Annotated in this window: 55 protein-coding genes, 1 tRNA gene and 1 riboswitch (1 of these 57 cut by a window edge); of the genes, 34 read left to right on the top strand and 22 right to left on the bottom strand. The window is 47.3% G+C overall.

What is annotated here, in order from left to right:
- From JWH17_RS13120 to JWH17_RS13090, 7 genes are all read right to left on the bottom strand, one after another.
- Window positions 1–354 carry the beginning of a DEAD/DEAH box helicase gene (locus JWH17_RS13120; RefSeq protein WP_205223078.1) on the bottom strand. Its footprint begins 1,158 nt before the window's first position, so only the first 354 of its 1,512 coding nucleotides appear in the window; the start codon lies at window positions 352–354; its stop codon lies beyond the left edge, outside the window.
- Between the two features lie 469 nt (window positions 355–823).
- The gene (locus JWH17_RS13115) at window positions 824–3,217 is read right to left on the bottom strand and encodes a TolC family protein (protein WP_205223077.1); all 2,394 of its coding nucleotides are present in this window, start codon (window positions 3,215–3,217) and stop codon (window positions 824–826) included.
- Between the two features lie 15 nt (window positions 3,218–3,232).
- Window positions 3,233–6,391 carry an efflux RND transporter permease subunit gene (locus tag JWH17_RS13110; RefSeq protein ID WP_205223076.1) on the bottom strand — a complete coding sequence of 1,053 codons (3,159 nt, stop codon included), beginning with the start codon at window positions 6,389–6,391 and terminating at the stop codon, window positions 3,233–3,235.
- Window positions 6,392–6,394: 3 nt separating this feature from the next.
- Entirely contained in the window at window positions 6,395–7,510 is a 1,116-nt protein-coding gene (locus JWH17_RS13105; RefSeq protein WP_205223075.1) for an efflux RND transporter periplasmic adaptor subunit, read from the bottom strand.
- A gap of 183 nt (window positions 7,511–7,693) precedes the next feature.
- Window positions 7,694–8,389 carry a LutC/YkgG family protein gene (locus JWH17_RS13100; protein ID WP_205223074.1) on the bottom strand — a complete coding sequence of 232 codons (696 nt, stop codon included), beginning with the start codon at window positions 8,387–8,389 and terminating at the stop codon, window positions 7,694–7,696.
- Window positions 8,386–9,786 (bottom strand): LutB/LldF family L-lactate oxidation iron-sulfur protein, encoded by a 1,401-nt coding sequence (locus tag JWH17_RS13095; RefSeq protein ID WP_205223073.1) that lies wholly within the window; start codon window positions 9,784–9,786, stop codon window positions 8,386–8,388. The genes JWH17_RS13100 and JWH17_RS13095 overlap by 4 nt, the downstream gene beginning before the upstream one ends.
- Window positions 9,787–9,895: 109 nt before the next feature.
- Window positions 9,896–10,618 carry a (Fe-S)-binding protein gene (locus tag JWH17_RS13090; protein WP_205223072.1) on the bottom strand — a complete coding sequence of 241 codons (723 nt, stop codon included), beginning with the start codon at window positions 10,616–10,618 and terminating at the stop codon, window positions 9,896–9,898.
- A gap of 326 nt (window positions 10,619–10,944) precedes the next feature.
- On the opposite strand from JWH17_RS13090, the gene JWH17_RS13085 reads away from it, so the two are divergent.
- The 17 genes from JWH17_RS13085 to JWH17_RS13005 all read left to right on the top strand — a co-directional run bounded on the left by JWH17_RS13085 (window position 10,945) and on the right by JWH17_RS13005 (window position 26,952).
- Window positions 10,945–12,162: a response regulator gene (locus JWH17_RS13085; protein ID WP_205223071.1), complete on the top strand. Its 1,218-nt coding sequence runs from the start codon at window positions 10,945–10,947 to the stop codon at window positions 12,160–12,162.
- A 35-nt stretch (window positions 12,163–12,197) separates the two neighbouring features.
- Complete coding sequence (locus JWH17_RS13080; RefSeq protein WP_205223070.1) at window positions 12,198–12,638, top strand: response regulator; 441 nt, start codon at window positions 12,198–12,200, stop codon at window positions 12,636–12,638.
- Between the two features lie 155 nt (window positions 12,639–12,793).
- Window positions 12,794–13,324 carry a CBS domain-containing protein gene (locus JWH17_RS13075; RefSeq protein ID WP_205223069.1) on the top strand — a complete coding sequence of 177 codons (531 nt, stop codon included), beginning with the start codon at window positions 12,794–12,796 and terminating at the stop codon, window positions 13,322–13,324.
- A gap of 21 nt (window positions 13,325–13,345) precedes the next feature.
- Window positions 13,346–14,839: an SLC13 family permease gene (locus JWH17_RS13070; RefSeq protein WP_205223068.1), complete on the top strand. Its 1,494-nt coding sequence runs from the start codon at window positions 13,346–13,348 to the stop codon at window positions 14,837–14,839.
- A gap of 221 nt (window positions 14,840–15,060) precedes the next feature.
- On the top strand, window positions 15,061–15,198 hold the full coding sequence (locus JWH17_RS13065) for a hypothetical protein (protein ID WP_205223067.1): 138 nt from the start codon (window positions 15,061–15,063) through the stop codon (window positions 15,196–15,198).
- A gap of 24 nt (window positions 15,199–15,222) precedes the next feature.
- Window positions 15,223–16,611 (top strand): sigma-54 interaction domain-containing protein, encoded by a 1,389-nt coding sequence (locus JWH17_RS13060; RefSeq protein WP_205223066.1) that lies wholly within the window; start codon window positions 15,223–15,225, stop codon window positions 16,609–16,611.
- A 10-nt stretch (window positions 16,612–16,621) separates the two neighbouring features.
- Window positions 16,622–16,975 carry a NifB/NifX family molybdenum-iron cluster-binding protein gene (locus JWH17_RS13055; RefSeq protein WP_205223065.1) on the top strand — a complete coding sequence of 118 codons (354 nt, stop codon included), beginning with the start codon at window positions 16,622–16,624 and terminating at the stop codon, window positions 16,973–16,975.
- A complete protein-coding gene (locus JWH17_RS13050) occupies window positions 16,972–18,813 on the top strand; it encodes a sensor histidine kinase (RefSeq protein WP_205223064.1) in 1,842 nt (613 codons plus the stop codon). The genes JWH17_RS13055 and JWH17_RS13050 overlap by 4 nt, the downstream gene beginning before the upstream one ends.
- 10 nt (window positions 18,814–18,823) lie before the next feature.
- Entirely contained in the window at window positions 18,824–19,213 is a 390-nt protein-coding gene (locus JWH17_RS13045) for a response regulator (RefSeq protein ID WP_205223063.1), read from the top strand.
- A complete protein-coding gene (locus JWH17_RS13040; protein WP_205223062.1) occupies window positions 19,203–19,886 on the top strand; it encodes a sensor histidine kinase in 684 nt (227 codons plus the stop codon). Before JWH17_RS13045 ends, JWH17_RS13040 begins: the two co-directional genes overlap by 11 nt.
- 424 nt (window positions 19,887–20,310) lie before the next feature.
- Window positions 20,311–21,024 (top strand): SDR family oxidoreductase, encoded by a 714-nt coding sequence (locus tag JWH17_RS13035; protein ID WP_205223061.1) that lies wholly within the window; start codon window positions 20,311–20,313, stop codon window positions 21,022–21,024.
- A gap of 233 nt (window positions 21,025–21,257) precedes the next feature.
- On the top strand, window positions 21,258–22,316 hold the full coding sequence (locus JWH17_RS13030) for a BMP family ABC transporter substrate-binding protein (RefSeq protein WP_205223060.1): 1,059 nt from the start codon (window positions 21,258–21,260) through the stop codon (window positions 22,314–22,316).
- A 42-nt stretch (window positions 22,317–22,358) separates the two neighbouring features.
- Window positions 22,359–23,423, top strand: coding sequence for an ABC transporter permease (locus JWH17_RS13025; RefSeq protein ID WP_232371079.1), 1,065 nt, complete (start codon window positions 22,359–22,361; stop codon window positions 23,421–23,423).
- Window positions 23,420–24,340 carry an ABC transporter permease gene (locus tag JWH17_RS13020; RefSeq protein WP_205223059.1) on the top strand — a complete coding sequence of 307 codons (921 nt, stop codon included), beginning with the start codon at window positions 23,420–23,422 and terminating at the stop codon, window positions 24,338–24,340. The genes JWH17_RS13025 and JWH17_RS13020 overlap by 4 nt, the downstream gene beginning before the upstream one ends.
- Window positions 24,341–24,386: 46 nt before the next feature.
- The gene (gpt, locus tag JWH17_RS13015; RefSeq protein WP_205223058.1) at window positions 24,387–24,869 is read left to right on the top strand and encodes a xanthine phosphoribosyltransferase; all 483 of its coding nucleotides are present in this window, start codon (window positions 24,387–24,389) and stop codon (window positions 24,867–24,869) included.
- A gap of 6 nt (window positions 24,870–24,875) precedes the next feature.
- Entirely contained in the window at window positions 24,876–26,369 is a 1,494-nt protein-coding gene (locus tag JWH17_RS13010) for an ABC transporter ATP-binding protein (protein WP_205223057.1), read from the top strand.
- Window positions 26,370–26,397: 28 nt separating this feature from the next.
- Window positions 26,398–26,952: a gamma carbonic anhydrase family protein gene (locus tag JWH17_RS13005; RefSeq protein ID WP_205223056.1), complete on the top strand. Its 555-nt coding sequence runs from the start codon at window positions 26,398–26,400 to the stop codon at window positions 26,950–26,952.
- A gap of 140 nt (window positions 26,953–27,092) precedes the next feature.
- Here the strand turns inward: JWH17_RS13005 and JWH17_RS13000 are convergent, their stop codons facing one another.
- Window positions 27,093–27,389: an isoamylase early set domain-containing protein gene (locus JWH17_RS13000; RefSeq protein WP_205223055.1), complete on the bottom strand. Its 297-nt coding sequence runs from the start codon at window positions 27,387–27,389 to the stop codon at window positions 27,093–27,095.
- A 256-nt stretch (window positions 27,390–27,645) separates the two neighbouring features.
- Here JWH17_RS13000 and JWH17_RS12995 point away from each other — a divergent pair, with 256 nt between their 5' ends.
- The 5 genes from JWH17_RS12995 to mnmL all read left to right on the top strand — a co-directional run bounded on the left by JWH17_RS12995 (window position 27,646) and on the right by mnmL (window position 32,001).
- Window positions 27,646–28,902, top strand: coding sequence for a peptidase U32 family protein (locus JWH17_RS12995; protein WP_205223054.1), 1,257 nt, complete (start codon window positions 27,646–27,648; stop codon window positions 28,900–28,902).
- Entirely contained in the window at window positions 28,899–29,972 is a 1,074-nt protein-coding gene (locus tag JWH17_RS12990) for a hypothetical protein (RefSeq protein WP_205223053.1), read from the top strand. The genes JWH17_RS12995 and JWH17_RS12990 overlap by 4 nt, the downstream gene beginning before the upstream one ends.
- A 98-nt stretch (window positions 29,973–30,070) precedes the next feature.
- Complete coding sequence (locus tag JWH17_RS12985; protein WP_205223052.1) at window positions 30,071–30,652, top strand: FmdE family protein; 582 nt, start codon at window positions 30,071–30,073, stop codon at window positions 30,650–30,652.
- A 9-nt stretch (window positions 30,653–30,661) separates the two neighbouring features.
- Entirely contained in the window at window positions 30,662–31,015 is a 354-nt protein-coding gene (locus JWH17_RS12980) for a cupin domain-containing protein (protein ID WP_205223051.1), read from the top strand.
- Window positions 31,016–31,044: 29 nt separating this feature from the next.
- Window positions 31,045–32,001, top strand: a complete 957-nt coding sequence (gene mnmL / locus JWH17_RS12975) for a tRNA modification radical SAM protein MnmL/YtqA (protein ID WP_205223050.1) — start codon at window positions 31,045–31,047, stop codon at window positions 31,999–32,001.
- A gap of 103 nt (window positions 32,002–32,104) precedes the next feature.
- On the opposite strand, the gene JWH17_RS12970 is transcribed toward mnmL, so the two are convergent.
- From JWH17_RS12970 to JWH17_RS12945, 6 genes are all read right to left on the bottom strand, one after another.
- Window positions 32,105–32,830 carry a spermine/spermidine synthase domain-containing protein gene (locus JWH17_RS12970; RefSeq protein WP_205223049.1) on the bottom strand — a complete coding sequence of 242 codons (726 nt, stop codon included), beginning with the start codon at window positions 32,828–32,830 and terminating at the stop codon, window positions 32,105–32,107.
- Window positions 32,831–33,013: 183 nt separating this feature from the next.
- On the bottom strand, window positions 33,014–33,358 hold the full coding sequence (gene yajC / locus JWH17_RS12965; protein WP_205223048.1) for a preprotein translocase subunit YajC: 345 nt from the start codon (window positions 33,356–33,358) through the stop codon (window positions 33,014–33,016).
- 28 nt (window positions 33,359–33,386) lie between these two features.
- Complete coding sequence (gene tgt, locus JWH17_RS12960; protein WP_205223047.1) at window positions 33,387–34,511, bottom strand: tRNA guanosine(34) transglycosylase Tgt; 1,125 nt, start codon at window positions 34,509–34,511, stop codon at window positions 33,387–33,389.
- A gap of 404 nt (window positions 34,512–34,915) precedes the next feature.
- Complete coding sequence (locus tag JWH17_RS12955; protein ID WP_205223046.1) at window positions 34,916–35,746, bottom strand: amino acid kinase family protein; 831 nt, start codon at window positions 35,744–35,746, stop codon at window positions 34,916–34,918.
- A gap of 33 nt (window positions 35,747–35,779) precedes the next feature.
- Complete coding sequence (locus tag JWH17_RS12950; RefSeq protein WP_205223045.1) at window positions 35,780–35,977, bottom strand: hypothetical protein; 198 nt, start codon at window positions 35,975–35,977, stop codon at window positions 35,780–35,782.
- A 267-nt stretch (window positions 35,978–36,244) separates the two neighbouring features.
- Window positions 36,245–36,676 (bottom strand): FKBP-type peptidyl-prolyl cis-trans isomerase, encoded by a 432-nt coding sequence (locus JWH17_RS12945; RefSeq protein ID WP_205223044.1) that lies wholly within the window; start codon window positions 36,674–36,676, stop codon window positions 36,245–36,247.
- Window positions 36,677–37,291: 615 nt separating this feature from the next.
- Window positions 37,292–37,473, top strand: a riboswitch (cobalamin riboswitch).
- A gap of 119 nt (window positions 37,474–37,592) precedes the next feature.
- Here JWH17_RS12945 and JWH17_RS12940 point away from each other — a divergent pair.
- Together JWH17_RS12940 and JWH17_RS12935 are read left to right on the top strand one after the other, a co-directional pair.
- Window positions 37,593–38,585: a sirohydrochlorin cobaltochelatase gene (locus JWH17_RS12940; protein ID WP_205223043.1), complete on the top strand. Its 993-nt coding sequence runs from the start codon at window positions 37,593–37,595 to the stop codon at window positions 38,583–38,585.
- Window positions 38,586–38,749: 164 nt separating this feature from the next.
- On the top strand, window positions 38,750–38,941 hold the full coding sequence (locus tag JWH17_RS12935; RefSeq protein WP_205223042.1) for a hypothetical protein: 192 nt from the start codon (window positions 38,750–38,752) through the stop codon (window positions 38,939–38,941).
- A 91-nt stretch (window positions 38,942–39,032) separates the two neighbouring features.
- Here JWH17_RS12935 and JWH17_RS12930 read toward each other — a convergent pair whose 3' ends face one another.
- The 7 genes from JWH17_RS12930 to JWH17_RS12900 all read right to left on the bottom strand — a co-directional run bounded on the left by JWH17_RS12930 (window position 39,033) and on the right by JWH17_RS12900 (window position 47,775).
- Window positions 39,033–40,136, bottom strand: coding sequence for a phosphotransferase enzyme family protein (locus JWH17_RS12930; RefSeq protein WP_205223041.1), 1,104 nt, complete (start codon window positions 40,134–40,136; stop codon window positions 39,033–39,035).
- A complete protein-coding gene (locus tag JWH17_RS12925) occupies window positions 40,136–40,501 on the bottom strand; it encodes a nucleotide pyrophosphohydrolase (protein ID WP_205223040.1) in 366 nt (121 codons plus the stop codon). Before JWH17_RS12925 ends, JWH17_RS12930 begins: the two co-directional genes overlap by 1 nt.
- Before the next feature lie 44 nt (window positions 40,502–40,545).
- Window positions 40,546–41,490 carry a 2-hydroxyacid dehydrogenase gene (locus JWH17_RS12920; RefSeq protein WP_205223039.1) on the bottom strand — a complete coding sequence of 315 codons (945 nt, stop codon included), beginning with the start codon at window positions 41,488–41,490 and terminating at the stop codon, window positions 40,546–40,548.
- A gap of 78 nt (window positions 41,491–41,568) precedes the next feature.
- Window positions 41,569–43,308 (bottom strand): chorismate-binding protein, encoded by a 1,740-nt coding sequence (locus tag JWH17_RS12915; protein WP_205223038.1) that lies wholly within the window; start codon window positions 43,306–43,308, stop codon window positions 41,569–41,571.
- Between the two features lie 283 nt (window positions 43,309–43,591).
- Window positions 43,592–44,827 carry an aminotransferase class I/II-fold pyridoxal phosphate-dependent enzyme gene (locus tag JWH17_RS12910; protein ID WP_205223037.1) on the bottom strand — a complete coding sequence of 412 codons (1,236 nt, stop codon included), beginning with the start codon at window positions 44,825–44,827 and terminating at the stop codon, window positions 43,592–43,594.
- A gap of 338 nt (window positions 44,828–45,165) precedes the next feature.
- Window positions 45,166–46,116: a radical SAM protein gene (locus JWH17_RS12905; protein ID WP_205223036.1), complete on the bottom strand. Its 951-nt coding sequence runs from the start codon at window positions 46,114–46,116 to the stop codon at window positions 45,166–45,168.
- A gap of 6 nt (window positions 46,117–46,122) precedes the next feature.
- Complete coding sequence (locus JWH17_RS12900) at window positions 46,123–47,775, bottom strand: alpha-keto acid decarboxylase family protein (protein ID WP_205223035.1); 1,653 nt, start codon at window positions 47,773–47,775, stop codon at window positions 46,123–46,125.
- 264 nt (window positions 47,776–48,039) lie between these two features.
- Between JWH17_RS12900 and JWH17_RS24640 the strand changes: the two genes are divergently transcribed.
- The 8 genes from JWH17_RS24640 (at window position 48,040) to JWH17_RS12860 (ending at window position 55,487) form a co-directional block, all read left to right on the top strand.
- The gene (locus JWH17_RS24640; protein ID WP_205223034.1) at window positions 48,040–48,324 is read left to right on the top strand and encodes an ArsR/SmtB family transcription factor; all 285 of its coding nucleotides are present in this window, start codon (window positions 48,040–48,042) and stop codon (window positions 48,322–48,324) included.
- A gap of 174 nt (window positions 48,325–48,498) precedes the next feature.
- The gene (gene hgcA / locus JWH17_RS12890; protein ID WP_250697405.1) at window positions 48,499–49,668 is read left to right on the top strand and encodes a mercury methylation corrinoid protein HgcA; all 1,170 of its coding nucleotides are present in this window, start codon (window positions 48,499–48,501) and stop codon (window positions 49,666–49,668) included.
- 18 nt (window positions 49,669–49,686) lie between these two features.
- Entirely contained in the window at window positions 49,687–49,974 is a 288-nt protein-coding gene (gene hgcB / locus JWH17_RS12885) for a mercury methylation ferredoxin HgcB (RefSeq protein WP_205223032.1), read from the top strand.
- A gap of 106 nt (window positions 49,975–50,080) precedes the next feature.
- The gene (gene leuC, locus JWH17_RS12880; RefSeq protein WP_205223031.1) at window positions 50,081–51,511 is read left to right on the top strand and encodes a 3-isopropylmalate dehydratase large subunit; all 1,431 of its coding nucleotides are present in this window, start codon (window positions 50,081–50,083) and stop codon (window positions 51,509–51,511) included.
- Entirely contained in the window at window positions 51,511–52,149 is a 639-nt protein-coding gene (leuD, locus tag JWH17_RS12875; RefSeq protein ID WP_205223030.1) for a 3-isopropylmalate dehydratase small subunit, read from the top strand. The genes leuC and leuD overlap by 1 nt, the downstream gene beginning before the upstream one ends.
- A gap of 346 nt (window positions 52,150–52,495) precedes the next feature.
- Window positions 52,496–53,440, top strand: coding sequence for an HlyD family secretion protein (locus JWH17_RS12870; RefSeq protein WP_205223029.1), 945 nt, complete (start codon window positions 52,496–52,498; stop codon window positions 53,438–53,440).
- A gap of 14 nt (window positions 53,441–53,454) precedes the next feature.
- Entirely contained in the window at window positions 53,455–54,369 is a 915-nt protein-coding gene (locus JWH17_RS12865; RefSeq protein ID WP_369125058.1) for an ABC transporter ATP-binding protein, read from the top strand.
- Window positions 54,370–54,380: 11 nt separating this feature from the next.
- Entirely contained in the window at window positions 54,381–55,487 is a 1,107-nt protein-coding gene (locus JWH17_RS12860; protein WP_205223104.1) for an ABC transporter permease, read from the top strand.
- Window positions 55,488–55,816: 329 nt separating this feature from the next.
- Here JWH17_RS12860 and JWH17_RS12855 read toward each other — a convergent pair whose 3' ends face one another.
- Window positions 55,817–56,161, bottom strand: a complete 345-nt coding sequence (locus JWH17_RS12855) for a hypothetical protein (protein WP_205223027.1) — start codon at window positions 56,159–56,161, stop codon at window positions 55,817–55,819.
- 128 nt (window positions 56,162–56,289) lie between these two features.
- On the opposite strand from JWH17_RS12855, the gene JWH17_RS12850 reads away from it, so the two are divergent.
- Both JWH17_RS12850 and JWH17_RS24635 read left to right on the top strand, forming a co-directional pair.
- Window positions 56,290–56,387 (top strand) — tRNA-Sec (locus JWH17_RS12850).
- A gap of 291 nt (window positions 56,388–56,678) precedes the next feature.
- Window positions 56,679–56,918 (top strand): type II toxin-antitoxin system RelE/ParE family toxin, encoded by a 240-nt coding sequence (locus JWH17_RS24635; RefSeq protein WP_205223103.1) that lies wholly within the window; start codon window positions 56,679–56,681, stop codon window positions 56,916–56,918.
- Window positions 56,919–56,989 lie beyond the last annotated feature (71 nt).

Raw genomic sequence — 56,989 nt, 5'->3', positions numbered from 1 at the left:
GGGAAATGCCTTTTCCTGGATAGGGGTGCAGTACTGGAATTCAAGGTCTGCAATGGCGTGCATGATCTCAAGTGGCAGCTCATAGTCGTGAAATCTGGTTTTATCCGGAAGGGGGGTAACCTCGAATTCTTCAATCCGCCAAGCGACAGTTGCTTTTTTCTTTTTGGGAGGTTGCCTGAATTTTGTTTGCTGCGGTTTTTGCTCCTTGCGGTTTTGGTGTTTTTCCTGGAGGGCTTCCTGGGCGGGAATTGTTTCTTGGGCAGGTGACTTGGGAGCTGTTTTACTTTTCCCTGTTGCTGAACGCGCCAGCTTTTTAATGGACTGGCCTGCGAGGGAGAAAAATTTTTTTATCATTAGTTAGATTGGGTGCTGTGAATGATGATGGCTAGATATGCGTTAGGTAATCATAAGCGTGTAGCCGGTGTGGGTAAATAAAGCAATTAGAATTTTTTTCATCGCTACCCCTGATTTCTCATTTGTTCAGGCGGTTGCTGGTTCAAAATACTGAACTAGAGGCGCCGCGTGGACTGACCTGCCTGAGTATTTTTTTAATTTTGTAGTCACTATTCAGTAACAACCCACGGAGTCTGCGCTTACCTCTTCGCACGATCAGGCAGGAAAATAGAGCATTACTATAGTTATCGAGACTGCTTGTACACGCATCTGGGGCATTGCTAAACAGTTACAGGTGGAGGTTAAAGCGAAACTATTTGTTATTGGCTGAATAATTACATTTTGTACCGTATTAATTTAGATGCATGGCTCTGAAATCACATTTTTTTCCAAAAATGGCAAAATGCTCATTAGAAATTTGGGCTAATGTTCATTTTTGCCACTGGAGAAAAGCTTTTGCGCGTTCAAGCCACTCTTGCTGCTCCTCCTGGGGCAGGAAAATAATGAATTGACCGATGGATCGCTGGACTCCCATAAAATCGATTAGGAAGTTGTATACTGCATTGGCTGCGTCAAGGTCTGAATTGAGAGCCTGGTTTTGTGCATCCAGGAGATCAATAATGGATTTGATACCCTGTACGTAGGAATCAGTAACGAGCTGCAGGTTACGGCGTGCAGCTTCGGCAGCTTCCCTGGAAAGATTGATAGATGGATAGGAAGCCCTGGTATTGTTTGAGGCCGCAAGAATCCGTTGGTTGATTCTTTCTGCTGTGGCCATCCGTTCAGTTTTGAGCTGGTTGAGCTGTTCTCTGGTTTTACCGAGAGTTGCGCTTTTTCTTCCCCCTTCAAAGAGGGGGAGCCGTGCAAAAACACCTACTGACCAGTCTGTATCATCAAGACCGGTGACTGCTTCATCACGCTGTCCCTCGCCGGAATCAGAGAGGACTTGATCAACATTACCCTCAACTGTGAAATCAGGAAGCCAGTATTCTCGCTTGGAGCGGACGATGATACGTTCCTGGGCAGCGATCTCTGCATCAATTACCTGCAGCTCAGGCGACAATTTCAGCCCTTCCTCCATGGCAAAGGCATTAAAGTCTTTTAAATACCTGGGATTGTGCATGAGTTGGTAAAAAAGTTGGTCACCGGTAATGAGCAAAGGATCACTCAAGTCAGTTTCTTCAGCTATGAATTCCTCCTGCAATGGTCGATGCAGGATACGGTTTAACTGCTGCATGGCATCAAGTGTAGTTGATTCGGCACGGAGTACAACTTGGCGGTCATTAGCAAATTTGGTCTGCCATCGATACAGTTCATCCGGTCCTGCAACCCCTGTGCTCAAGCGTATCTGAGCCCGTTCCAGGTTAGCCTGGGTCAATTGCATATTTTCTTTTTGCAGCTGCTCAATGGTTTTTTGACGAAGCACGTTGAGATAGGCGTTTGCCGCATCCAGTGTTATATCAAGCCGGACTGTGTCACGATTGAATTCTCTTCCGCTTTGCCTGTATTTTTCAACCGTATAGGTTGACCAGCTTTTTTCTGAATAAATCTGTTGTGAAGCATTGGCGCTTGCTATCCAGGCCTTTTCCGGAGTGGTTCCGCCGCTGATAAATGCACGGTCATCATCTATGACCCTGCCAGAAGCACCGATTCCAACCTGGGGCAGCAAAGGAGATCTGGCTTCGCCTACGGCATAGGTGCCTGCCGTTACCTGACGTTCGGCAACCGCAAGATCGAGGTTGGCTGAAAGGGCCTCCTGAACGGCCTCAGGAAGAGAAAGGCGGCGTTGGATATCCTGCCGCTGTTCATGTAGGAGTTTGGAACCCGTCAGTTGGCCGAGGCTGGGATAGATATTAATAGCTCTGGCAGTTTCCATATTAAAGGCCATTTTTTGGGTCTTAGTGAAAACTACTGGCAAAGTGGCTGGGTCTTCTCCCAAGAGAATCTCCTGGACGGTCACCGCAACTCTACGAGCAAGGTGCTCTTGGATGTTTTCCGGCATGGAGGTCGCAAAAAGTCCCTGCTCAACATACCTATAATCCCACATGGAAAAACTGGGAAGTTGCCGCTGGATAAGTCCCTGGCTGAGAGCAGAAAATTCTTTTTTGTCTAGTTGCCAGAGTGGCCCCACCATGACCGCCTCGACCCCGGGTGGTATAGCCTGCACTGCCGTTCCAGCTGATGCTGCTACCGGGATGAGGTCTATGGTTATGGTATGTTCGTTGGTTAGCTGCCTCACCTTTTTGGTAATACCATCAATACCATTGATATCGCGTGCATCAACGAGCATTGCAAGGTGTTGGAAAGGGACTATCCCGCGAAATGTTGTTAAGAGCTTGTTGATTGATGTTCCGATAAATACGTAAGTCAGGTTGTGAACTCCACTGCCTAAATCCTCTTTTGGAGCATTCTGTATACTAGGATCAAGCACGAATGGAGCAATTACCGGTATGGCGGGAGATTTGCGTTTGAGTGCTTCGCTGGAAGCAACTGTCCCTAAGGCAATGATGAGGCTGGTTTCCTGATTGGCAAGGAGTCTATCGAGCTGTTTGTTAACGCTTGCTTTGGTGCCACCAGCCTCCAGTGTCATTTCCGGCGGGAAAGAAATGGTGTATTCGTCCCCTGCTACCTGTTCTATTTCCCTGCGATATGTATCAATTAAGTCCGGAAAAGAGCGAATAGGTCCATCTGTGAGAATGCCTATCTTAAAATGAGGGATTTCTGTATCCAGTTGAAATGGAAGTTCTTGACTCTGTTCGGCACCTAAAGGTGAAGACGATAAAAAGAGTATGGATAGGCAAAGTACGAGTAGACGAAGTCTCATTCGGCTGTTCCTCTATTAGTGTTGTTTTGAAGGAATTTTAAAAAACGTTGCATACAGAACCGGGACAAATACCAAAGTGAGTACCGTCGCAAATCCCAAGCCAAAGACGATGGTTACGGCCATGGCCACAAAGAAGGCATCCTGAAAAAGCGGAATCATGCCCATCATGGTTGTCAACGCGGCCATCATCACTGGCTGCATTCTGGACACTCCCGACTCAATGATAGCCTCCATTTTGTCCATACCTGTCTTTATGTTCAGGTCAATCTGGTCAATAAGGACAATGGCATTTTTAATGAGCATGCCGGAAAGGCTCATTAAGCCCAGAAGTGCCATAAAGCCGAAGGGCTGATTAAAGATCAAAAGGCCAGCTGTAACTCCAATAAGGGATAGTGGAACCGTTAGCCAGATGATTAGAGGTTGTTTAAATGCATTGAAGAGGAAAATAACAGCCAGGATCATCATCCCAAAATAGATGGGGATGCTGGCTGCAAGCTGAGCTGTCGCATCAGACGAATCCTCTGCCTCACCACCCCACGCAATAAAGTAACCGGGTTTTCCTTTAATAGGGATTATATCATCGTATTGGATAGGAATGGTTGCAGCTGTAATGGCTGATCCCTCTTTAAAGGTCGGACCGGCAGCTTTTGCAAAATCCACCCCAAGCGCTTCCTCTATTTTAGGTTTTATACGGTTAAGCAGTTCTGAGGGGAGGCCTTGGCGCGGGTCGGCGTGTACCTTGATGAATGGTCTACGGTGCCAGCGCGAAACCCTGGCATTCTCCCAGGTGGTGTCTATACCATTGATAACCTGGAGGATGGGGACATCTTTTTGGGCGGAAGGACTGTGGATCTGCAGTTCTTCCAGGTCATCCATCCTGCTTCGCTCATTGTGGGGAGCTCGTGCTATGATGGGAATAAGGTCGATACCCTCTCGATAGATGCCGGTGGTCGTACCTGAATAATTTGATTCGATGGCAGTGGCGATCATGGGGCGGTCTATACCTAAAGACCTGGCGCGGTCTTCGGCAATCACAGGCTGCGGCACTTTTACCTTTTCACCCCATTCAGTCCTCACAGCCTTGGAGTTGGGATCCTGGTTAATGACTTCCATGGCCGTTGCTGCCATTTTACGGAGCTCATCCGGGTCTGGCCCATTGATACGCAGTTGAATTTTTCCCCCTTCGCCTGGCCCCAAAAGGAACTTTTTCGTGTTGATGACCACATCTGGGAGCATGCTTTCGAAATCATCTTGTATCCGCGGAAGGAGCGGATCAATAATCTTGTGATCCTTAACGGAAACCAGCAGGCATGCATAATGGGAGGAGGCGTCAACCGGCACACTGTACACCAGCAAAAAGCGCGGATGGCCTGCACCAATAGCAGATGCTACCTCTGTGACCCCCTCTTGGTCCATTAAATACTCCTCCATCCGGGCAACGCCTTTTTCCGTTTCCCGGATGTGGGTACCTTCGCGAAACTGGACCTCGACCATAAATTGGGGAGTGGTTGAGTTGGGAAAAAATTGATTACTCAGAAAACCAAAGCCATAAATGGACAGACCAAAGAGGCCGCAGACAATGAGAATGGTGATCATACGGAGGCGAATCGCCAAGCTCAGAACGCCTCGGTACATTTGGTAGAATTTGCCCCCATAGGGATCTTTTTTATCACCATTTTTCTTTTGTTTTGCTTTTTTGCCAAGAACAAAAGTTTTGGTTATGAGTGGGGTGACGGTTACGGCCGTCAGCCAGGAAAGCAGTAGCGAGATGAGGATGACGTAAAAAAGAGAGCGGCAATACTCTCCGGTGGAGTTGTCCATGCCACCGATGGAGGCAAATGCAAGTACAGCGACCACCGTCGCCCCCAGCAGTGGAATAGAATTTTGTCCCACCACATCTTTGGCGGCTTCAAGTCCATCCATGCCCTGCTCCATGCGGACCTTCATCCCGTCCACCACCACAATCGCATTATCAACCAGCATGCCAAGGGCAATGATAAGCGCCCCTAGAGAGATCCGTTCTAATGTGATCTGGTAGTAGCCCATAACCATAAAGGTCGCCGCAATGGTAAGGACAAGGATAAAGCCGATGATCAGTCCGGATCGTAACCCCATGAAAATAAGCAGTACCACCACCACGATTGCCACGGCTTCAATAAGGTTAATGACAAACGAGTTCACTGCTTGAGTCACTGCCTTGGACTGCATGGCAATCTCAATGAGTTCCATGCCAAGTGGAATCTCTCCTTGGAGCTCATCAATTCTTTGCAGAACCCCATCACCCATGGTTACGGCATTTCCACCACTGACCGTTGAGATCGCAATGCCAATGGCAGGAGCAGCATTAATCCTGAGAAGATTCTGCGGTGGGTCCACATAGTCACGAACTACGTTTGCTACATCACGGAGATAAATAAGTTTGCCGCCCTTGGAGGCTATAAACAAATCAGCGAAATCTTTTTCTGATTGGAAGTCGCCCGTGGGGTTGATGGCCATATACTCAGGGCCGATTTTAATACTGCCGGCGTTCACTGGTAGATTTTTTGCCTGAAGCGCATCAAAAATTTCCTGTTTGGTAATGCCAAGGGCCGCCATTTTATTACGCGACATCTCGACAAAGATGGCCTCGGACTGCTCACCGAAAAAGGAGACTTTTTTCACATCTTGAACGACAAGCAATTCCCGCTTCAACAGTTCTGCAATATCCTTCAATTCGGCGTAGGTGTAACCCGGACCTGTCAGGGCGAAATAGACGCCAAAGACATCACCAAAATCATCATTGACGATAGGCGGTCCGGATCCAGGTGGCAGCTCAGGGATAACATCCAGCACCTTTCTCCGCATTTCATCCCACACCGCCGGCAGGGCGTCTTTGTCATACTTGTCCTGGATTTTCACCTTGACCACGGACATTCCTCGCGATGAATAGGACTCGACTCGCTTGAGTTGTCCCATCTCCTGCATGGCCTTTTCTATTTTTTCCGTGACTTCCTGTTCAACTTCTTCCGGCGAAGCACCGGGGTAAGGTGTTGCGATAACGGCATCCTTGATGGCGAACTCCGGGTCTTCCAGGCGAGGAAGATCCAGGTAGGCAAAGAACCCTAGCACAAGCAGGACCACTGTCATGGTCCAGGTAATGACCGATTTTTTGATGGAAAATTCTGCGATATTCATAGGCTATTTCCCTTCTCGCTGACCTTCCCAGGGCCTGACTTTCATCCCTTCCCGAAGTTGGGTAACCCCTGCTGTAATCAGCTGTTCCCCACCTTGTAAGCCTTCTGTAATATATATCTTATCTGTTCCTTCCAGTTGTTTAATGCTGACCAGCGTCTTCTTGGGAGTCATTGTTTCCTGGTCCAGTAACCACACATAGTTCTTGCCGTCAGGGTCATTGAGGACAGCTATGGCAGGAATAAGAATAGAGATAACTTCACCCGTGGTGTCATTCCCTTCAGCAGTTACTTTTGCGGTCATGCCAGGCAGGATATTCGCCTCTTCAGGTTGATCCATGACAAGCACCACCTGATAGGTTTGGGTAGCAGGGTCGGCCTCTGTAGAATATTCCTTGACGATAAGGGGGAAACTTTTCCCTGGAATGGATTCAAATGAGGCTATGGTTTGCACTCCCTCACTACTCTGGAAGCGAGCCATCATCAGTTCGGGAACATCAATGAGGATTTCAAGTTGTTCTATGAGCTGCAAAAAAGCAATGGGCTCCTTTGCTTGTACTTTCTCAAAGTTTTCCACATAGCGTTTTGCGATAACGCCATCAAAAGGAGCAATCAACGTTGTGTCTTTGAGTGCATTTTGGGCATCCTCGAGTCTGGCGCGTGCAACATCCCGTGCTGCACGATATCTGTCAAAATCAGCCTTTGAGACCTGCTTTTTTGCATAGAGTTCTTTATAGCGGCGGTACTGCTGTTCCGCTTCAAGCTCACGAGCTTTTGCCTCGTTGACTGCCGTTTGAAAATCACGTGGCAGTAACTGGGCTACGAGTGCTCCTTTTTTAATGACCTGGCCTTCTTCTATGGGGAGCTTGCTCAGGTCGCCGGAAACTTTGAATGAAAGCTCGGAACGACGGGCAGCACGAACGCGGCCCGGGAGTGACATGGCGAGATTTTTTTGACCAGCCTGGACGGTAATAAATTTGACCGGTTTCACTATTTCTACCACTTTTTTTTCTTCTTTGTCGCGACACCCCCCGAAAACAAGGAGTATGCTCATAAGGAAACAGAAAAAAGGAATGGAAAGGAAGGGGTAACTGGAACTTCTCTTAAGGCCTTTTGTCGTCATGGTGCCTATGCCTCCGGAAATAAGATCACGGACTATGGAGCGCTGTACATGCGCTGATATGTATTTGAATGAGTGTACAGTTAAATCGCAACAACTTGCCCTGTCAAGTACCGCGCATTGTTGTTGGAAAAAAAATACGCAATAATTACAAGTTGATATCGCGCAACTGGTGGTCGGTAGTGTCTATGAAGTGACGATAATGTAAGCGATTTTTATCGGGCCATGGACTCCCTGCACCCGCACCAGTTCGATGTCGGCAGTCGAGCTTGCCCCGGATATGTAGTTCACCGATGCGGGAAGCCCATCTTGACTCTGTTCTGCAAGCCACGCCATACCCTGAGTGAGCCTTGGTAAGATGGTAGTTTCTTTGATGATGAAAATGGTGGTCGTCGGTAAAAGGGTGACCGCCCGCCCGCATCCCTTGTGGCTGTGGACCATTACTGTGCCTGTTTCAGCCAGTGCGAACTGTGCCACAGTAATACCGATGCCTGCCGACTCGGCAGTGTCTATGTTGTTCTCTCGACCCCGGGCACAGTCCCACATGTGGACATGGGTGTATTTATCGCTCAATGCCGCAGCAGTTTGCTGCTCGTGCAGAAGAGGCTCATCGCCAATCAGTATAGGGCCTTCTCCCAGTTCCGATGCCACTGTCAGAATGGTATCATTTAGGCTTGCCAAGGCGCATTCATGAACAATGGTGCCGGCTGTTCTGCTCTGTTCAATAAAGAGATCCTTGAGTTCTTGAGCTGTGGTGTTCTGGTAATACTCTTCCTGAACGGCTTGCGGCAGATCGATCGAAGTTGGGTTATCTGCAATGGCCTCTCTGCCCAGCGCCCTTGAAACAGTGAGGAGGAAGTTTTTTTTATTGGTGTGCATCATTTTTGCCCCTTCTTTGTAATTTTATACCAGTCTCTGAACCTCTGGGTAGCCACATGGGGTCGTTCTCGATTTTTACACCACTGTTTGAGTGGACCGATCTTTGGAGAGATGTTTGCCACTGAAGCAAAACGGGTGGTCATATCATATAATTTTGCGTTGCCGATGATACCCCCGTAGAGTCCCATTGCGATCCCCTCAAGCCGGCCTTCAAGTTGTTTTTCCTCTGCAATTATTCGTCGATGCTCATAAATGTACTCGTACAGGGGAACTTGGACCGGGCAAACCTCATTACAGGCGCCGCACAGGGTACAGATTTTGGTTAAATCTTTGAAGGGGGTGTATCCAGCGAGGACCGGCACCAGTGCTGCACCGAGTGGGCCTGGGTAGAGAGCACCATATCCGTGCCCGCAAACATGGCGGTAGGCTGGGCATTCCAGCATGCAGGTGCCGCACCTGATACACTTTAGAACCTCTTTAAAAGGAGAGCCAAGCACCTTTGAGCGGCCATTGTCGACGATGATGATGTGCAGCTCTTCCGGGCCGTCCATGTCATCGGGTTTCTTGGGGCCTGTAAAGAGCGTCATGTAAGATGTCAGCTTGGCACCAACCGCGCTGCGGGCTAACAGGCTAAGCATCGTGTCAAGCTCTTTGAAAGACGGCACCAAACGTTCCATACCCATCACAACAATTTGGGTCTTGGGTACGGTGGTCACGAAGCGCCCGTTGCCTTCGTTGGTCACCAGGGTACAGGTACCGGTTTCGGCAACGCCAAAATTACAGCCGGTAATGGCAACGTCGGCTTCAAGGAAATCTTTACGAATGAGATGGCGGACAAATCTGGTCATATTTTCCGGCAAGTTGTCCCCGTCATACCCTCTTTTCTCTTGGAGAACCTGCTGAATTCGATCACGATTTTTATGCAAAGCCGGTACTACAATATGAGAAGGTTTATCGTGGTTGTCTATCTGGAGCAGGTACTCGCCCAGGTCTGTCTCAATCACCTCAATTCCCTGATCTTCGAGTACCTCGTTGAGCCCGATTTCTTCGGTAACCATGGATTTTGATTTAACCACCTTAGAAGCATTCTTGGCTTGGCAAATGGCAAGAGCACGTTCTGTTGCTTCTTGATCGGTAGATGCAAAATAGACATGGGCTCCGGCTTGCTCGGCATTGCTGCTGAAAAGATCGAGGTAGTAGTCGAGGTTTTCAAGGACATGGTGACGAATGGCAGAAGCCTGACTTTTCCATTGCTCGTAATTGCCAAGTTCTTTGAAAACGTCTTCCCGCTTTTGGTTGAGGAGGTCCTGGGCATTGGCAATGGCCTTGCGCATGAATGGTTTTTCAAGCTCAGTATTGATTCTGTCATGCAGGGGAAGGTCACTTGTTTGGATACTCATTGGGTTCCCTCAATAAAATGAAAGTGAACGGTGAGAAATCTGTCCCGGATTATGCATGAACATTGTGTGCAACTGGACAAATGAGCACAATGTTTATGAAAAGTTCGGGCTATGAGTGTGCCAGCACATTGGCAATATGTAAGACTTGCATCGGATGGTTGAGCCTTTCCAGGCGGGCCTTGATATTCATCAGGCAACCTGCATCACACCCGATAACACAGTCGGCACCGGTGGCGATAAAGTTATCAACTTTTTCTGCAACCATGGCTCCGCTTAAATCAGCCATTTTGACTGAGAAAGTGCCACCAAAACCACAGCATTTATCCTGGCCTTTGCAAGGCACGAGCTCCAGCCCGGCAACGTTTGCCAGAAGGGTTAATGGTGGTTCCTTGACTCCGAGTAATCTGGTCATGTGGCAAGAAGGGTGATAGACGGCTTTTGCCCTAAGAGTAGATTCTACTCTGTCTTTTTGCAGCACATTGACGATAAAATCCGTCAACTCAAAGGTCTTTGCCGCAAGCTCTCCCGCTTTGTCGGCTATTTGGTGGTCATCGGCAAATAATGTGGAATATTCCTTGATTTGAAGCACGCAAGAGCCACTGGGGGCCACTATATAATCGGCCTCGTCTTCGAGCAGTGTGTCGAGGAGAAGGTGCATGCTTTTTTTTGCTTTCTGCTGATAGCCGCTGTTGGCAAGCGGTTGGCCGCAGCAGGTTTGCTGTGGGTTGAAAACGATTGTGCAGCCGAGTCTTTCAAGCAGCTTGACAGAGTCTATACCGATATCGGGGAAAATATTGTCGACGAGACAGGTCGAGAAGAACGATACGTGCATATTCGGATCTCCTTGTAACCAGATTTAAGTAGTGATGATAAGATACCATGAAAGTAAATTTTTCTAAAGGAATCGGTGGCAGTTTTTTGTGTTTCAATTGAAACCGTAGTGAAACGTATTTTTTATTTAGTTTCATTATGTTTCATAAATGAAACGGTAAGAAAAATGTATGTTGTTGGCGCTTTCGGGCTTAAATGTATAAAATTAATGTAAAAAAAATAAATATTTTAATACTGGCTCGACTTGTGCTTGATAAGGTTTAAATTGTTCAATGAATTTGATAGTTGAAAGCATTATTGCTTAAATTAAAAGAAGAGAGGTTCAAAATGTCTGCAATAGCAATGTCTTATAGCGTGTTTACCCAGGAAAAGGAAATTCGGGAGCAACTTGCAGCGGTTTCAGGATATGAGGTTGTTCAAGATGCAGATATCATAAGTGAAGTCTGCAGTCGGTATAAGTTTGGGAGGGAGAAGGTCGAACGAGCTGTGTATGGCCCGCCATCAGCATTCAATAGGTTTACTCATGAGAGGGAAACCATGAGAGCGTATCTGAAATTGGTAATGGCTGAACATATGGGGAAGCAAGGGGTACTTTTTTCGGGTTTTGTGACCCATCTTGTCCCGCCGGCCGCAACGCATATACTCAAAGTCGGTCTTTTTGATGAAAAAACCAATCGTATCCACCGGGCTGTGAAAGAGGGCGTGAGCGAAAAAAATGCAAGCAAGCTGATTAAAAAAAATGACAACAGTATTAGCGATTGGGTGAATTTTCTCCATGGCAAGCCGGCTAGTGATCACAGTTTGTACGATATCTTTATCCCGGTGGGTTCTAAGACGCCTGCAGAGGCCGTGCAGCTTATAATGGAAAATTATCGTAAGCCTGCAGTGATGGAAACAGATGAATCACTGCAAGCTGTAGCTGATATGGCAACTGGAGCAAGGGTGGAACTTGCACTACTTAGCAAAGGGTATACCACTGAAGTTCAGTGCAGTAATGCAAAGGTTGTGCTGCGGGTCAACAAAAGCGTCCACAGTTTTTCCAAGTTGACGGAAACACTGTCATCGATTGCAGGCCAGGTAGAGGGTGTGAGGCAGGTTGAGGTAGTTGCTGGTAAGGATTATCACGTTTCTATCTACCGCGACCAGGAATTTACATTGCCACCCAAAGTGCTGCTGGTGGATGATGAACAGGAGTTCGTGCAGACCTTGTCTGATCGTCTTAATACAAGAAGTTATGGTTCTTATCCGCTTTTTGACGGTGAGCAGGCCATGGAGTTTTTAACACACGAGACACCTGATGTGATGGTACTGGATTTGAAAATGCCGGGTATGCAAGGAGTTGAAGTGTTGAAAAAAACCAAGGAAGCCAAACCTGAAATAGAGGTCATTATTCTTACTGGGCATGGATCAGAGGAAGATAAAAAGATCTGTTTGGAACTTGGTGCTTACGCGTATTTACAGAAACCTGTCGATATCGTGCAATTGACGGCTATTATTGACGAGGCGTACAAAGAGGTGGCTGCAGCCAAGATGGCTCAGGCCTGATAGTTTTCGATAATTTTAGATTGAGAGGGGCGGGAATGGATAGCCAATTTGCAACCAAAGTCATGCTGGTAGATGATGAGGAAGAGTTTATCGACCTCATGTCCCAGCGACTGGAAACTAGAGGACTCAAAGTTGTTGCCGTTACCTGCGGGGAGGAAGCCGTTGCTGCGGTGGAGGACAGAAATATCGATGTGGCGGTGGTCGATTTGGCCATGCCCGGCATAGACGGCATCGAAACGCTGCAACGGGTGAAAGCAAAACGTCCGGACATTGAAGTTATCATGCTCACCGGCCACGCCACGCTTCACAGTGGTATTGAGGCGATGAAGCATGGGGCGCGAGACTACCTGGAGAAACCGGTTGACCTTAATGTATTGATGGAGGCGATTCGGGCGGCAAAAAATGAGCGAATGACCAGCTTGAAAAAGAAATCTGCAGAAGAAGTCAAGCATATTTTAAAGAGCAAAAGCTGGTAAATATCTGCTGTATTCAGCAGCGATAGGTATCCCCTAACTCATTGTAATTTAATGAGAAGACTGTTGAGCAAGGTCTGAGGTGTAATGGTGCGTCTTGGATGTGAGGGGAAATGTGCCGGCAGCTGCAAACCTTTAGAGGACAAGAGGAGAGTGTCATGGAACAGCAACAGATAAAGGTGAGGGATTTGTTCATCCCACTGGAGAAGTATCCCTACCTCAACGAAAACCAGATGCTGGAGGAGGCCATCCAAACTTTTATGGATCTTCGCCAGGAAAATGGTGGGCGCATAAAATATGGAATGCTTTTTGTGGTGAATAACAGCAATGAGCTGGTCGGTAAGTTGTCATTAATGGATGTTTTGCATGGATTTGCACCACGGCTTTTTGACGCGACCAAGGTGGCAAAGTTTGATGGTAAGGAAGGTCAATATCCCGGTCTCGCCCTGCTCCACGAAGAGGCAGTGTATGCAGAGTGCGGTAAAAGCAGGAAAACCCCGATAAAAAACCATATACGGGCCATTGATTTCACGATTGGTGCAGACATCCCCATGCTCGAGGCCCTGATAATGATGTCCGGTCGCAACGAATTTGATACCCCGGTGACGGATAACGGTACCATTATCGGGGTCCTGCGTTTGGAAGAGATCTTTGCGGCAATGTGCAATTCTGTCTGCATGCTGCCTTAAATAAAGAATGAGGATAAGAAGATGACTGCTGCAGAGTCTACAAACATAAGTCTTCCTGAAGTGCATAAAAAATTTGATTGGAAGCGTCTCCTGTTTATGTTGCTTGGCATAGGGTTGTTTGCCTTTGTTTATTACTGTCCGCCATGGCCGGATGCCATTGACCCCATGGGCACGCATTTTGAACTGAGCAAGGAGGCAAAAGGAGCTTTGGCCGTCTTTTTACTGGCTGCAACCTGGTGGGTTTTTGAAGTTGTCCCCATCGGGATCACCAGTTTAACCATAGGTGCCCTTCAGGCCTTGTTTATGATCCGTGATCCCAAGGTGGCGTTCAAGGATTTCATGGACCCTTCGGTCCTTTTTATTTTTGGCTCAATTGTTATCGGCATGGTGTTCACCAAGACCGGCTTGACCAAGCGCATTGCCTACAAGATGCTTTCCATTGTCGGTGAAAAGACGAGCATGATTATGTTGGGTTGTTTTGTGATGACCGCTGCCTTGACCCATTTGATGGCGCATACCGCAGTGGCGGCAACCATGTTTCCCATGCTCATGGCCATTCATGCGCTTTATTCCGAGGAAGAATCGACCAAGTTCGGCAAAGGGCTGTTTATTGGTATGGCCTATGTAGCGGGTGCCGGGAGTATCATTACTTTACTTGGTGCGGCCCGGGGTGCGGTGGCTTTGGGATTTTACAAAGATATTATGGATGTGGATATCAGCTTTTTTCAGCTCACAACCTACATGTTTCCAATCGGCTGGTTGATGACCTTTCTCCTGTGGGGATTTGCGATGATCGCCTTTAGGCCGGAAAGAAAAACCATCCCTGGGTTGAAGGATAAATCCAAAAGGATGTACAAGGAACTGGGCGGTTGGAGCAGGCAGGAGATCTTAACGGCGGTGATCGTCTGTGTGACCATTCTGGTGATTGCCCTGAAAAACTTTATCCCTGCTTTGGGCGGTCTGCATAAGACCGGCATTCTGCTCTGTTCAACTATTGCTTTTTTTCTGTGCAACATCCTCGATCTGGATGATCTGGAAGAAATTCCATGGAACATAATTCTGCTGTTTGCCGGTGCCATGTCCATTGGTTTCTGTCTGTGGGAAACCGGGGCCGCAAAATGGCTGGCCGTCAACTGGCTGGTCTTGTTTCAGAATTCACCACCCCTGGTATTTATCCTGGGTATGGCTTTCTTTGTGATGATTATGACCAACTTTATCATGAACGTGGCTGCAATCGCCATCTCTCTGCCAGTGGCCCTGGTTATTGCACCGTATCTCGGTGTGGCCGGTGAAGTAATCCTTTTCTCTTCCCTTATTGTGGCAGGTATGCCGTTTCTACTGTTAGTCGGCGCCGCCCCCAATGCCATTGCCTACAGTTCCAAGCAGTTTACCACCGGCGAGTTTTTCCTTTACGGTATCCCTGCAAGTATTCTGCTGATGGCTGTTACCTGGCTGGCGGTTACGGTTATCTGGCCGTTGATGGGGATGGAGATTTATGTGTCAAAGGTGATGTGAAAAGAATAGCTTTGATAGATAACAATAAACGATCAGAGACGGGAAGGCGTTGTCTATGCCTTTCCGGCTCTGCTCAGGGAATTTTACGTGAATAGATATACAAAAAGGATATTGAAATGGTTGCCGGCAATAGCTTTAGGGTATGCGGCAAGCATCGGGATGCATCTGCTTGTGAATAAACGTTTTTTTGATAATATTCCCCTGTAGGTAGGATCGAGATAATGGATATCTTTCCCCCCATCATCCATTATCCCCTTCCTGCTGCCTGCTGCAACGGTAGGTGTACGTTGCAGCAGGTGGTTTTTAAAGAGGAAACAGTTGCTGTCTATGGTATGCAGGTGTCTATGATTCCAGAATAACGTTGTCTTTAGTGGGTGCCGGTCATGAAATCAACATTTACCCTGCAAAGTCTTCCTGAACTGATGGAGTTGCTCAACGCCATTCCTCATGGGGTTGTCCTTCTGGATACGGATTTGTGCATTGTGGCCATGAATCGTTTTTTAGAAGCCATGACTGGATTTACAGCCCATGAGGCTGTAGGGGTGTATGGAGATTTTATTCTTCGTTCCAATCTCAGTGGTAATGATCAGTTTTGCAAAAAGGTGCTGGAAGATGGGCAATCTGTTGTCAGAGACGGTAACATTATTAACAAGTCACGCCTCATTATTCCTATTCATTTTACCATTTCCAGGATTGTAAAAGAGGGAAGGCCTACAGGGGTATTGATCGTTTTGGAAGACATGTCAGCCCTGCAGGCTGCAAAAGTCGACTATCTCGGAAGTAAAGCCCGTTCAGAAATCATAGGACATAGTCACCAGATGGAGGCGATCTTTGAGTTGATGGCAGTGTTGGCTCGCACCGATGCCTCTGTGCTCATTACCGGCGAGACCGGAACGGGCAAGGATCAGATCGCCGAACAACTGCATAAATCATCGAGTAGAGCCCGGCAGCCTTTTGTGAAAGTTAACTGCGGTGCCTTACCTGAAGCCTTGCTGGAATCCGAACTGTTCGGGCATGTAAAGGGAGCTTTTACCGGAGCCCTTAATGATCATGTCGGGATGTTTCGCTTAGCTGACAAGGGAACTATTTTTCTGACGGAGATCGGTGATTTATCGCTGCAGTTGCAGGTGAAACTCCTCTCTGTTCTCGATGACCAGGAATTTTATCCTGTGGGCAGTAGTAAGAAAGTAAGCGTTAATGTGCGTGTGATCGCAGCGACTCACCGTACGCTCAAGGAAGAGGTCCTCCGGGGGCGTTTTCGTGAAGACTTGTATTACCGCTTGAATGTCCTTCATCTCCATATGCCGCCGTTAAGGGAGCGGGATGGTGACGTACGGCTTTTGCTGGATTATTTTCTGCGACATTTCAGCGAGGCCCTTGGTAAGAACTTTCAGGGTTTTTCCAGAAAGGCAATTAAACTCTTAACCCACTATTCTTATCCTGGAAATGTGCGTGAACTGCGCAATATTGTCGAGTACGCCGTAAATATTTGTCAGCAGGCACAGATTGATGTGGAGGATCTACCGCAGTTTGTAGTGAAACCTCCGCCGCAAGTCCCTCGGCAGCCCGCTATCCATGCCCAGTCATTAACTTCCTCCATATTTCCGGATTCTTCAGCTGCAAGATCCATCAGCTCCTGGGCAGAGGTAGAAAAACAGAAAATTATGGATACGCTTAAACAGACAGGGGGGAAGCGTTCTGAGGCGGCTGAGCTGCTAGGCTGGGGAAGGACAACTTTGTGGCGGAAGTTGAAAAAATACGGATTGAACTGAAAGGAAGGCCATGAAGATATTAATTACTGTCAGAGGTGATTTTATTGCACCTCGATTTGACCTGACGGCAGAGGTGATTGTAGCGACCTGCTATGATCATCAGCTGCTGGAAGAACCCCGTTCCATCATTTTGTCGGAATTTTCCGCAGAGAAGATGTGCGATCTCGTGCTGAAGGAGAATATCAATGTTGTTGTCTGCGGGGCGATAGAGGAAAAACATTATCAGTTCCTCACTTGGAAAAAAATTGCAGTGATTGATTCCGTTATCGGGCCTTTTAAAGATGCGATGGAGCTGGCGGTCATTAATACTTTGGCCTCAGGGAGTATATTGCCGGGAGCAAACTTGTCCGGGGTGACGTCATGAAATGGAACAACAGGTGGTTATCACGACTCTTGCCGTTTTTTGGTGACAATATGGCAAACAATGTGGTGCTGGAAAAAGACTATGCTAATTTTGCAAGGAGTCTTTTTATTCTGCTTCTTGTCCTGGTGTTGACTCCGCTTACTATTATTTCCGGGCTTTCCCACTACCAGTATAAGCAGCTTCTGCAAAAAGAGGAATTGACTCAGCTAATGCTCAATATCGAACAGGCGGAAAGTACTATTGAGCGGTTTGTTTCCAAACTGCAGTCCGTTGTTCGATTTGTCGGAAGTGCTGACCGGTACGAGGAGCTGCTTAACCCTGATAAGCTTAAAGCTCTATTTACCCGCTTACAGGAGGAATATCCAGATTTCGCAGACATTGAAATCATCGATTCCCAAGGCAAGCAAAAGTCTTATATCGGTCCATACAAACTTGTTGGCTATGACCATACCGAGCAACAATGGTACCAGGAAGTGCTGAACCGGGGAGTGTATATCTCTCATGTTTTCTCCGGATATCGCCAAGTGCCGCATTTTGTGATCGCGGTGAGCCGCAAGCATCTTGATCGAGAAGGATCATGGGTGTTGAGGGTAACCATTGATGGGAAAATCCTGCAGCGATATGTGGATACCATTAGTACCACCTCAGTTGCTGATATCTACATGGTTGATGCTGACAATGTGGCCCAGACGCAGCCGAGAAAGTTTGGTAAACTCGGCCAAAAAATCAGGCTTCATGTGCCGGAGAAGGTTAACTATGATTCGTCAACTATTTTACCCATAGCACTCTCCTTTTTTGATTTTAAGCATTTGGAGAAGGTCAACTATGATCTATCAAATGACTTTTCCGAGCATGAAGGAATTGCACAGAAGGATGCTAAGATATCGGTCCTTAAAACCGAGCAGGGGACGGATGTTCTGTATGTTGATGTTGCCTTGAAAAATACTCCCTGGCACCTGGTTATGGTCAAAGAGCTCTATATCCATGGCAATGCCTGGTTTTTTTTCCAGCTTCGTTTATTTTTTATTTTGTTTTCCTGCATCATTATAGCCGTTCTTGTGATTTTAAAAATCAGTACCGGTATTACCGCCTATATTCGTGAGGGTGATCGAAAAAGGGAGCATTTTCTTGCCGAGGCTGAGAGTGCCAGTAAGCTTGCCTCCATCGGCCAGCTGGCAGCAGGTGTGGCCCATGAGATTAACAACCCGCTTTCCATTATCAATCAGAAAGCCGGGTTGGTGGAAGATTATTTTGAAATGACAGGGCCCTTTCAATATAAGAAAGAGATGCAGGGCGCACTGGATGGAATCCAGGAGAGTGTGCTTCGCTGTAAGACCATTACCCATCGCCTTCTGGGGTTTGCGCGTCATACGGATGTACAGACTGAAGAGATAGAGATTAACGTGCTGTTGAAGGAAGTGGTTGCCTTTTTAGCCAAGGAAGCAACCTATAACCAGATAAGTATTGATTTTGATTTGGATGATACGGTTCAGAATATATTCAGTGATCGAAGTCAACTGCAGCAGGTTTTTTTAAATATTGTCAATAATGCAGTGGATGCCATCGGCAAAAATGGTCGGATCCTGCTCAGTAGCAGCAAAATTGATCAGGACACCATAAAAATAAAAATTACAGATACCGGGGAAGGGATGTCTGCAGATGTACAGCGTCGTATTTTCGATCCTTTTTTTACTACTAAGGAAACAGGTAAAGGGACAGGCTTAGGGTTGTCCATATCCTACGGTATACTGAAAAAACTTGGAGGAACAATCAAAGTGCAGTCGGAAATTGGTAAGGGAACAACATTTGTAATTACGCTGCCGGTTACGCACGATTGATGGAGGAAGTATGATAGACTCAAAAGTACTCATAATCGATGATGAAGTAGAATTCGCATCAACCTTGTGTCAGCGTTTACGCTTACGCGGCATTGAAACGGCAGAAGCGCACAGCGGGGCTGATGGGGGGGCGAAAATAGAGGAGTTCAAACCTGATATCATTATCCTTGATTTGAAAATGCCCGATATGAATGGATTGGACATGCTGGCTGAGGTTAAGGGACGAGATCCCCAAGTAGAAGTGATTATGCTGACCGGTCACGGTTCAACAGCCTCTGGCATCGAGGCCATGGAAAAAGGGGCCTTTGATTATATTATGAAACCGGTCGACCTTGGAGAATTGCTCAACAAACTTGAGCAAGCCGATCAGAAAAGGAGCGAAACGCAACATGATAATTGACGCGGTCACAGAAAATGCCCTTCGCCATGAGCAGGTCCAGACATTAGGGCGCCTGATGGCTGGTTTTTCTCACGACATGAAAAATCATCTTGGTATTATTCGGGAATCCAATGGGTTGCTCAGCGATTTTGTAGAGTTTTCCGTAATGCATGGAGATGAAAGAACTATGGAGAGGATGCAAAAGGCCATCGCATCGGTTGAGCGCCGGATAGTTGTCGTTGCAGATGTGCTCCACCATCTCAGTGGGCTTGCTCATAGAGCAGATGTTGAATATACAACACTGAGCATAAATGAACTTTTGTTGGAAGAGTATGCATTTCTTGTCCGCTTTGCGCGGTTGAAACAAATCAGCTTCGAGGTGCATCCTGGTGAGGATATACGTGCGGTACACAACAACCCTTCTTTACTTCAGCACATTTTTTATCGCCTGTTTGAGCTTTGCCTGGATCAGCTCAGCAAAGACTGCAGTCTGATAATCAAGACTACCATGGAAGAAAATTCGGTACAGGTAACGTATCAACTTTCCCATGCCATTGTTGTTGAGGAAACAGACGTATTACAAGCGGCTCTCACCAAGGTGGGAGGGTTCCTTTTGGCTGAGCCCACTGCAGATGCGTGCACCGGCTTGCACTTGAGAGTTCCTTCACTTTCCAGTGATTTTTTTGAGCAATGAACCCGTGTTATGGGGAGAAAAATCACCTTTTCCTGAAGGATTGACCCGAAGGGGGAACTTTTTGATTTAAAACGAAAAACAGACTATCAATTGTGCAATTACTCTTTAAGCAATAATATCAGTTAATTGAGTTGTAAATCAAAAAGGTTATGAGAAATTGGGGTTAAGATGTCATGAAGAGAAGACAGGACGGTTGTTGTCCTGTTCGTATGGACATAATGCTTTAGGGTATTTTGAATTATTAGCAATTCAGTTCAAGGTCAAGGCATGCGATAAATTTTACCACAGGCATATAGTTCATATCGGGGTCTACATTATCTCCGAGGATTAAATTTTGAGTATAACTAGGTAAGCGCAAGACTCCGGGAGATCGGGCTAAAAGGCAATTATTCAAGATAATCTTTATTCTAAGGAGGAAACGTAGATGGATTTAACAGGAAAGGTTCTATTGATCACCGGAGCAAGTAGCGGTATTGGCGCTGCAACCGCAAAAATGCTGGATCAGGACGGAGTCTTGTTTGTCCTTACCGGTCGCAATGAACAAAAATTGGGAGAACTTGCTGCTCAACTTCAGCATGCTGTGTTTGTTGCCGGTGATATTACTGATCCATCCCTACCGGAGCGCCTGCTGCAGGCGGCATTGAGTAATTTTAAGCGGCTTGACTATGTTTTTAATAATGCAGGGGTAATGCATATCGGCAATGTGGAGGAGGCAGATGTAGAGGCTTTATGCCATATGGTACGGGTTAACTTTGAAGCCCTTGTTCGGGTAAGCTATACCATGCTGCGCCACATGAAGAGCCAGGGAAGCGGATTCCTGATCAACACCTCAAGTCTTGCCGGATTAAAGACATTTCCAGGAATCGGCGCCTATAACGGGACCAAGTTTGCGGTGGAGGCATTCACCGACGCGTTGCGAATGGAGCTGGCAGGCTCTGGAGTGAGAGTGGGGGCCATTGAACCGGGAAGAACTGATACCGGTCTGTTTGATCATTGGCCGGAAGAAAAAAGATTTGATCCCGCCGAAGGTATGCTTCAGCCGGAGGACATTGCGCGCTGCGTACGTTTTATGTTGCTCCAGCCGGAGGAGGTACTTGTGCCCCGTTTATTGGTGGTTCCATCTAAGCAGCCGCGTTAACGGGCCGTTGTGATCAGGAGAGTCATCTGTTGTCGAGAAAAGCTGCCGGCCTGTGTTTTTCCAGCTATTCCAGGGAATATGGTTGAAGGTGGGGCGTTGCCGATGCACACCTTTTCGTTTGACACTCCATTGTCTATTACGTATAAGAAGAAACATTTGAAATTTATTCTCATCCCCACAACGTATTATCCTTGGTGAAATCAGGGGTAAGTCATGTATTCTGGAGGTTAAGTATGCGTATTATCAAAGTAATGTCTGTTGTCTTGTGCAGCTTAGGGATTGCCTTTGCAGCGATGGCCAAAGACATGAATGTAGGCTTTGTTTATGTTTCCCCCATCGGTGATGCCGGTTATTCCTTTGCCCATGATAAGGGCCGTCTGGCGGTGGAAGAGATGGACGGCGTCAAAACCGCTTATGTTGAGTCCGTGAAAGAAGGACCTGACTCTGAGCGAGTCATCCTTAATATGGCTCGTAAGGGATACGATATAATTTTTGCAACCAGTTTCGGTTATATGGATCCGATGCTCAAGGTGGCAAAGCAGTTTCCAAATACCGTTTTCATGCATTGCTCTGGTTTTAAAAAGGCTGAGAACATGAGCAACTATTTTGGCCGCATGTACCAGGCCAGGTACCTGAGCGGCATGGTTGCCGGTGCGATGACCAAAAGTAAAATCCTCGGTTATGTAGCTGCTTTTCCTATTCCTGAAGTTATTCGCGGCATCAACGCTTTTACACTTGGAGCGCAGGCCGTGAATCCCGAGGTATCCGTACGGGTAGTATGGACCAAAACCTGGTATGACCCGGCAACTGAAAAAGAGGCTGCAAAGTCTCTGCTGGATGCTGGAGCAGACGTTATTGCCCAGCACCAGGATTCTCCAGGGCCACAGGAAGCGGCGCAGGAGAAAGGTGTCTACTCAATCGGCTATAATTCTGATATGAGTACTTTTGCTCCTAAATCACATCTCACCGCTCCTGTATGGAACTGGGCACCTTATTACAAGCAGATTGTTAATCAGGTCAAAGAAGGTACCTGGAAAGCTGAATCGGCTTGGCCGGGAATGGATGCCGGCATAGTCAAACTTGCTCCATTTGGCCCCATGGTTCCTCAAGATGTTCAGGATACAGTAACCGCGAAACAGGCGGAAATAGCCTCTGGTGCCTTCAAGGTATTCTCCGGGCCTGTCAAGGACCAGCAGGGCGCTGTAAAAATTGCTGACGGGACCGTAGCAAACGACGAAACATTGCTCGGTATGACCTGGTTTGTCGAGGGTGTTGTTGGAACCACTGAATAAGAACCGCATAGGTAAAATGTACTGGAAGCCTTGTCGTAGCTGATGCAGCGATTCAGGATTATTAAAAGACAGGAACGTCTTGGTTGGCGTTCCTGTTTTATTTTATTGACCGCAATCGCTCTTGCCCTGTTGTTAAGTGCAGTGATGCTGGTTATGCGCGGCACACCGCCCGTGGAAGGAATCTTGACCCTTTTTAAGGGGGCCTTCGGTTCCAGATGGGCCATTGAAGACAGTCTTATCAAGGCGATCCCTATTTTTCTCTGCTCCCTGGGCGTGGCCACAGCTTTTCGGTTACAAATCTGGAATATTGGTGCAGAGGGACAGTTTGCTCTGGGAGCTATTGGCGCTACCTGGGCCGCATTGACTTTTCCCGAACTTCCCAAACCAGTACTCCTTTCCATGATGATTGGCGCCGCTTGTATAGCCGGCGGTGTATGGGGTATGATTCCGGCAATACTCAGACAGCGGCTCGGTACTAATGAGATCATTGTCACCCTGATGATGAATTATATAGCCATTTTGCTGCTGGAATACCTGGTGTATGGTATTTGGAAGGATCCTGCCAGCTACGGTTTTCCCATGACCCCGATGTTTAGCGAGCAGGCCATTGTCGGCAAGATCGGTACCAGCGGGGTTAACAGCGGTATATTTCATTGTCTTGTCCTTGGTGTGTTGTTCTGGATATTTTTTACTTTTACCAGGACCGGTTTCGAATTAAAGGCCTCTGGAGACAGCGTCCGTGCCGCACGCTATGCCGGCATTCCCTATAATTATTTAGTGGTGCTGGTAATGGTGCTAAGCGGGGCCCTTGCCGGATGGGCAGGCTTTTTAGAGGCCTCGGCAACTATTAATCGATTACAGCCATCCATAATGGTCGGTTATGGCTATACTGCCATCGTGGTTGCCTGGCTTGCTCGCCTTAATCCTTTGAATATTGCCATAACTTCTTTTCTGCTCGCCGGGCTGCGTGTCGGAGTGGAAAGCCTGCAGCTGGACATGCAGGTACCGGCAGCGTTCGGCGGGATGATAGAAGGGCTGATTCTGATGACCGTTCTAGCCAGCGGTTTTTTTGTCCATTACAAAATGGTACCGGTGAGGAAACAATGACCCTGGAGATGATCATACCGCTCTTGGCTGCCACCATTGTTGCCGGGACCCCCATTCTGTATGCGACCCTGGGAGAAATGATTACCGAGAAATCCGGAGTGCTGAACCTGGGGGTCGAAGGGATCATGATTGTTGGTGGGCTGACTGCTTTTTTGGTAGCACATTTTACCGGCAGTCCTTCTTTGGCCTTTTTTGCAGCTGGTGCTGCAGGTATAACAACCGCCTCTCTGCATGGCATTGTGTGTCTTGTTTTTCAAGGAAACCAGGTAGTTTCCGGGTTGGCACTCACTATTTTAGGAACGGGGTTTGCCAATTATTTCGGTACGTCCTATGTCGGTTTGTCCGCTCCGGGGTTTCAACCCATGGCAGTGCCTCTACTTGCTGATATTCCGGCCATTGGGCCAATATTTTTTCAGCATGATCCGTTGGTCTATCTCACCTATATACTCCCGCCATGCCTGTGGCTTTTTTTCAACAACACTCGCTATGGACTAGGATTACGGGCTGTGGGTGAATTCCCGGAGGCTGCTGCCGCAGCTGGTCTCAATGCAAGAGGGTACCGTTGGTTGGGGATTCTTGGTGGTGGCTTTTTTATGGGGCTTGGTGGTGCCTACCTGTCCCTTGCTTATACTCACCTCTGGACCAATAATCTGACTGCCGGACGTGGCTGGATAGCGGTGGCTTTAGTGATATTTGCCTTCTGGCGTCCTGGGAGGGCTGTGTTTGGAGCCTATCTTTTTGGGGGTATTATGGCGCTTCAGCTCAGGCTGCAGGCAACCGGCACCCAATTGCCTTCATCATTGCTGCTTATGCTGCCCTACGGTCTGACTGTCTTTGTCCTTGTCTTGTCGTCACTGGGCCACAGACGCACCAATGAGCCGGCTGCTTTGGGCGTGAATGTTGAACCGGCCGATTAACCTGTCTAAAATTTGTATTAAGCTTGTTTGTGTAAGGAGTTAAGCAATGGAAGAAAAATCTCAGTATAGAAAAACATATCCCATATCCTGGGACCAATTGCACCGTGATTCCAAGGCACTTGCCTGGCGATTGCTGAGTACGGAGTACTTCAAGGGTATTATCGCCATAACACGAGGCGGAATGGTGCCGGCTGCGATAATTGCTCGTGAGCTCAACATTCATCTTGTCGATACTATCTGTATTTCCAGTTATGATTGGAAGGATAAAAAAGGAGATGCTGAAATACTCAAGCCCTTTGCCGGAGAGGGCGAAGGATGGTTGCTTATCGATGACCTGGTGGACACCGGGCGGACTGCCCAGATTGTGAAAAAAATGGTGCCCAAAGCGCATTTCGCGACCGTATACGCAAAACCGGCAGGTCGGCCCTTGGTAGATACTTTTATCACCGAGGTCAGTCAGGATACGTGGATTCTTTTTCCCTGGGATTCCGAATCTCAGTTTGTCCAGCCGCTGGCAGCGGGGAAGTAGCAGGTAATGGCAACTGCTGAACCGGTCATACGGCTGGAAGGTATATCAAAATCATTTGGCAGTGTGCAGGCCAACCAGGATATTACCCTGGATGTCCATCAGGGACGAATTCTTGCTCTTTTGGGGGAAAATGGCGCCGGTAAATCCACCCTGATGTCCATTCTTGCCGGTCAATTGCAGCCCGATAGCGGCACGATATCGCACGCAGGAAAACCTGTCGTCTTTACCAATACGGAAAAGGCCATCCAGAGCGGTATCGGTATGGTCTATCAGCATTTTAAGCTGGTAGACGCCATGACTGTTGCTGAAAATGTTTTTCTTGGCGCATCTGATAGTGTGTGGTTGCGGCATAAAGAGATGAATACCGAGGTGCGTCAACTTGCTGAAAAATATGGTATGTCGATTGACCCTGAGGCTGTGATTGCCGATTTGTCCATGGGCGAAAAACAGCAGGTTGAGATTCTTAAATTACTCCACCGCAAAAGCTCTATCCTGATTTTTGACGAACCTACGGCCGTACTGACCCCAAAAGAGTCGGAAGCATTGTTTGCAACCATGCGACAGATGGTTGAGATGGGGACGGCCATTGTTTTTATCAGTCATAAACTGGAAGAAGTTCTTTCTCTTGCCGACGATATAGCAATATTGAAGCGTGGCAGAGTTATTGATCAGCTTCCGAAAAAGTCGGTGCATTCGACCGCAGAACTCGCCAGGCGTATGGTGGGGCGCGCTGTTCTTTTAGAGGTTGATAAAGAACCTGTAGAGCCTCGACAAATTGTCCTGAAAGTATCTTCTCTGACTGGAAAAGGATTGAAAGGAGCTGACTTTGAAGTTCGCCAGGGAGAGGTTTTTGGTATTGTCGGGGTTGCTGGAAACGGGCAAAAGCCCTTGGTGGAAACCATTTGCGGCTTAACCTCTCCCAAAAAAGGAAGTGTTCGCATCCTGGGGTTGGAGTGGAAACAGTTTTTTTCCAAGCAAAATTGGGAGCAGACACTTAGCTATATCCCGGAAGATCGCCAGGGGTTAGCAACCTGCCCTGGCCTGAGCCTGCTTGATAATTTTTTATTGACCACCAGGGGTGGGTTCGTGCGTGGTCCATGGCTGTTGAAAAAACGGGCCGGTGCTACTGTCAATAAGCTCATTAATGATTTTGATATCCGCCCGCCGGATTTGGATGCCTTGGCCTGGCAGCTTTCCGGTGGTAACCTGCAGAAGATGGTTCTGGCAAGAGAGTTTTATCGTCGGCCAAGATTGATTGTTGCAGAGCAGCCAACCCAGGGGCTGGATATTGCTGCAGCAGAAGACGTCTGGAATTTATTGATGAAAGCCAGAGAGCAGGCAGGCATATTACTGGTTACCGGGGATCTCTCTGAAGCGTTGACCTTGTCCGATAGGATTGGAGTCATGTATGGCGGTATGCTGGTGGAGACCTTTGCTGCTGATGACCAGGAGCGAATTGACAAGATACCTGAGATGATGGCAGGCCTTGCAACTAATTGATCTATCCGACTTAAACTGAGGGGGAATTATGATTTTATCCTACAGAGATTACCAGCCAAAGGCAGGAAAAGGTGCCTGGGTGGCACCCAATGCGACCTTTATTGGTGATGTTGAAATAGGCGAAGATGTATCCCTGTGGTTTGGTACCATTGCCAGGGGCGATGTCCACAGTATCAGGATTGGTGACCGGACCAACATCCAGGATAATTGTATGATCCATACAACAGGAGCTGAGGGGGGAGGGCGTTCCCTTGACGATGGTCATCCTGCCGTCATCGGCAGTGAAGTGACGGTAGGTCATAATGTGATATTGCATGGGTGCACGGTGGAGGACCTTTGCCTGATCGGGATGGGCGCCATTATACTTGACGGGGCAGTGATCGGACGCGAGTCGATTGTCGGTGCCGGAGCTGTTGTGACTGGTGGAAAAATATTTCCTCCGCGCTCTCTGATCCTCGGTTCACCGGCCAAGGTGGTTCGCGAGATTACCGATGAACAGGTAGAAGGGTTTCGTGCATCCTGGAAACGATATGTCGAATTGAAAAATGAATATGTCCGGGCGAAAGTCGGCCATTGTTTTTAGGTTATAGTTCTACCATTGTAGAGCAACAACCTACGGACCACCCTGTGGTTCTATTGAGACGTTTTGGATCTGATAGGCATCTCAGCAGGAGCCATAGGGTGAACTGGTAGGGCGGAAGAAAGGAGTGGTGGGGTTGGGATTTATACCCTGACAATACTGTTTTCTTCACCGTATTCATTGGGTGCATATCCGTCTGCCTGATGGTCATTTACCCATACATTGCCGTCAAGTACATAACGAAAGAGAAATGTCTCTCCAGCCGGCAGCGAAACCGTTGCCGAAAAACTGCCATTTTTGAGTTTTTTCATCGGGGTTGCATCCAGTAACCAGGTGTTGAACTCACCAGCGATCACCGCACTTTCAGCACCTTCCTCGTTTTCATACTTAAAGGTTACCCTGCATATCTTACCGGTTTTCGAGTAGCTTTTTTTTAACATATTGTCCTCCTGAGAACCATGTTAGAAAATATGGATAAATGAAATGAAAGATTGTGGGTACATGGTGCATATAAATGATTCGTTCATCATGAACTGTAAAGTATGTTAATGGCCAGGTCAAATTGATATTTCATTTCGTTCATTTTACTTTTTTTCGCCGCCTGATAGACATATACGACCAGTTGAAAAATATTGATACGAGTTAAGCGATGGAAGAGCAGTAAAGTAAATATACGTATTACATTGATTGGAAATTATGGATAACACACAATACAAAATTCCTGAGTTACTTGCTCCGGCAGGTAGTTTTGAAAAATTGGTTACAGCAGTGCATTATGGTGCGGATGCTGTTTATTTAGGTGGTAAGCAGTTCAGCCTCCGTGCAAGGGCTGCTAATTTTGACGATGCAGGCATCGGTCGGGCTGTGGAGTATGCTCACCAGCATGGCGCGAAAGTGTATGTAACCGTCAATATTTTTGCTCACAACCGGGATATGAAAGGACTTCCAGACTACCTGGAATCATTGCAGTCCCATGGCGTTGATGGCATTATTGTTGCGGATCCAGGGGTTTTTTCCCTTGCCCGGCAAACTGTACCTGCGCTGCCTGTACACCTTTCCACTCAGGCAAATGTGACCAATGGAGCCAGCGCTGCATTTTGGAGCAGACAGGGCGTGTCGAGGATAAACCTGGCCAGAGAACTGGGATACGGTGAAATACAGGAAATACGGAGAGCAACTGATGTAGAGCTGGAAATTTTTGTCCACGGAGCACTGTGTATTTCCTATTCCGGGCGATGCATGCTCAGTAACTATATGACCGGCAGAGATGCCAATAAGGGAGATTGTGCCCACCCATGTCGCTATTCCTATAAGTTAGTGGAAGAAAAACGACCAGGTCAATATTACCCTGTCGAAGAGGATGAGCGAGGTACTTATATTTTTAATGCCCGGGATCTATGCTTGCTGCCTCATCTGCCCAGGCTTGTTGCCACGGGTGCCGACTCTATCAAGATTGAAGGGCGGATGAAATCTATGGGGTATGTTGGCAGTGTTGTCAGACTGTATCGAGCGGCATTGGACCTGATCAGGGAAAAACTTTTTTCAGGCGAAGCCCTCAATAATATCGAGTTACCGGCTGTTTTTCATAAGGAAATGAAGAAGATCGGCACTCGTGGCCACTCTCAAAATTTTTTTGAGGGACACCCTTCATCTGATGACATGCTTTATGATACAATGCGATTAGCCCAAGGGTATGCACCGGTGGGCATTGTACGTGCGATTGGTCCTTTAATCATTGAAACCAGAAATGTACTGGAAAGCGGTGATACGGTTGAATACCTTGGGACTGACAGTATTGAACCGGTCACGGCTCGTGTGCTAAAAATGGTCAGCAAAGATGGCGAGGAAATAGTCCGGGCAAACCCTGGCAACAGGATCGAATTACACACTGAACCACAACTCGTTTCAGCACAAATAAATAGTATTGTAAGAAAATATATAGAACCACTATGAAACCGTTATTTGATGTTCCGTTTCTTCCTGATTCAGCATATGTAGACTTACTGGTTGAGCATGCAGACGAACTCGATTGTATTCATTTCAGTCTTCTTCCTGATTTTCGTTTAGATAGTCGCATTTTACTTGATGATCTACAGGACAGTGATAAGTATCTTGAGCAACTTGGTCGGTTGCAGGGCGTAAAAAAGTATGCATTGATGAACAGCCGCTTTTATTCTCCCGAATTGCTGAGCAACAAAGAGAATATGCAATGCATTGTCAATACACTTCAGGACTATCTGGAACATGATCTCATTACCGGCGTTATCTATTGCGATCATTATTTGTTGCAGTATCTTTCCGACGCAGCACCGGAGGTTGCCTCTTCTCTGGAAGCAGTCCCCGGAGTGAACACCATGTTGGATTCGTTTAGTAAGATTGATGCTCAGTTGTCCTATATTGAGTTGACCAAGTTCAAGAGGCCGCAAAAGATTATTCTTGATCGATCTTTGAATAGGGATCTAGATGCTTTGGCCAAGGTAGCTCTTAAAACCCATACCCAGTTTCCTCACATACGGCTCGAAGTGCTTGCCAATGAAGGGTGTCTTCCCTACTGTCCGTTTAAGCTTTCCCATGATTCCTACATTGCCTTGGCTAATATCAACGGTCAAAAAAACAATTTTGGCTTTAACGACAATCTGGGATGTGTAAATGTATTTTACAAGGAGCCACACCGAATTCTTTTTTCCCCTTTTATCCGGCCTGAAGATATTGAACTGTATTATTACCATATTGATACCATCAAATTATGCGGACGTTCATTAGGGCCGGCTTTTCTGGGTCGGTTGTTTAAGGCCTACAGCAACCGCCATTATGACGGTAACCTGCTTGATCTGCTTGATGCCACTAATTGGCTGGCCGATAAGTTGTATATCGATAATGGTTCGTTGTCATTTGATTTTGCAAATATGCTTTCACAATGCGATGGGCGTTGTGAAAAGTGCGGTTTTTGCCAAGAGTTGTTTGAAATGATTGCCCAATGGCAGCCTTTGTCCATTCCTGATAGGCGGAAAGCGTTGAATTGACAGGGAGCCTCTCCAGGGTTACATGTATCTGTTGTACATCCAGGAAAGGTGAGAAAAAATGCAGGCAGTGCATTATGCCTGGTGGAGGGGACGGATATATGGAGTCATTTGAAGAGTTGCTTGAGGTCTCAACCAGAATTCATGGTCATATTTGTGCCGGTCAGGTTATCGGGGTTCGTATGGCAATGGAGGGACTGGGTCGGGTGGGAATTGATGATCCAAAAGGGAAGGATCGGAAAAAAACCTATGTCTTAGTGGAAATTGATCGCTGCGCAACCGATGCTATTCAGTCAGTAACCGGATGCAGTCTGGGAAAACGGTCGATGCGTTGGGTTGATCACGGGGTCATGGCCGCCACTTTTGTCAATCTGGACACTGGAAAAGCAGTCCGGGTAACAGCCAGAGAGGAATCAAGGGAACTCGCCAAGAAATATGCTCCGCAGACCGTGGAAAAATACCAGCGCCAGTTGGATGCATACAAGGTAATGCCCCTTGATGAATTATTTTCCTTTCAGGATGTCGAAGTGACACTCAAAGAGTGTGAGATGCCGGGACGGCCAATACGCAGGGTGGAATGCGAGGAGTGTGGTGACTGGGTGCAGGATTGTCGCGAGGTGATTCAGGACGGCAAAACGCTTTGTCGTGGTTGTGCAGGTAATCGATACTACAAAGAATTATAAAGGTTGAATATGTTTGTCAAAAAGTTGAGCACAATTACTGCCGAATCCATCCCCGTGGGGCAGGGCGTATCCCGGCAAATGCTGATTAGTCCTGAGGAAGCACCCAATTTTGCCATGCGGATCTTCAGTATCGATCCGGGCGGATTTATGCCGATGCATACCAATACGGTAGAGCATGAACAGTTTGTCTTAAACGGGAGTGCTGAGGTAAGCTTGGATGGCGAGTTGTTTGCAGTGGAAAAAAATGATGTGGTATTGATCCCCAGCGGAGTACCCCACTACTATAAAAATACTGGAGAGGAACCTTTTACCTTTCTCTGTCTTATCCCCAATAAAGAAGATATTATAGAAATCCTTGACTAGAATTTGGTTTTCACTTCCCATTGTCTCCAATGAAAGCACCGCGTGTTCGTTCTTTCAGCTATCATTGCAGGCAAAAATACGGAGTGGCGGTCGGAAAGATTCCCCTTGATGTAGGGATCACCTGTCCCAATCGTCTTCGCGGCGGATGTATCTACTGCCGTCCGGCAAGTTTTACCCCTTCATGTCTCCGTAGTGAAGACGATATCCCCACCCAGATTGAACGGGGCAAACAGCACCTGCTCAAAGGGCGATTTCGATATTATTTCGGCTATTTTCAGCAGGAGACTGTGACCGCATTGGCACAAAAAAAGCTGCTGCCCCTGCTTGCAGACGTTCTCGAAGATCCGTCCTGTCTCGGTCTTGTCCTGTCCACCCGTCCTGACCACTTGGCTGAGGAATTGGTAGAGTCACTTGCCCTGCTCATCGAGCAAAGTAAGAAAGACTGTCTGATTGAACTGGGACTGCAGTCAGTGCATGCCAAGAGCCTGGAGTTACTCAACCGTAATCATAGTTTAGACGATTTTTTTGGAGCTGTAGACCGAGTCAAACGATATGACCGGCTACAGGTTGGGGCGCACCTTATTTTCGGTATCCCAGGTGAATCTAGGGCGGAAATGGTGCAGACGGTAGAGTGTGTGGCTGGTCTGCATCTTGATGCTCTGAAGTTGCACCATCTGCAGGTTATTAAAGACACCGTCCTGCACACCATGTATCTGCAAAACAGGTTTGCATTGTTTTCCCTGCAAGAATACATGGATTTTTTACTCCAGATTATTCCTCTCATACCGGCGAACGTTACCCTGCACCGCCTTTGGTCCACCTCTCATCCCTCTTTACTGGTTGCCCCCAAGTGGCATGTCCTTGTCGGAGAACTTAGCCGGATTTTGCAGCGCCGGCTGGAGGAAAATGGGGTGTACCAGGGCTGCAAGGTAAACAACGAGCAGGTTGCAACTGGTTATTCTCCCCTTAACCCGAATCTCGGATAAACTTTTTGATTTTAAACTCAATTAATTGATATTATAGCTTAAAGAGTAATTCTCCAATTAACAGTCTGTTTTCAATTTTCAATCAAAAAGTTCTCCCTTCGGGTTACGCAAAAAGAGTGATTTTGTTGGTCCGGCGTATTTTTTTCAAATAACGATGAAAAGGCAGGTCATAATGTTGCTGGTGGTGAGCAACGTGTTTGCGGGCTTTGCGGAGCGTTTTTTTGGGCAGTTCTTCTGGAAAGGCAAGCAGGATAGCATTGCTCCGTTTTTTGACCGCCATTTCCAACATTTGGTTATTGCAGCTTTCTCGTATTGCCTGGCAGGCCATGCCATAGAGATGCTTGTCACCATTCCATAAATTAACCGCCATAACACCGTTTGGCTCAAGCCTGTCGAGTATACTGCGGTAAAAATCAGGTATAAAAAGCGGGGGGGACATGGAACGGGGACCGAAGATGTCAATGAAGGCGATCTGGTACGTAATCCTGAGCGTGGAGGGGGAACACAGAAAGTCAATTACATCATTTTTGTAGAGATGAAGACCTTTCGCATGGGGGAGATGAAAGAATTTTTTTGCAACATGAATGACCTTTTCCTCTTTTTCTATAATATCAAGAAAGGCATCCGGGTGGTGATGGAGCAGAAAGTGGGCGATCGAGCCGCCCCCTAATCCGCACAACAGGAATTTTTTTGGATCGGGATGCAACAACAGCGCTGTCATCATCCATCGGGTGTAGGCTAGTTGCAGTTCATGGGGGGCATCAAGATCGATGCAGCTTTGCCGTTCTTCGGCTCCGAAGCGCAAACTGCGGAGTGATCCTTCATCCATAACCTCAATCGGGTGACTACCAGTGTTGCCTCTGTATATAACACGTTCCACAATAATACAGATCAGGTCAGATCAAGAGAAATGAAAAACGGCTTGAGGATGGTCTCCTGAAGCCGTTTTATTCAACGTGGGAAAAGAGAAAATTTTCATGCACGATGAAAATCAGCACTTGCCGCCAATTCCTCAACCACCACCTTTTGCCGGTGCCGCCAATTTTTCCGCATCAGCAGCAGCACCCATTATAGAGCCACGGTTAACTTTGATACGTACGTTATCAGCTATTTCAAGAGTAACTACGGTATCGGTAAGACCGGTAATTTGTCCATGGATACCTCCACCAGTAACGACCTTGGCACCTTTTTTCAGATTGGCCAGGTACTGCTGATGTTCTTTCGCTTTTTTCTGCTGTGGGCGAATCAATAAGAAATAAAAAACAACAAAGATAAGAATAAGCGGTACAAAAGAAGCTATACCTCCGGCGCCGCCTCCCAAGGGCGAAGCACCAGCTGCGTGTGCAATTCCGGTCATGGGAAAAAACCTCCAAATAAGAATTATGTCAGTAGGGTGCGGGCACATCCCGCTGTTGATAGAACTCGGTACGAAATGTCATAAAAGTGTCGTTGGCTATGGCCTCCCTCATGGTTGCCATCAATGAACAATAGTAATGTAAGTTGTGGATACTATTCAGTTGATATGCCAAAATTTCACGACACTGAAAGAGATGTCTTAGGTATGCCCTGGAATAATTTCTACAGGTATAGCAACTGCACGTTTCATCCAGGGGCCGTTGGTCATCTCGAAAACAAGCATTTTTTATAACAAGTCTCCCCTGCGAAGTAAAGAGCATTCCATTACGGGCATTGCGTGTCGGCATGACACAATCGAACATGTCAATGCCATGGAAGACACCTTCAACAAGATCTTCAGGAGTGCCAACTCCCATCAGATACTTGGGGTGAGCAGCAGGCATATGGGAAACCGTAGCGGAAAGCATTTCGTACATCAATTCCTTGGGTTCTCCAACAGACAAACCGCCAAGAGCGTAGCCGGGGAAACCTATGTCCACCAATTGCTCTATGGCTTCCAGTCGCATATCGGAATACATGCCGCCCTGAATGATGCCAAAGAGATGCTGTCCTGTTGCTGACTGGGCCTGCTTGCATCTTTTTGCCCAGCGGGTAGTGAGCGCTGTTGCCTCTGCGGCTTGATCTCTGCCGGCAGGGTAGGGAATACAGGTGTCGAGTGCCATCATAATATCGGAGCCCAGCGCCTCCTGCACATGGACAGCATCTTCCGGACTGAGGAAGAGCTTTTTCCCATCCAGATGTGATCTGAACGCCGCCCCCTCCTCTGTTATTTTTGCCAGATCCTGGAGGCTGAAGATCTGAAATCCTCCAGAGTCCGTCAGTATCGGTCCTTGCCAGTTCATGAAGTTGTGGAGCCCGCCAAACCGGCGAACAAGTTCATGGCCCGGACGAATAAAAAGGTGATAGGTGTTACCGAGAATAATCTGGGCACCCAACTGCGAAAGGTCTTCTGGAGTAACCGCCTTAACCGTTGCCTGCGTACCGACGGGCATAAAGACCGGTGTTTTAATGGTACCATGCAGGGTGGTGACTTCTCCGCAGCGGGCATTACACTGTGAGGAGGTAGATGTGAGTGTGTAAGGTGATGTTGTCATGCCGTTTATTTGTAAAAGAGTTGAATTAGCTGGAGGGGCTTGATTGATACTACTCTGTTTCGGTTGCGATCAAAGGCCCTATACTATGCATGCTCTTCATTTCGTTCCAGCCAACGGTGGTCAAGAAAATCGACAACGGTAACGGTAAAATGAGAAAGAGAGTTATCTGCCTTTCTTTAAAAGTACCTTGGAAAAATATTGGAGTGTTATACGCTTACGACCACATTTTCGCAAGCAGGAAGGAATAACTCGCTGTCACAACGAAACCAGAGAGCGGTATCTATCTGGGAGGGGTTGCATTTACGGGAAACAAAAAAAAACGAATAACGTAACCATACATCCTGGTAATCGGGGTAATGTTAGTCCCAATTACCTCTAGATGTATGGGGTCAGCAGCTTAATAGTTATTGCTTATAAATAAACGTACCAACATGTTCGCCGTTAAGCGCTTTGGTGATGTTTCCGGGGACCATCCCGTTAATTATCTGTACTTTTTCAATGACTTCTGAGTTTTGAATAATGTCAAGACAGGGCCGTTCGATGACCAGGTCGTCCTGATTTTTTTCCAGCAAGTCCTTGGCACCTATTTCCGCTATGAACTCCGCATCTGGATTTTTTTTCGGATCGTCTGTGTAGAGCCCGTTTTCATCTTTAATAAAAAGAACTGTGGTCGAGCCGATTAGGTCAGCAAGAATCACCAGGCCGACATCGGTCCGGTGAATGGGGATCCTGCCGACTTTGGGCTTGATTGCGAAATAATCGTAAGGAGGCATGCCATGCATTACCGGTATGATACCTTCTGCAAAGTAGGCAGGTAGTTTCACAATATCAGAATGAGAAATTTTGACGCCTCCCCAGGGCGAAAGCAGGGTCGCTATCATCAGCGCATTTTGTTCTGAAACCATGCTGCCGAATTTGGCAATAACGCCGGTCGGCATTCCCATTTCAAGACCGATGGTGTAGATGTGACGGCTCCTGGTCCCCCCGCCGGTGGTGATCAGGATTTTGTGATCAGCGCGATTGCTGACAATTTCCTTCAGTATTGCAGGCAGTGCCTTTGCCCCGCGGTCACAAATGGATTGCCCGCCGATTTTCACAACAGGAACATCCGGATATAACTTTTCCTGAGGAGCAATATCGAGATTACCGATAAACTCATTGCTTACCAGGCTTTCCCCCATAAGTGGACTTTCAACATGCAGTCTTTTGCCATCCTTTTCTCGCACCAATGCCATAATTTTCTCTCCCCCTTATGCGCTAATGTCGTCTTATTTTTTGTTTTTGTCTCGCTCAAGGGCGACTAACTCCGCTTTGGTAGCTTTTGCAATCTGTTGCAATTCTTTTTTGCGAATATGATCAGCATACACCTTAAGATCAACTCCACTGACCGCAACTATACGGAATCGAGGTGTTTGGGTCCCTTCTTTTACTTTCATTCGTTCACGATAAAAGATTTTTCCAGGCATTTTGCTACTCCTCAGGCTAAAATTATCGTTTTTGGGTTACAACCATTTCTACATGATATGTCTTTTAATCGCAGATGGCAAGGTACGTTCAGGCAGCTCCGAAGATGCATATAGCCCTCTTTTGCGGTGGAGAATAAGGATGCTTTGAGTTTACTCAAAACAGCACAGAGGGTGAGCGAAAATGAGAAAGGCAGGCAAGCAGGGAAATAGCGCTGGCTTTTCCCTGCCTGGCTATGGATGGGATTTTTGCCTGGAGTTGAATATCAATCAACCACTAATGGTGACCAGTTCAATATCAAAAGTGAGGTCTTTTCCTGCAAGCGGTGGATTTGCATCCAGGGAAACGTGTTCTTCTGTAATTTGAGTGATACGGACTATTACCGGCTGGTTAGCCTCGTTCATGAGTTCGAGCTGCATTCCTACTTCAGGGGTTATATCTGGTGGTACCTGGTCGATGGGCACATTAATAATCATTTGCTCATTACGGGGCCCGTATGCTTTTTCAGATGGTATGGTCACCGTTTTGGCTTCACCCAGCTTCATACCGATGACGGCTTCCTCAAATCCTTCGATCACCTGCCCCTTGCCTATGATGAAAGGGAGCGGTTCTCTGCCTTCTGATGAGTCGAAAATTGTTCCGTCTGCTAGTTTGCCTGTGTAATGGATAGTGACGTTATCACCACTTTTGGCCTGTGTCATTCTTATCTCCTGATAAGTTAAATGGGAAAGTATGCAATCCTTCCGTATGCCCTGATTGTTCAGAACCTCTCGAAAATGGAGTACGAAAATAATCTTGATTGCAGAGAATCCTCAGAGGGGATAACTGGTCTTCAGTTATTTCAAAATGATGGCTTACGTTGTCTTTCTGGTACCTGGTAAGCAGGCCCACTAAAAGGATTTGCGATGTAAAATAATGGAGAGTCATTTCTTTACTGGCTATGGGATGTACCAAGGCAGTCTATTAATTGCAATTGATTTTGCTGAGAGAGCGGCTGGGTAACGTTTTAATTAAACGAGAAACTTGAGGATAAGACCTGTAATTGCTTATAGGTGCCTCATATTTGGAAAAGCGTAATTTACAGCAGGTAGGCAAAGATCCAGGTAGCTTATCTCAACGGGAGAATCTGTGGGACGCCCTATGAGTAGCTATTTGAGCTGATTCTTATCATCACAATTTTGTTGCAGACAGCATTGGACTCAAGGGTTAATTTTTTTGTTATATCCATGTAACAAGGAATACTTTTGTAAAGTATGAAATTGGAATTATAAGATATTATTTCGTTTTTTGTTGACATGTTGATTTCTTGTTCGGTAGATTGTTCCCTGTTTTCAGGCTCCTTTATTGGATGAAAAGGGAATTCCGTGTAATTCGGAGACGGGCCCGCCGCTGTAATCGAGGACGAAAGCTGCACAATGCCACTGACATACATGTTGGGAAGGCGCAGTGAGTAGGTAGATTCGAAAGTCAGAAGACCTACCTGAAAAAAAGATCGTTTCCTGTGGACAAGGGGACTGATAGAGATACGTGGATTTACAAGGGCATCCCCGAATCATTTTTACAATGATTCGGGGATTTTTTTTTGAAATGGATCGTATAAAAAAAGGAGCATTCTCGATGAAAAAGTTCATGCAAATTGTAGTGACAACAGCCGTTTTCGCGTTGTCAATGTGTGTTACCGCAGCATTCGCCTCTGGTGGGATGAGCCAGCCGAAGGAAAGTAAGAACGCAATTATTGTAGCCAGCTTTGGTACTACTGTTCCCAGTGCGGTTAAATCCATTACCAATATTGTGGATAAGGTCAAAGCTGCGTACCCAGGGACTGAGGTCCGCGTCACCTTTACTTCCAATATCATACGCTCCGTATGGAAAGAGCGGCAGGCGGAAGCGCAAAAATGGCTTGATCAGGGGATTCCAAAAGAAGTACTTTATGTAGAAAATGTCATTGCTACCTTTGGTGACCTGCGTGAAGAAGGGTATACAAATATCATTGTTCAGCCCACCCATATGTTCTTTATGGAGCAGTCTCATGACCTGATGCAGTACGTCAATGCCATAGCTTCTATCCGGACAATGAAAGATAAATGGCGTCCGTTTAACACTATCGTGATGGGACGTCCCGCACTTGGTATGCCTGGAGATCGTTATGAGTATCATGTAGATGTGGATGCGGCTATTGCAACCCTTGCTGCTGATGCGGAAATGGCCAAAAAAGAAGGAGCGATGTTAGTCTACATGGGTCATGGAAATGAGCATTGGTCCACCGGAATATACAGCGAAGTGCAGCAGAAAATGCGCAAAGCTTATCCTGATGTTGCAACTTTTGTTGGTGTAGTCGAAGGACACCCAAGCCTGGATGATTTTGCAAGCCACTTAAAGTATGCTGATACCAAGAAAGTTATCTTGAAGCCGTTCATGATTGTTGCCGGTGACCATGCTACCAACGATATGGCCGGTGAGGAAGACGATTCCTGGAAATCTATGCTCAATGCTGATGGTTACGACGTTGAGGCTGTAATGGAAGGGCTTGGTTCTAACGACAAGTTTGCCCAGCTTTTTGTCGATCATATTGCTGATGCTGCAAAAGAAAGAGGGATTTTGTTGAAGTAGCAGCTGAAAGTAGACCTCGTTTGAGGGCGTTGGCTTTTCTTTATTTCAAGGTGTTTTCCTAAACGGTGGGAGGCACCTTGATTTTTTTTGATAGGTTCCTATTTTCATAAGAAGATCAAATGACTAAGGATCTACAGTTACTATCTATACGAAGAGGATACTCTATGCTACCTAGCGATAAAATAGACAAGGCTTTTAAGGCAATATGTGAAGAAGCAGAAAAAATGCTCAAGAAAGATGTATCGGGCAAGATGGAAAAACGTTTGAAGACCATTGTTTCCATTGCAAAACACCAAAGTGATGTGCGGGGATTAAAAGGTACCTGCTGTCACCCCAGTAAAGAGAAGTGCAAGTAACATCCTTTTCCTTCCTGTCATGCTCTATGGCAGGAAGGATATGAGAATGATCTCCATCATCAATCTACACACATTTTCCCCTCTACGTTCACTACCTCATTGGGCTGGTTCTGAAAATATCAGCCGCAATTGTCTGTAGCAAAGGTTGTTGCCTTATGATCGAGTCTGCCAAGTGAAATTGGATCAGTGCCCGGTCCAGGTTTTGATTTTTTCTGGATGTTTTAAAGTATCTATTCCCACAGAGGTGGTCGGTAAAGAAGCGAATACCGAGCTCAAAGCTTATCAGACCGGCTGCATCCGAAAGGAGCTGGAGGTCGGCATCACCCAGCAGTGATGCTGCTACTGAACCATATCCTTTAAGGATAGCTGCAAAATAATCAGCCGAAAAAACTGTTCCCTTTGGATTATCATGTTCCTCTCCCTGTCGGTTGCAGCAGGAACGCAGACAATCGCCCAAATCATGGAGAAGAAGCCCGGCTTGCACCGTGTCCAGGTCGATAATACTGATCACAATGTCGTCATTTTCGGCAAAGAGAAAGTTGGACGCTTTGGGGTCGCCGTGTATTACCAGGCGGGTGAGGGTATCTGTTCTTTCTGCAAAGGTTGCGGCTATGTCTCGCATCTGCCCAATAAATTGAATGCAGGTAATTTCTTCAAGGGTATTTACGGCAGAGCGTCGGCTGATCCGGTCATATTTTTCCAGGTAGGAAAGTGTATCATGAAATCCTGGTAAAGGCTCTTGCAGCCGATCCTGATCCACATCGGCCAGGATCGTGTGAAACCGGCCAAGCATACGGCCAATCTGGTAGGCCTGCTGTGTCGATTCCAGTTCCTCAACCGTACGTGAGCCTTCAATATAGGTGAGCAGGCGCCAGCCATTTTTATCGGGATCAATAAAGAGATCCTCGCCATCGGGATTGGTATACAGCGAAAGGAAGGGGACGTGAACCTCTGCTTGTTGTGACCATGCGTGGAGGCAATTGGTTATAAGGCGTATGTTGTGCATAACGCATTGGGGATCTGGAAATACAGCAGCAGGTAAACGCTGCAAGACAAGCCGTTCTTTCGAATTAAGAGTTACCAGCCAGGTGTCATTGATTTTTCCCAGACCAAGTGGGCGCAGGCTTATTTGTGGCTGGTTTTGCAGGAAAAACGCAAGTATTTTTTCCGGGGCCATCATAGTTTTCCTGCTCATTACCTCTGCTTACCTTGTTTAACGTCATCCGGAGCAGGATATTTAAGGTGATTAAGTGCTACTTTTTTGGCCACAGCTTCCAGCAGGTCAATCCCCAGGCAGTCAGCCATTCGTGTGAGATACATGAGGACATCCGCCATTTCGTAAGCAACTTCCTGTTGCTCGTCTTGGGTAAGGTTCCCGCTCTGTTGCTCTGTTTTCCATTGAAAGTGCTCCAGCAGTTCTGCGGCTTCAACGCTCAGAGCTGCTGCAAGATTTTTAGGAGAATGGTATTGCTCCCAGTCCCTCTCCCTTGCAAATCGGCGGAGGTAGAGGGACAATTCCTGGAGGTCTGTAAAGGTTGTGGTGAGGCGTACTGGGTTCATATTCTGTGATAAGACGGAATTTACTGGGTTGCTTTCGGGTCGATTCAGTTCACGACTCGTGCAGGATTGCCGGCTAAAAATGTGGTTATATTGTCAACAGTCTGGGAGACAATCCTTTCTCTGGCCTGATAGCTCCCCCAGGCGCAGTGAGGAGTGATAATCAGGTTGGGAATATCGGCAGCTAAAAGCGGGTTGGTTGATTCCGGTGGTTCTTTGGTAAGCACGTCCGTTGCTGCACCGGCAATGATACCAGCACGCAGGGCATCAGCAAGGGCTGTCTCCTCAACAATGCCTCCTCGAGCTGCATTGATAAGAAAACTGGTCGGCTTCATCAGTTGGAGGGCGTCTCTATCAATCAGGTTGCGGGTCTGGTCAGTAAGGGGACAATGGAGGGTCAACACGTCCACCTTAGGGAGCAGTTCAACGAGTGGAATTCTTCCATCTTGGCTGGTACCTGGACGCTGACCCAGCAGGATGTACATACCGAATGCTTCTCCAATTCGTGCAACCCCCTTGCCCAGGTTACCATACCCCATAATCCCCAGAGTTCTGCCTTTGAGCTCGACGATGGGATAATCAAGGAGACAGAATTGACTTGCCTGCTGCCATTTGCCTTGGTTCACGGCTTGGGTATAGGGTATGAGGTTGGTGTGCAGAGCCAGGATCATGGCGAAAACATGCTGGACAACGGAGTCGGTACCGTATGCCTGGCAGTTGCAGACCGTAATGCTGTTTTCCCTTGCCGCCTGGCAGTCCACATTGTCCGTTCCTGTTGCAACCAGACAGATCAGTTTAAGGTGAGGGGCGCTCTCTATAATATCACGGGAAAGCTTCACTTTGTTGATAATCACCACTTCTGCCTTGCGGATACGTTCTTCTGTTTGTTGCGGGGCGGTCTGCTCATATATCTCAAAAGTATCAAAAAGCGCTTGTAACGAGGAGAGGTCAAGGTCAGCCAGGCTTTCGCTGTCTAGAAATACGCCGTTCATGGGGTTTGCTCCTTTCCTAGGGTGATATTTCAGCTTCCTGCGTTGACATGATGCAGGAAGGGTTCAAGACCATGCCTGCTAGGGTACCATGATGGCTTGATATCTGCCACGAACAGAATTGACGAAGTAGAGCGGATATCCTTTTTCAAGCAATGCAACCGGCAATACTTTTTCTTTGATTTGCCCTGTTGCCAAGAGCTGGGCTCGGGCCGTGCCAGGAAGGAGACCGCAACGCAGAGGTGGGGTATACAGCGTACCGTCGATTTCCATGATGATATTGGCTATGGTCGCTTCGGTGAGTTCTTCCCGGTCGTTGTACAGCAGAACATCATCAGCTTTCGGACATGCTGCCCGTGCTTGTTCGTACACCGTTCTATTGGTGGTTTTGTGGTAGAGGAATCGGTCAGTTCGATCGACGGGTTCCTTGGCCAAAGAAACAGTTACCGTTTGATTTTGTTTAGGCGCAGGGAAAGATTCGTGATGGTATTGTAAGGTACCGTCTTTTTGGAGGGTGACACGGATCTTGTAATGGCTTTCTGTGAAGGTTGCAGCCAAATCTGCTAATCCTTGGACACATTTTTGTGTGTTAAAGGGGGGGTAGCCAAAATAGCGTGCCGATGCCCTAATACGGCTGCAATGTTCTTCAAGGAGGGTGTATTTTTGTTCTTTGCTCCAGTGTATGGTCTCCAGCAGCGCAAAGGATGCAGGTTGAGGGTCACATATCCTGGTTTTGGTCCTGCATTCCTGTAACTCTTCCAATGGGTCAGAGTCCCACACAATCCCGCTGCCGACCCCGTATTCGAGTTGTTCCTGTTGCCGATCGTAGAGCAAGGTTCGGATAGCGACATTGAACTGTGCTCGCCTTCCAGGAAGGAGGAACCCCATGGTGCCTGTATAGATACGCCTGGGAGTGGTCTCCAGTTGGGCGATGATTTCCATGGTACGGGCTTTGGGGGCTCCGGTAATGGATGCCGGGGGAAATAATCCCTTCAGGATACCCGTAAAAGGTGCCCTGGTTTCCGCCTCCACAGTGGTGGTCATTTGCAACAGGGTGGGATACTGTTCAATGGTAAACATTTCAGGAACCCTGAGCGACCCTTGATCAGCAATACGGCTGATATCATTTCGCACCATATCCGCGATCATGACATTTTCCGCACGGTTTTTTACCGAGGTATATAGCTGCTGTGCTAAGTGCGCATCTGCTTCACTGTTAATACCGCGCGGAGCTGTGCCCTTCATCGGGCGGGAAACAATATGCTGCCTGTCCAGGCTGAAAAACAATTCAGGTGAGCCACTCGTGATCAACCACTCCGGCGTGGAAATACAACCGCCAAAGTAGGGCGGTTGCTGATTGAGCATAGAAAGCAGTCCTTGCACATTTTTCGCAACGAGTTTGGCGTGTTGGCGAAAGGTATAATTTACCTGATAGGTATCGCCATTGGCTATTAGCTGCTTAATGAGAGCAATGGCATGTTTATACTCATCGTCACTGACTGTCGGTACCCAGGATAGAGTTGGCAGGCTTCGCTCTTTTGGCTGCCTGCCATGGACAGGTCCATCATAAATGCCGAACCAGAGGAGCGGGAATCCTGAGGTGTCTCTGTTGACGACCAGTGCATCGTCAAAGGCCGGCGAAGCCTCGTAACTGATCCATCCTGCCGCAGCATACCCCTGCTGGTCCACCCGATGCTCAACCGTTGCCAACAGAGGGAGAACATCATCAACGGTGTGGGCGACCAGTACCTCCAGGGGTGAGGAAAAACGCAGCCACTTTCCGGCAGCATCATCAAAGAAAAGAGCTTGGTTTTTCCACATAGCCGGTTCAATCCTTAAGTAACCGTTAACCTGGAGCCTACTACTTGGCCCGGATTTCTCATCAGTTCAGGCGGTGCCAGGTTCAAAGTTTTTGGCAGTAAATTATAGTCGGCTATCGGAGTCTACGCTTACCTTTTACTGCCAAAATACTGAAGAAGATGGTACCGCATGGACTGACCTTTGGTGAACATTGTGAAAATTTACAATTCCATCTATTTATTCTTAGTATAATGAAATTCTTGCCAATTGAACATATTGACACAATGTTCATGAGAGATTCGGGTTAGTCCTGCTCTAGTTGAAAAGTACCAGCTTCTATTTCTTTGTCAATTTCAGTCAATGCCCGCTTCATTTGTTTGAGTGCCTGTCTGATGCGATTTTCATTTTCAACCAGTGCAAGGCGAAGGTAACCATCTCCTTCCTCACCAAATCCTGCTCCTGGGGCGACGGCAACATTGGCCCTGTTCATCATTTCAACTGCAAAGCGGATAGAACCCATTTGCGCGTAAGGTTCCGGGATTTTTACCCAGAGAAACATGCCTGCCTTGGGAATATCCACATCCCAGCCCATCCGCAGAAGGACTTCACACATCACGTCCCTGCGACTCTGGTAAAGGGTGGCCTGTTCCTGGATGGTATCATCACAGTCTCGCATGGCCACGATACCTGCTATCTGGATGGCAGAAAAAATACCATAGTCATAATACCCTTTTATTTTTGACAATCCATCAATCATCTCCTTGTTGCCCACGCAATATCCCAACCGCCAACCGGCCATGTTATAGGATTTTGAAAAGGACCCGAATTCCACCCCAACATCCTGAGCTCCCGGAACCTCTAGAAAACTAGGTGCGACATAACCATCATAAGTTATCCGTGAGTAGGCAAAATCGTTGATCACCATGAAATTGTGCTTTTTGGCAAGGACAACAATTTCTTTGAAAAAATCCTTGGTGGCAAGGATGCCGGTCGGGTTGTGCGGATAGTTCAGCATCACCAGTTTGGGGCCGGGATAGAGAGATTTACACATAGTGCTGATCTGTTGCAGGGATTCCTCCTCAGAATTTAAGGATATCCTGAGGACATTGGCACCGGCAATGACAGCGGCATAGACATGGATGGGAAAGGCAGGTGCCGGTACGAGTACCGTGTCGCCAGGTCCCAGCAGGGCAAGACAGAGATGGGAGATACCTTCTTTGGAGCCTATGGTACATATGACATCATCAATCCCATTGAGGTCCACATCATAGTTCCGCTTGTAATACAGAGCGATTTCACGTTTGAGATTCTTCATCCCGCCGGCTGCAGGATAGCGATGGGTCTTTGGGTCCATGGCAACATTACAGAGTTTTTCCGTCACTTGCTGTGGAGCCGGGTCTACCGGATTGCCCATGCCAAGATCGATGACATCTTCACCCTTCCATCGTTTTTCCATCTTTATTTTGTTGATCATGCCAAAGAGATAGGGCGGCAGGTGATTCATGCGATCAGCAAATTTGAATTTTCGTTCTTCACTCATAGTGTATTCTCCTTCCAGGCGATTGTAGATGATATCCTGCCATTAGGCATCCTTTGCTCAGGCTCATGAAAACAAAAAAAGCCTGAACCGTTTCGGTCCAGGCTTGAAAGACGCCATGGACCGGAGAGATGGTCCAAATGGCGTTTGACTGCTGTGTGGTGTTACCAGGGAGCCGTCGGATGCCAGTGAACCATGTTCCTGGCTGCCGCCGCCCCAGCGTAATATTTAGGGAGCATTTGCAAAATTTATAATCAGTGTAATATGAAAAGTTATAATAAGCAGGGAGTAAGATACGAGATGAGGCGCGGCCTGTCAATACAAGGTTAATGGAGTAATACTTATTTTTGCTGAAATATCAGATTCCTGAGTAAGTCGGAAAGGTCCCGCTGGTCCAGGCGGTGTAGTCCCAGGGCATGAGCGGCAGCCAGCGCTTGGTGGTAGTGTTTGGTGGTGATCGTGTGCTGCAGCTCGGGAAAGTGAGTCGTGTCGCCGCATGGATGATACTGATCCATTATATTAACATAGGTGTTGCGGGAAATTTGATTGGCAATAAAGGCAAGTATCTCTTCTGTTTCCTGCTCTTTGCCCGGCATCAGCAGGTGCCTGACCAATAGCCCACTGGTTGCAAGCCCTTGGTCATTTATCTGTAAATCGCCAACCTGTTGGTGCATGGAACGTAATGATTCCCGGGCGCGTTGGGGGTAATCAGGTGCTTTAGCCCAACGATTACTCGTCGCAATCTCCCAAAATTTGAAATCAGGCATATAGATGTCGATCACCCCGTCGAGCAGGGCTAACGTCTCAACTGAATCGTACCCGCTGCAATTGTAAACAATGGGAATCTGCAGCCCGTTTGCTGATGCATGGACAAGTGCTGCTAAAATTTGTGGGACGACATGGCTTGGAGTGACCAGGTTGATGTTGTGGCACCCTCTATTTTGCAGTTCGATCATGATGGCGGCCAGTGCCTGATCATCCACTGCTTGGCTGCCATCGGTTGTATGGCTTATATCAAAGTTCTGACAAAAGCAGCAGAGGAGACTGCAGCCGGCAAAAAAGATGGTGCCGGATCCTTTGCTGCCGACAAGAGGCTGTTCTTCTCCAAAGTGAGGTCCATAGCTCGCAACAAGCGCCTTTTCGCCGGTCTTGCATAAGCCATGTTCTCCCTTGAGCCGGTTGACTGTACATTTCCGGGGGCAAAGGGTGCAGCGATTAAGGAGTGCATGCGCCTGATCGGCACGTTGCTGGAGTTGGCCGGATGCAAACAAGGTCTGTGATCGAGTAGTCATTGCTGATTAGGAGGTAGTTGGAGCCTTTACCCTGGCGGCAAGCTTCCTGGTTAGCCGAACAAGGGCTGGTGAGCGATCATGACGGTCGATTTTTACATCGATGATGGTGAAACCGTCGATATATTCCAGGGCCTTTTTCAATGCCTGTTGCAGATCGTATTCTGTGTGCACTGCAAAACCTTTTCCGCAGCCTAGTATATCCGGTATTTTGCTGAATGCCCATGGATGAACGTCATTAAAAGAACCGTCCAGCATGGGTCGTTCGGTACTGTAGCCGTCGTTGTTGAGGACCACCACAATGGGATTAAGCTTGTAACGGGCGATTGCTGATAATTCCATTCCTGTCATTTGAAAGGCGCCGTCTCCGACCAGCACCAGCGGTCGGGCATACGGGTTGGCCAGTTGTGCGCCCAGTGCTCCCGGAACTGAAAAACCAAGCGAAGCGTAGTAGGCTGGTGAAAGAAAATCGGTGGCGTTGTGGACAAAGAGATCGTTGGCACCAAAAAGGGCGTCACCGACATCGGCGATGACTATGGTATCTTCTTGGATGAAGCCGTTGAGATGCTGAAAAAGGGTGGCCACAGTGATTGGCTTTTTGGGCGCTGGATAGGGGACAGGTTCTGGTGCCGGTGCTTTGGGCAGAGTCTCTATCGTCCTTGGAGTGATTGGTGCCTGGCGCAGTGCAGACAGAAATTCTGTGAAGACGACCTTCTCGTAACGATGGTAGCGGATGGCTATTTTCTCACTGGTGGCGTGAATCGCCTTGTTGGGATCAATGGTGGTGGTGAAAAGGCCCAGGTTGAGGTCGGTAAGAAAAGTACCCAGCATAATCAGGCAGTCACTTGATTCAACGTATTGGGTCACTTCCTCTCTGCCGCCTTCAAATACACCGAGGTAATAGTCCTCTGTGTCGGGAACGACCGACTTGGCAAGCATGGTGGCGGCAATGGGGATGCCCTTCTCCCTTGCCAGCCCTGTCACTGTTTCCTGCAGGCCAAATCTATGAATTTCAACACCTGCGAGGATAACCGGTTTTTTTGCCCTGTTAATGAGTGTTGTCGCTTCCTCTATCGACTCTTTCAGAGCGTCCTGGAGACTTGTTTCTTCTGTGATATCTTCTTCCTGGTGCGGAAAAAAAGGAGAAAACACAATATCCCTGGGCAGTTCGATATATACCGGTCGTTTATACTTTATAGCTGTTTTTATGGCTCTATCGATTTCTCTTTGCGCAGTTTGGGGCGAGGTGATAACTGTTGAGAAGACGGTAAACTGTTCAAATACGCGAATTTGGGCGCTGAAGTCTGTTATCTGGTGGTGCAGAAGGCCTTGGTGGCCTCGTTCCGTTAATCCTGGGCTGCCGCTGATAACAACCACTGGAGATTTTTCAGCATATGCCTGGGCTGTGGTGTTGGCAATCTTGAGCCCTCCTACTCCATAGGTAACACAAACAGCGCCTAGACCACTTATACGGGCATAGGCATCTGCTGCAAACCCTGCACCCTGTTCATCGCAGGTGTTGATTATGTCAATGGCTGGACTTTTTTCAACCATGTCGTAAAAACCCAGCACATAATCGCCTGGAATACCAAACATATGGCGAACTCCAGCCTGATGCAATTTTTCGATAAGGTAATCACCGATAGTTATCTTCTTTGTCATGGTACCTCCTGGAGTGAAAGGTCTTCAGGTCGAAGTAAGATCCTATATATTTCAAAGTATATAACAGGACCGTTCGCTTGTCTATATAGCGGCCTTTTCAGAAAAGGCTGGTATAAACAAGGCTTTTGCAGGCATTTCTGCGAGCTGGAAAAGAAGCTTTTCTTTGTTAGGTTGCAAGAGAAGTTGCCGGATCTTTTCATATCGTTTATCGTCGAATAACGATTTGTTGGTTATGGTATCTATTTTAATGAGGGTACATAAGTTGTGGATGGATTAAACGACAGGCAACTTGCGGCTGTCTGTAAAGCCTTGGCACACCCTGCCAGAATAAAGATAATCAAACAGCTACTGCGGGAGAAAGGTTGCGTGTGTGGGAGAATTGTGCAACTACAGCCCCTGGCACAGTCAACGGTAAGTCAGCATCTTAAGATATTAAAGGATGCAGGATTGGTAAAGGGAGAGATTACAGGTAAAATGACCTGTTATTGCGTTAATAAACCTGTTTTGGTACGGGCTATCGACAGTATGTCATCTTTGATGGACTCGTAAAAAGTCCATCACACACTAAAGATGGCTAGGTACAAAAGTTCGATATACAAGGCGCAGTTTTTTGCCCGAGGCTTTGACTATACATATGGTAGTCAGGGCTTCGGGCAAAACTTGCAATACCGTAGATCAGACTTTTTACGACGCCATCATCCTTAACAGGATTGGAAAAACTACATGCATGATGGAAAAATGATAGAATTGCAAAAGTTGCAACCGAAACCGGTAATTCCGATTGCAGCAGAGCGGGAGGCGCCGTGCTGAGGACCTAAACAGGAGCCCCGGGCCGGGGTTGACCAACGAGCAGGTTATTGTATTGAGCCTTTTGTGGAGCAGTTTATGGCAACCTCTATAGGCTCTGTACCGAAGGTCTTCACGATTCCGTCGGTCCGTGATCGATATGAAACAGTGCTGGCAAGGGTGGGAACCATACGCAATACCTATGCGATTGCTCCCGGAATCTACGCTGTAGGATCGCCGACATCCACTTCTCCGGTACTTGTATCTGCAAACTATAAGTTATCATTTGATACCCTTCGTTTTCACTTGGCCGGTTTTTCAGCGTGGATTTTGGTGCTTGATACAAGGGGGATCAATGTATGGTGTGCAGCAGGTAAGCAAACATTTTCCACCCAGGAAATAGTGATGAGCCTTGAGCGCTACCGGGTAGAGCAGCTGGTTGACCATCAACAGATTATCGTTCCCCAGCTGGCAGCCGTTGCGGTCAGTGCTCACGAGGTGAAAAAGCGGAGCGGATTTACAGTAATCTTTGGCCCGGTGCGGGCAAGTGCGCTGCAGGAGTTTGTCGCCAATGGAAACCAGGCTGACGAGGCAATGCGTACGGTGACATTTTCCATGGCAGAAAGAATGGTCCTGGTACCAGTCGAGTTTTATCTGCTGTCCAGACAGCTGCTGGTTATTTTGTTAGTAGGAGTTGCTCTTTCGGGGATAGGACCGGATGCTTTTTCTGCTGCAGCCATGTTTGACCGGGGGGGCATTTTTGTAATAATAACAGTGGCTGCAGTGTTTAGTGGTGCCTTGGTGGTGCCTCTTTTTTTGCCATGGCTTCCTGGGCGCCAGTTTTGGATCAAAGGGCTCTTTCCTGGCTTATTGGTCGGATTGTGGTGTCTGTGGGGATGTGATACGGTTCTTAGTGATTTTGAAAAAGCAGCCATGGCCTTATGGTCCGTTGCTATCAGTTCCTACCTGGCAATGAATTTCACCGGGTCTACCCCTTTTACCTCCCCAAGTGGAGTTGAGTACGAAATGAAACGAGGACTTCTTGTTCAGTGCCTATGTGCAGCAGGGGCATTGGTTTTATGGTTATTAAGCCCTTTTGTAATTTAGAGATAAGCAGGAGGACGTGTGGATACTTTCAGATATATAGAAGGCGCAGTGACCCTGCAGTTGGATCAGGAGGCATGTATAGGGTGCGGAAGTTGTGTCGTGGTTTGTCCGCACCGGATTTTGTATCTTGAGCAACGAAAAGCGTATATAACCAACGTTGATCTCTGTATGGAGTGTGGTGCTTGTCAGGCTAATTGTCCAACAGAGGCGATAACCGTGGATCCTGGAGTCGGGTGTGCTGCCTATATTATCGCCAAGTGGGTCAACAGACTGTTAGGGCGGGAGATTGTAAAAGGCTGCTGCTGATTGGGAATCGGAAAAAGGCGAGTACAATCAAGATGAAGGGCGCGCAAGGGCACAACATGAGAAGAAGAGAGAAAAATCACATCATATCCGTGGAGGCATATGCGTAATGGCTGGGAAAACTTTGTATGATAAATTATGGGAGGCGCACCTGGTAGAGGAACGCCCTGACGGTACCTCGCTTATTTATATTGATCGCCATTTGCTCCATGAGGTGACATCACCCCAAGCTTTTGAAGGGCTGAGGCTGCAGGGGAGAAAACCCTGGAAACCGAAGGCCAACCTGGCAACTCCTGATCATAATGTACCTACTTTGTTGGCTGAAAGAAGTTCAGGTATCGAGGGTATTAAGGACCCCATCTCACGGCTTCAGGTACAGACACTTAACGAGAACTGTCGATTATTTGATATCCGTGAATTTGGTATGGGCGATGAGCGTCAGGGTATTGTTCATGTGATGGGACCGGAACAGGGGGTAACCCTGCCGGGAATGACCATTGTCTGTGGCGATTCGCACACTTCTACCCACGGTGCGCTTGGTGCATTAGCCCAGGGGATTGGGACCTCTGAAGTGGAGCATGTTCTGGCAACCCAGTGTCTTCTTCAGAAAAAAATGAAGAACATGCTGATCAAGGTTGAGGGGGAACTGGGGCCTGGAGTGACCGCCAAAGATCTGATTCTGTACATTATAGGTCAGATAGGTACAGCTGGCGGGACTGGCTATACCATTGAGTTTGGCGGATCAACTATTCGGTCTCTTTCAATGGAGGGGCGGATGACGATCTGTAATATGGCTATTGAGGCTGGGGCAAGAGCCGGTTTGGTAGCAGTTGATGAAAAAACTTTAGCCTATGTGGAAAATAAGCCTTTCGCTCCCAAGGGGGAAATGTGGGAACAGGCCAAGGCGTATTGGCAGCAGTTGGTTTCTGACGACGATGCTGAGTTCGACAAGGTGATCAACATTGATGCAACTGTCATTGAACCGCAGGTGAGTTGGGGAACATCTCCTGAAATGGTGACCGGAGTGACGGGTATTGTCCCTGATCCGGAGAAGGCCAAGACAGAAACCCAGGCTGAAGGCATCACCAGTGCTTTAAAATATATGGGATTGAAGGCAGGAGAAAAGATAACCGACATCAAACTGGATCGTGTCTTTATCGGATCTTGTACCAATTCCCGTATTGAAGACCTCCGAGCCGCAGCAGAGGTCGTGAAAGGACACAAGGTTGCAGCAACCATTAAACAGGCCATGGTCGTACCAGGATCCGGTCTGGTAAAAAAACAGGCCGAGCAGGAAGGATTGGATACAGTCTTTAAAGAGGCCGGCTTTGAGTGGCGTGAACCTGGTTGCTCCATGTGCCTTGCCATGAATGATGATAAATTGGGTAAGGGGGAACATTGCGCCTCCACTTCCAATCGTAACTTTGAGGGGCGTCAAGGTTTTGGAGGGCGTACGCATCTTGTCAGCCCATTAATGGCGGCTTGCGCAGCAATTGCAGGACACTTTGTGGATATCAGAACATGGGAGGGGGAAAAGTAATGGAAGCGTTTACCGTGCAAAAAGGGATTGTTGCCCCTATGGACCGGGCGAATGTGGATACGGATCTTATTATCCCTAAACAGTTTTTAAAATCCATTAAAAGGACAGGATTCGGCCCCAACCTGTTTGATACCTTGCGCTATATGGATGAAGGGCAACCTGGAATGGACAACAGCAACCGTCCGCTCAATACTGATTTTCCCTTAAACCAAAAGCGTTATCAAGGTGCTTCGATTCTGCTTGCCAGGGAAAATTTCGGCTGCGGTTCAAGCAGGGAGCATGCGCCGTGGGCGTTGCTGGATTATGGCATTCGGGTGATCATTGCGCCGAGTTTTGCAGACATATTTTTTAATAACTGTTTTAAAAACGGTATGCTGCCGATTGTGCAACCGGGGGAGGTCGTTGCCGCTCTTTTTGCTGAGATGTATGCAGCTCCCGGATATACTCTGGAAATTGATCTTGAGAGCGAACAGATAAAAAAACCAAGTGGAGAGATTTTATCTTTTCAAGTAGATCCTTTTCGAAAACATTGTCTTTTAAATGGTCTGGATGATATCGGTCTCACTTTAGAGAAAAAAGATGCTATTTTTGCCTATGAAGCAGAGCGTCGAAAGATAACGCCTTGGTTGTTTTCCTGATTTTTTATTTTTGAGTTATGAGTCTGTTGATTTACTAGGGTTTTGTTCAAGGTCAGGTAAGCGAAGACTCCGAGGCATGCTTGAAAAATAACCATAGGCATATATTTGATATCGGAGTCTTCGCTTACCTCCGAGGATTATTTTTTCAGCATAACGAGGTAAGCGCTAGACTCCGAGAGATTGGGCGAAAAGACAGTAAATCAACGGGCTCAGTTATGATGGGGTGCAGGTCATACAATCGTTTACCAGCACCCCTTGTTGTCGTCTCTGACCAGGCCTTTACGCAGGGTAGACAAGGCAAGCGCAGCGTATCCACATGGAATTCTTGATCATGATAGTAAGAGGCATGAAATATAGTTTGATACTGTCACTCACCATGCTTTGCCTGCTGGGGTGCCGAACTGAACCTGAGCAGGCTCTAGGGACTCTTGAGTGGGATCGAGTAAACAGCCGAATTCCAGCCAGCGAAGCCATTCTGGAAATTGCAGTTCAGGAGGGGCAGCGAGTGAATGCAGGCACCTTGCTGGTGCAGATAGATGACCGAAAAATTGCAAGTAGTTACAATGATCTTCAGGCGCGACAGGAGCAGGCGATCTGGCAGCTCAAAGAACTTAAGGCCGGGCCACGCGAGGAAATAATAGCTGAAGCCCGAGCCCGGCTGAATGCAGCTTTGGCGACCATGAAAAACAGTGATGAAAGTTATCAGCGGCAGCAGGCTCTTTTTACAACAAACTCGACAAGCAAGCAAAAGCTGGATAATGCCAGGAATACGTATTTGAATGCCGTGGGCGAGGTCAATGTCTTGTCTGCAAGCCTGGATAAACTCCTTGCCGGCTCACGAAAGGAGCAGGTTGAGCAGGCAAAATGCAGAGTAGCTTCTTTGCAGGCTCAGTTGGAACAGATGCAATTGATTCGCGATGAGTATTCAATCAGGGCTACTCGTGACGGCGTGGTTGACAGTTTACCCTTTAAATTAGGCGACAGGCCGCCGCTGAATGCGGTGGTCTGTACCATTCTTGCTGGTGAGCGCCCTTGGGCAAGGGTCTATATTCCGGAACCCTATCGATCCCAAATGCTGCCTGGATCGACTTTTCGTTTAAAAATTGATGGCCGGCAGCAGGTTTTTTCCACACGTCTTCGTTTTATTTCCTCAGTGGCTTCTTTTACACCTTACTTTGCCTTGTCTGAACGAGATCGTTCCCGGCTGTCTTATATAGCTGAACTGGAGATTATGGATCCGGAAGCCGGCAAACTTACTGCGGGTACTCCCGTACAGCTCTTGCTGGAATAATTGTGAAGAACGCTATTCAGGTGAAAGGGTTAACCAAAAGGTTTGGGCGGTTTACGGCAGTTGACAGGGTTGATATGGTGATTCCACGAGAGAGGGTCTATGGCTTTCTCGGCCCTAACGGAAGTGGAAAAACAACCGCTATACGGATGATGTGCGGCTTGCTTGAACCGTCTGCCGGGGAAATTGAAGTACTGGGAATGAAGATCCCTGAACAGACCAGACAGATCAGAAGAAAAGTCGGCTACATGACACAGAAGTTTTCTCTTTATAGCGATCTGACCATATTACAAAACATGCAGTTTATGGCGCAGATTATGGGGGTTGAAAAGAGTCAAAGAAGCGGACGTGTTCACCAGCTGCTTGATCGGTTTCATCTCAGCAGTTTCAGCAACAGACCTGCAGGTGCCCTTTCCGGAGGCCAGAAGCGAAGGTTGGCACTAGCAGCGGCTGTTATCCACCACCCCAAACTGCTGCTTCTGGATGAACCGACATCAGAAGTGGATCCAAATACGCGTAGAGAATTCTGGGATGAACTTTTTATTATGTGTGAGGGAGGAACAACGGTCCTGGTCACCACCCACCTCATGGACGAGGCAGAGCGGTGCCACCAGCTCGCTATTCTGCATGAGGGGCAAAAGGTAGCTGATGGGACACCGAAAGCCCTGAAACAGAATTTGGGGAGTAGAATATTTCAAATGGACGGACAGGACATCACGTCGGCAAGGCACTTACTCGTAGGGCTGCCGGAGGTGCTGACAACCACTAGAATAGGAGTGTCCTTACGCGTCATGCTCAGGCCTGGACAAAGAGAAGACGAAGCGTGGCTGGCTGAGCAGGTGTCTGGCTGCGATCTCTCTATCAAGACCGTTGAACCTTCGATGGAGGATGTTTTTGTCATGGTTACCCAGGAAACGGACAAAGGAGCTTGACGGTGATGTCCATGCCTGCTGCTTTTGTCAGAATTATAGCAATTTCTCGTAAGGAATTTCTTCATCTTGTCCATGATCGTTTAACGTTTGGCATGGTGGTTATGATCCCACTGTTTCAACTGGTCCTGTTTGGTTATACAATCAATACCGATGTGCGACATATTCCCGCTGCTGTTGCAGATAACTTGAATAGCGGCTTTTCCCGGCAACTGATTCTGGATTTGGAGGCAACCCAGATTTTGGATTTTAACCAAATGGCGACAAGTCCTCAGCATTTAGAAAGCCTCATTCAAGATGGAGTAGTGAGTGCTGGTTTGTATATTCCTCACGATGGAGAGCAGCGCTATTATGAAGGAGAAGGACGGCCATTGGTGCAATTACTTGTAGATGGGTCTGATACCACCTTGGCTGCGGCTGTTCGTCAGCTGAGTAATTTTTCCTTTCAGCCGGGGAGCACGGTTGCCAATCAATCGCAGTCGCAGCAGATAGCAGTACGCCTGCTCTATAATCCGGAAAGAAGGGCAGCCTTATTTACGGTGCCTGGATTGCTTGGTGTTATTCTTACCATGACCATGGTGATGTTTACCTCAATCGCCATTGTTAGAGAGCGGGAGCGGGGTAATATGGAGTTGCTTATTACCACACCGGTACGAAATCTTGAACTGATGCTGGGGAAAATCATACCCTACATCGGCATTGGGCTTATACAGGTGTCTGTCATTCTGTTCCTTGGCGTTTTGCTGTTCAATATTCCCGTGGCCGGCAAACTGCTTGCTATCTACACTGTCTGCCTAATCTTTATTGTTGCCAACCTTACTTTGGGCTTGACTATCTCGACCCTGGCTCGCAATCAATTGGCTGCAATGCAGATGTTTATCTTTATATTTCTTCCCTCCATGCTGCTTTCAGGGTTTATGTTTCCCTTTGTGGCTATGCCGAAAATTGCTCAGCTGTTGGCAGAAATATTGCCATTAACCCATTTTCTTCGTATTATCAGGGGAATCGTTCTCAGAGGAGAAACGTTAAACGGAGTCGCGATTGATATATTATATCTGATTGGATTCGCAATGTTTTTTCTGTTGGTCAGTGCCGTTCGTTTTTCAAAACGGCTTGATTAAATTTCAGGCAAGAGAAAATTTGATTTCATCGTCTACTGTGCAAAACAGAATGGAATGACAGTTGGCGACCAAAAGGAGATTGCGTGTAATTTAAAAAAGGCAACACAATGGTTATGAAAAATCGTGAATAAGGCATAAGATGAGCGACGAGTCAAGGTTCAGAGAAACGGTATTGAAGGGGAAAGAGGGCGCGTCAAGTGCCTTGGAAAATGAAAAGACGTCGTAAAACAAAGTTATTACGACGTCTTCACAGCATAACTATAAGGGGAAATGAGAGATTGTTTGCAGGCCGGAACAAAAAATAATTTTGCTGAGTAACTAGATCGGTCCTATATTTCCGGTGGAGCCTCTTCGTTCAGGTCTTCACTAATTTCACTTTCATCATCGTCATCATCATCGATGTATTTGTCTTCGACTTCTTCTTCTTCATCCGGCGAAATTTCCGGTGTGGGTTTATCTTCCTGGACACGGATAGCTTTAGGAATTTTTGATTCAGGAAGGACGAATTCCCTGATTTTTTCAATTTCTTCCTGCAGTCCAGCGTCTGCTCGGCAGGTTTCACATTCCTTGATATGTTGATCAACAAACTGCATCATGCGTGCCGGGGCCATGGTTTCTTGCTTGACGCGAAGGTACCAGTCTTTGATCAGGCGAATCAGTCGTTCACATTCCATAAATAGCTCGGGAAAACTCCAACCCAGTGGTATCTAAAATTTAATAGAGAAATTACTTTACGATTGGGCGTGATTATAATAAAAAGTTGTTTTTAAGGTCAATAGATATTACTCTGAAATTTTAAAATGGAAGTGGAAAGGGCACTGGTGGCTCTCCCGGACTTCAAATCCGGTGTAGCGGGTGAACAGCTTGCTAGGTGGGTTCGATTCCCATGCACTTCCGCCATTTATCGTGTTATTTCAACACATTCTCCCTGTAGAACAGTATCCAGCGATTGTCCCGAATTGTCACAGCTATTGCGCCTAATCTGCCTTATTTACAGATGGAACAATAATGCAATGCGGAAAGAAAAAAGAACCTTTTTTTGTGGGAGGACGAAGATTTGAACCTTATGCCTCAGCTGAATGGGTAAAACACACAGGGGAAATCTTCAGGGTGTGATACACATTGGGATTCTGAACGAGGGGGCAAACCCTTAACCTTATCCAATATAAGGGGAGTTGATTCTAGAAAGCTATCTCAAGGCATTCAGCCGAGAGCCGGACGAAAACTCATTATGCCTACTCTTCTTCAAGGCCTGAAACTCTAAAGACACCATCCAATAGTCACCTGGAACATCCATCAGGCAACTGGGAAGGTTCATATTCAATTAGAATCAATCAACAATGGAGAGTCTGTTTTAGATTCGAAGGTGGCAATGGGGTGCATCCGACGTTTATGGAATCATTTAACACGCCGAATCCTCTTCTCTCGTGAGACCCTTTTTTCCTGCGCACTTTTCTCATACTGATCAAAGAACGAATCAAATTTTGAGTTATACTTGGCGC

The sequence above is a fragment of the Desulfogranum marinum genome, from assembly GCF_016918565.1.
Classification (GTDB): Bacteria; Desulfobacterota; Desulfobulbia; order Desulfobulbales; family Desulfobulbaceae; genus Desulfogranum; species Desulfogranum marinum.
This window is presented reverse-complemented; position numbering and strand designations above follow the sequence as displayed.

What these genes read in the sequence shown, in the direction of transcription:
- JWH17_RS13075 (WP_205223069.1), top strand. Translation starts at nt 12,794, where the DNA reads ATGGAACAGCAACAGATAAAGGTGAGGGATTTGTTCATCCCACTGGAG.
- JWH17_RS13035 (WP_205223061.1), top strand. Translation starts at nt 20,311, where the DNA reads ATGGATTTAACAGGAAAGGTTCTATTGATCACCGGAGCAAGTAGCGGT.
- JWH17_RS12870 (WP_205223029.1), top strand. Translation starts at nt 52,496, where the DNA reads ATGAAATATAGTTTGATACTGTCACTCACCATGCTTTGCCTGCTGGGG.
- mnmL (WP_205223050.1), top strand. Translation starts at nt 31,045, where the DNA reads ATGAAAGCACCGCGTGTTCGTTCTTTCAGCTATCATTGCAGGCAAAAA.
- JWH17_RS12915 (WP_205223038.1), bottom strand. Translation starts at nt 43,308, where the DNA reads ATGTGGAAAAACCAAGCTCTTTTCTTTGATGATGCTGCCGGAAAGTGG.
- leuC (WP_205223031.1), top strand. Translation starts at nt 50,081, where the DNA reads ATGGCTGGGAAAACTTTGTATGATAAATTATGGGAGGCGCACCTGGTA.
- JWH17_RS13065 (WP_205223067.1), top strand. Translation starts at nt 15,061, where the DNA reads ATGGATATCTTTCCCCCCATCATCCATTATCCCCTTCCTGCTGCCTGC.
- JWH17_RS12855 (WP_205223027.1), bottom strand. Translation starts at nt 56,161, where the DNA reads ATGGAATGTGAACGACTGATTCGCCTGATCAAAGACTGGTACCTTCGC.
- tgt (WP_205223047.1), bottom strand. Translation starts at nt 34,511, where the DNA reads ATGACAACATCACCTTACACACTCACATCTACCTCCTCACAGTGTAAT.
- JWH17_RS13080 (WP_205223070.1), top strand. Translation starts at nt 12,198, where the DNA reads ATGGATAGCCAATTTGCAACCAAAGTCATGCTGGTAGATGATGAGGAA.
- yajC (WP_205223048.1), bottom strand. Translation starts at nt 33,358, where the DNA reads ATGACCGGAATTGCACACGCAGCTGGTGCTTCGCCCTTGGGAGGCGGC.
- JWH17_RS13055 (WP_205223065.1), top strand. Translation starts at nt 16,622, where the DNA reads ATGAAGATATTAATTACTGTCAGAGGTGATTTTATTGCACCTCGATTT.
- JWH17_RS13040 (WP_205223062.1), top strand. Translation starts at nt 19,203, where the DNA reads ATGATAATTGACGCGGTCACAGAAAATGCCCTTCGCCATGAGCAGGTC.
- JWH17_RS12940 (WP_205223043.1), top strand. Translation starts at nt 37,593, where the DNA reads ATGAAAAAGTTCATGCAAATTGTAGTGACAACAGCCGTTTTCGCGTTG.
- JWH17_RS12920 (WP_205223039.1), bottom strand. Translation starts at nt 41,490, where the DNA reads ATGAACGGCGTATTTCTAGACAGCGAAAGCCTGGCTGACCTTGACCTC.
- JWH17_RS13045 (WP_205223063.1), top strand. Translation starts at nt 18,824, where the DNA reads ATGATAGACTCAAAAGTACTCATAATCGATGATGAAGTAGAATTCGCA.
- JWH17_RS12955 (WP_205223046.1), bottom strand. Translation starts at nt 35,746, where the DNA reads ATGGCATTGGTGCGAGAAAAGGATGGCAAAAGACTGCATGTTGAAAGT.
- JWH17_RS13060 (WP_205223066.1), top strand. Translation starts at nt 15,223, where the DNA reads ATGAAATCAACATTTACCCTGCAAAGTCTTCCTGAACTGATGGAGTTG.
- JWH17_RS13050 (WP_205223064.1), top strand. Translation starts at nt 16,972, where the DNA reads ATGAAATGGAACAACAGGTGGTTATCACGACTCTTGCCGTTTTTTGGT.
- JWH17_RS12900 (WP_205223035.1), bottom strand. Translation starts at nt 47,775, where the DNA reads ATGACAAAGAAGATAACTATCGGTGATTACCTTATCGAAAAATTGCAT.
- JWH17_RS13105 (WP_205223075.1), bottom strand. Translation starts at nt 7,510, where the DNA reads ATGACGACAAAAGGCCTTAAGAGAAGTTCCAGTTACCCCTTCCTTTCC.
- JWH17_RS13100 (WP_205223074.1), bottom strand. Translation starts at nt 8,389, where the DNA reads ATGATGCACACCAATAAAAAAAACTTCCTCCTCACTGTTTCAAGGGCG.
- JWH17_RS13070 (WP_205223068.1), top strand. Translation starts at nt 13,346, where the DNA reads ATGACTGCTGCAGAGTCTACAAACATAAGTCTTCCTGAAGTGCATAAA.
- JWH17_RS13110 (WP_205223076.1), bottom strand. Translation starts at nt 6,391, where the DNA reads ATGAATATCGCAGAATTTTCCATCAAAAAATCGGTCATTACCTGGACC.
- gpt (WP_205223058.1), top strand. Translation starts at nt 24,387, where the DNA reads ATGGAAGAAAAATCTCAGTATAGAAAAACATATCCCATATCCTGGGAC.
- JWH17_RS13020 (WP_205223059.1), top strand. Translation starts at nt 23,420, where the DNA reads ATGACCCTGGAGATGATCATACCGCTCTTGGCTGCCACCATTGTTGCC.
- JWH17_RS13010 (WP_205223057.1), top strand. Translation starts at nt 24,876, where the DNA reads ATGGCAACTGCTGAACCGGTCATACGGCTGGAAGGTATATCAAAATCA.
- JWH17_RS13025 (WP_232371079.1), top strand. Translation starts at nt 22,359, where the DNA reads ATGCAGCGATTCAGGATTATTAAAAGACAGGAACGTCTTGGTTGGCGT.
- JWH17_RS12910 (WP_205223037.1), bottom strand. Translation starts at nt 44,827, where the DNA reads ATGAGTGAAGAACGAAAATTCAAATTTGCTGATCGCATGAATCACCTG.
- JWH17_RS13005 (WP_205223056.1), top strand. Translation starts at nt 26,398, where the DNA reads ATGATTTTATCCTACAGAGATTACCAGCCAAAGGCAGGAAAAGGTGCC.
- JWH17_RS12930 (WP_205223041.1), bottom strand. Translation starts at nt 40,136, where the DNA reads ATGAGCAGGAAAACTATGATGGCCCCGGAAAAAATACTTGCGTTTTTC.
- JWH17_RS12980 (WP_205223051.1), top strand. Translation starts at nt 30,662, where the DNA reads ATGTTTGTCAAAAAGTTGAGCACAATTACTGCCGAATCCATCCCCGTG.
- JWH17_RS12970 (WP_205223049.1), bottom strand. Translation starts at nt 32,830, where the DNA reads ATGGATGAAGGATCACTCCGCAGTTTGCGCTTCGGAGCCGAAGAACGG.
- leuD (WP_205223030.1), top strand. Translation starts at nt 51,511, where the DNA reads ATGGAAGCGTTTACCGTGCAAAAAGGGATTGTTGCCCCTATGGACCGG.
- JWH17_RS13000 (WP_205223055.1), bottom strand. Translation starts at nt 27,389, where the DNA reads ATGTTAAAAAAAAGCTACTCGAAAACCGGTAAGATATGCAGGGTAACC.
- JWH17_RS12990 (WP_205223053.1), top strand. Translation starts at nt 28,899, where the DNA reads ATGAAACCGTTATTTGATGTTCCGTTTCTTCCTGATTCAGCATATGTA.
- JWH17_RS12950 (WP_205223045.1), bottom strand. Translation starts at nt 35,977, where the DNA reads ATGCCTGGAAAAATCTTTTATCGTGAACGAATGAAAGTAAAAGAAGGG.
- JWH17_RS12945 (WP_205223044.1), bottom strand. Translation starts at nt 36,676, where the DNA reads ATGACACAGGCCAAAAGTGGTGATAACGTCACTATCCATTACACAGGC.
- JWH17_RS12935 (WP_205223042.1), top strand. Translation starts at nt 38,750, where the DNA reads ATGCTACCTAGCGATAAAATAGACAAGGCTTTTAAGGCAATATGTGAA.
- JWH17_RS13030 (WP_205223060.1), top strand. Translation starts at nt 21,258, where the DNA reads ATGCGTATTATCAAAGTAATGTCTGTTGTCTTGTGCAGCTTAGGGATT.
- JWH17_RS13090 (WP_205223072.1), bottom strand. Translation starts at nt 10,618, where the DNA reads ATGCACGTATCGTTCTTCTCGACCTGTCTCGTCGACAATATTTTCCCC.
- JWH17_RS12905 (WP_205223036.1), bottom strand. Translation starts at nt 46,116, where the DNA reads ATGACTACTCGATCACAGACCTTGTTTGCATCCGGCCAACTCCAGCAA.
- JWH17_RS12925 (WP_205223040.1), bottom strand. Translation starts at nt 40,501, where the DNA reads ATGAACCCAGTACGCCTCACCACAACCTTTACAGACCTCCAGGAATTG.
- JWH17_RS12860 (WP_205223104.1), top strand. Translation starts at nt 54,381, where the DNA reads ATGCCTGCTGCTTTTGTCAGAATTATAGCAATTTCTCGTAAGGAATTT.
- JWH17_RS13095 (WP_205223073.1), bottom strand. Translation starts at nt 9,786, where the DNA reads ATGAGTATCCAAACAAGTGACCTTCCCCTGCATGACAGAATCAATACT.
- JWH17_RS12995 (WP_205223054.1), top strand. Translation starts at nt 27,646, where the DNA reads ATGGATAACACACAATACAAAATTCCTGAGTTACTTGCTCCGGCAGGT.
- JWH17_RS13115 (WP_205223077.1), bottom strand. Translation starts at nt 3,217, where the DNA reads ATGAGACTTCGTCTACTCGTACTTTGCCTATCCATACTCTTTTTATCG.
- JWH17_RS13085 (WP_205223071.1), top strand. Translation starts at nt 10,945, where the DNA reads ATGTCTGCAATAGCAATGTCTTATAGCGTGTTTACCCAGGAAAAGGAA.
- JWH17_RS12985 (WP_205223052.1), top strand. Translation starts at nt 30,071, where the DNA reads ATGGAGTCATTTGAAGAGTTGCTTGAGGTCTCAACCAGAATTCATGGT.